Raw genomic sequence first — 57,025 nt, forward strand, 5'->3', positions numbered from 1 at the left:
ACCCCCAGGATGCCAAGGACGCGGTGAGTTTCGGTGCAGACGGTATCGTGGTTTCCAACCATGGCGGCCGCCAGCTTGACGGGGTGCTGTCCACGGCCAAGGCGTTGCCGCCGATTGCCGAAGCGGTGGGCGATGACCTGACCGTGCTGGTGGACTCCGGCGTTCGCTCCGGGCTCGACGTGGTGCGCATGCTCGCCCTGGGCGCCAAGGCGTGCCTGCTGGGGCGTGCCACCGCCTACGCGCTGGCCGCCGAGGGCCAGCATGGGGTAGAGAATCTGCTGGACATCTTCGCCAAGGAAATGCGCGTGGCCATGACCCTGACCGGGGTCACCTCCATCGCCCAGATCGACCGTACTACCCTGGCCTAGTGGCGACGGGCGCGCTGTACTTCGCTCGCGGTTTAAACAAGGCGTTGTTTATTTGCGACAAGCAACTCACACCACCCAAACAGTCACGTTAACCGGGCCGGCGGTAACGCTGGCCCCACTCAGCCAAATAACTGGCGTTATGCTTTAACGGACTGTGCTTACTTCAAGAACAGATAATTGATTCATAAGAAATTTTGCTAACCAAACACAGTTGGCATGAATCTCGCTCTAGTACTGTTCAAGCAGGTTCGGCGATGACAAGACGTGCGGCAGTGCCATGGGGTTATAACCCAATGAAAAGCGGTTTAAACTGTTTCCAATGTTTTACGGAACTGAAGGATCAGTAAGACGCTTGGCACTCGCCACCCTCATCCCGCCTGTAAGACAGCCCAGTGCTTAGAGGCCCCGCGCTTATGAAAACCCCCACCCAGACCAACGCAATTGACTTTGACAGCGCCAAATTGCAACGCCTGGGATTTGGCCAGCCATCCTTGCGCCCACGCCGCCCCACCACCCTCGCCGAACTTCGCCAGCAACTGAACCAGCAGTTGCAGACCAGCCTGGAGCCGGAGCGCATCCTGGGCCTGTTCTTTCGTGAGGTTCAGCGCCTGGTGCCGCTGGACGCGTTGCAATACCGTCACGCCGCCAGCGACCTGCGCCTGGAGTTTGGCCACCGGGGTCATCACTCCGTCAGCTACACCCTGAGCCATGAAGGCGAACACCTGGGGGAACTGGTCTTTCGTCGCAACCAGCGGTTGCTTGAAGAAGAACTGAGCCAACTCGAACTGCTGCTGGTGACCTTGCTTTATCCGATGCGCAACGCCCTGCTCTACCGCGCCGCCACCCGCAGCGCCCTGCGTGACCCGTTGACCGAAACCGGCAACCGTGTGGCCATGGACCAGACGTTGCAGCGAGAAATCGACATGGCACGCCGGCATTTGCACCCGCTGTCGTTGTTGATGCTGGACATCGACCACTTCAAGAAAATCAACGACACCCATGGGCATGCCGCGGGCGACAGCGTGCTGCGCGCCGTAGCCGGGGCGATCAAACGCCAGCTGCGCAACGTGGACATGGTGTTTCGGTTTGGCGGGGAAGAGTTTTTGATCCTGCTCTCCAACACCGGTCGCGATGCCGCGAGAATGGTGGGAGAACGCCTGCGCCAGGCGGCACAAGCCCAGGACTACTGGGTGGAGGGCACGCGAATCGAACTGACCGTGAGCCTCGGCTGTTCGACGCTGCTGGCGGCCGAGTCGGCTGAAAGCCTGCTGCGCCGGGCCGACAATGCGTTGTATGTAGCCAAGCGCGAAGGTCGCAACCGCTTGGCGATGGCGGGGTAAGACCCAATCAGGGTTGCATTGTGGCGAGGGAGCTTGCTCCCTCGCCACAACTTACCATCAGAACAATTACATCACGCCTCGCTGGCGATGCGCACAGGGCGCTCGCGAACGGCTGGCGCCTTGTCTTTCTCCGCATTCTCTAGACGCATGCAGCTTTCCAGGAACAAGTGCATGTAGTCGTAGCTCTTGCACACCGCCTGGCGCAACTCTTCCTGCAGGGCCTTGCTCGGGTTGGTCCCGGCCAGTGTGCAGATGATTTCCAGGGCTTCCCAAGGGTGGGCGTCGTCGTATTGGGCGTGCATCTTCAGCCACTTCATCGCCCGCTTGCGATCTTCCTCAGGGAAGGCGGCAGCATACACACCGGTAGAGCAGACCACGGCGGACCACTCCCCCGTCGCCCCCTCGATCGCGTAGTTGGTGGCGGCAATCGCGACGATCAACGCATCCGCCGAGCTGGTGTGCCAGCACCAATGGCTCAGGGCGTGCAACTCGGGCGGCACCTCCTGCGCTTGCAGTTCTTCAAGGCTGACGCCATGAGCCCGCGCCCAATTGACCCAATAGTCGGCATGGTTGAGCTCCACGCGAATGTTGCGCATCAGCCAACGGCGCGCCATATCCTCCCCAGGATGACGGGCAAACTTGGTCTTGGTCAGGTTCTGCGCCATGTACAAGGCAAACTGTTCCACCACCGGCCAACCACCAATCAGGTAGTGGCGCATGGTCTTGGCGCTGAGGGCGTTGTCACGCATGCGCTGGTACAGTTCGTGCTCGACAACCCGACGCTTGCTCTCGCTACAGTCCTGGATCAGTTGCTGTGCCCAGGCGGGGTAACTCGAGGCTTCCATAAGCGGGCCGGTTCTGTTGAATGTGTCGATCACTGTGGAGCTCCTTTTCAAGTGTGATTGTACAGACCAGCAAACGTTTCAGCGGAAAGTGCCGGGCGCCTTGAATAACAGTGGCTGCGGCCGCACGGGTCGACACTGCAAGCTATCAAAGGTAAACAATTGCGGGCGTTCAATCAGGTAGCCCTGAGCGTAATCCACACCTATCTCAAGCAGAGCCTGTTCGATCTGGGGTGTTTCAACAAACTCGGCAATCGTGCGCTTACCCATGACGTGGCCGATGTGGTTGATCACTTCGACCATGGCGCGGTTAATCGGGTCGTCCAGCATATCCTTTACGAAACTTCCATCGATCTTCAGGAAGTCTACAGGTAAATGTTTCAAATATGCGAATGAGGACATTCCGGCGCAAAAGTCATCCAGGGAAAAATGACACCCTAACGCTTTGAGTTCATTAATAAATCGAATCGCACTGCCCAAATTGGCTATAGCGCTGGTTTCGGTTATTTCAAAACAAATCATTTCCGGTGGAATGTTGTAACTATCGAATTTCTGACGTAAAAAACCCAAAAAGTCATCATCGCCAATGGTTATGCCTGACAGATTAATCGCACACATGGCCATGGGTCGGTCCGGGCGCTCATGCATGCAGCGGGCGATAATCTTGAATACGTTTTCCACTACCCAACGGTCCAGGGACGTCATCAAACCGTAACGTTCGGCCGCCGGAATAAAACTGTTGGGCAAAATGATCCGCCCCGCTTCGTCATGCAGGCGCAGGAGAATTTCAATGTGCCCGTTGCCGGCGTCGGTAGGGCCCAGCGGCGCAATTTCCTGGGCGTAGAGGCAAAAGCGGTCTTCCTCAAGAGCGACATGCAGCCGCTGTACCCAGGCCATCTCGCCAAACCGCAGAGACAGTTCCGAGTCGTCGACGTGGTAGACCTGCACCCGGTTGCGCCCCTTTTCCTTGGCCATGTAGCACGCCATGTCGGCGGCGCGCAGGGAGGTTTCCAGGGTGGTCGGGGTTTGCGAGATATGCACCAGGCCGATGCTGACGGTGGTCATGAAGGGCCGCCCCTTCCACACGAAGTGCAAGCTCTGCACGGTATGGCGCAGGCTCTCGGCGATTTTTTCCGCCACCGGCACCGGGCAGTTTTCCAGCAGGATGCCAAACTCGTCGCCGCCCAATCGAGCCAGGGTGTCGCCTTCGCGCAAGTCTGATTGCAGCAGCGCGCAGATGTGGCGCAGCAATTCATCGCCCGCCGCGTGGCCACAGGTGTCATTGACCAGCTTGAACTGGTCGAGGTCGAGGAACATCAAGGCATGTCGCCCACTTTGCTGGCGCGCGACCTGTTGCAGCACCTGTTCAAGGCGGAACTCGAACTCGCGACGGTTTGCCAGGCCGGTCAAGGCGTCGTGGGTGGCCTGCCAGGAAAGATTGGCGATGTACTGGCGTTCCTGGGTCATGTCGTGCAGCACCAGGACCGCACCGCTGATCTTGCCGGCACTGCGGATCGGCGCGCCCACCAGGGTGACCGAGACCGTGCTGCCGTCCAGGCGCTGGATCAGCTTGGAATGCTCGCTGCCGCCGCTGAACTGGCCCTTGACGATGTGTTCAATCAGGGTGAATCCGTCGGGCTCGGCGTTTTCATTCAAAAGTTTGAACAACGCCGCCAGCGGCAGGCCCTGGGCCTGCTCCGAGCGCCAGTGGGTCAAGGCTTCAGCGGCAGGGTTCATATAGGCAATGGCCCCGTCGACATCGGTGGTAATCACCCCGTCGCCAATCGACTCCAATGTAATCTGCGCCCGCTCCTTTTCCGCTTGCAGCGCGTCGGCAAAGGCATGGCGCTGGGCCAGCAGCTTGTGGGTGCGCAGCAACGCCAACACGATCAGCCCCAGGGCGGTCGCCAGGTTGGTGAGCAACAACAGACGCAGGATCATCCGCGAACCTTCGCCCAGGGCATCGCTGAACGCCTTGGCGGCGGGCGTGACACCTTCATTGATGGCAATGATGCGCGCCTTCCAGCCATGGACATCGTCACTGCTGACGTGGCCGGAGGTAATGGCGCCGTGCATCTCCTGGGCCAGCTCATCCAATTGCACCAGGTAACCGTCGCCCACCGTCCACAGCTCAATGGCTTTTTCCAGGTAGCTGAAATGACGGAAGTTGAGGTACAGCCAGATCAGGCTGGAAACGTCGTCCGGATGGTTGCCGCCCTTGAGAATGCCCAGGCGCGCGGCGTGCATATCCGGGGTGGGACGGTCCAGGGCAATGCGCAATTCATGCCCGCCCTGGGGCACGGCAATGGCCTGCTGATATTTGAGGTAGGTGGTGTCGTTGCGGTTATCGGCGTAGAGGGTCAGGTAGTAAATGGCATCTTTCTGGCCCTTGGACCACAGGCTTTCGCCCGCCACATAGCCCCGCACCGCCGAAAGCACGTAGAGACTGACGCAGCCCAACAATGCCTGGAACAACACGACGGCAATAAAGGGCCAGACAATACCCAACAGGCGTGGCGTTCCTAGAGTCCGCTTTTGCTTCATGAAGTCCCTTGCACATGCACAGCTTAATACGCACGCGAAAATCCGCTCCCGATAGCACAGCCTAAGCTAAATCAACGCACTTGTTGCAAGTGTCCGTACAGTTTGGCGTACAGCCCGCCATCGGCAATCAACTGCTGATGGTCGCCATCCTCGGCGATGTGCCCGCCATCGAACACCAACACTCGGTCAGCCTGCTTCACCGCAGACAACCGGTGAGCGATGATCAGTGTAGTACGCCCGCTGAGAAACCGCGCCAGTGCCTGGTGCAGGTTGTACTCGGTCGCCGCATCCAATGCAGACGTGGCCTCGTCCAGAATCACCACTTTAGGCTCGGCGAGCACCATGCGGGCGATCGCCAGGCGTTGCCGCTGCCCACCGGAAAAGCGCACGCCCGAACGCCCGACCACGCTGTCCAGGCCCAAGGGCAATGCCTTGACAGTAGCATCCAGTTGGGCGATTTCCAGCGCCTGCCAGCAGGCTTGATCGGTGCGTGTGCGGCCCATGGTCAGGTTGGCGCGCACGGTGTCGTTGAACAGCGCCGGGTGTTGCAGCACCACCGCGACGTTCTCGCGGATGGTCTCCAGGCCGATCTCCGGCTGGGTGGCTGTGCCAAAACGAATACTGCCGGCCTGCGGCGTGTAGAGCCCCAGCAACAGTTGCACCAGGGTGCTTTTACCGCCGCCGCTGGCGCCGACAATTGCCACCTTTTCACCCGGTGCGATGGCCAGGTTCAACTGGTTGAGTACCAGGTCTTCGCCGTAGCCAAAGTCGAGGCCACGCACTTCGATGCCGACCGTCTCGCGCCCGCTGAACGGGTCTGCGCCGCCTGGGTATTGCGGCTCATCGGCACGCGCCAGCAGCTCGTTGATGCGCGACAGCGCGCCGCCCGCCGCGTAATAGGCGTATTGCAGGTTCAGCAGTTGCTCCACCGGGCCGATCATGAACCACAGGTAACTGAACACCGCGAGCATCTGGCCAATGGAAAGGTCGGAAAACAGCACGGTGAGCATGGCCGCGGCGCGGAAGATGTCGATACCGAACTGGAACAGCAAGCCACTGGCGCGGCTCGACGCGTCGGTTTTCCATTGGGAATGAATGGCGTAGTCACGCACTTCCTGGGCACGCTGGCCCAGGCGCCCGAGGAAAAAGCCCTGGCGGTTGCCGGCACGTACTTCCTGGATGGCATCGAGGGTTTCAGTCAGCGCCTGGGTAAAGCGTGAAGTACTATCGTTTTCCAGCTTCTTGAGGTGCTTGACGCGCTTGCCCAACTGCACCGTGGCGTAGATCACCAATGGGTTGAACAACAGGATCAACAACGCCAGTTGCCAATGCATCCACACCAGGATCGCCGAGGTGCCGACCAGGGTCAGCATCGCCACCAGGAAGCGGCTGAGGGTTTCACCCACGAATTTGTCCAGGGTGTCCAGGTCGGTCACCAGATGAGTGGTGACCGTACCGCTGCCCAGGCTTTCGTACTCACCCAGGGAGATACGCTTGAGACGCTCGATCAGGCGCACGCGGATGCGGTACACGATGTCCTTGGCCAAGCGCGCAAACAGCCGCGCCTGCACCACGTTGAACACCAGCGCGCCGCAACGCAGGGCCAGGGTGACCAAGAGCATAAGGCCGATATAGCCTGCGGCTTTTTGCCAACCCAGGGGCAGCGCGTGATTCATCACCTTGAGGGCGGCATCGCCATGGCCCAGCAGCACTTCGTCCACCAGCAACGGCAACAACAGCGGGATAGGCACGCTGCACAGGGTGGCGAGCACGGCGACGCCGTTGGCGACCCACAAAGATTTCTTGTGACGCAGGGCCAGGCGGCGAATTTCTGCCCAGGTCAGGCGGTCGGTGCGCGGAGGCTGTTCATACACAGGCAGCTCGCTCCAGCCATCGACCCAGTAACGGCGACAGCTCGGACAGCGGCTGGTAACCATTGGTCAGCAAGGCCAACTGGCCGTTGCGCTCGCCCAGCAGGGTCGGGAACCCGGCAATGCCCAGGTCTTGCACCCAGGTGAAATCGGCCGCCGTGGCCGCGTGCTGATCGGCACGGTCGAACTCGCCGGCAAACTCGATACGTGGAATACCGGCCTGCTCGGCCAGCTCAACCAACACATGGGCGAGGGTCACGTCCCGTCCTTCGACATAGAACGCGTGCTGGATCAGCCCCAGCAGCGTCCAGGCGCAATCCGGCGCCAGGCTGCGTGCGGTGACGATAGCGCGGCATGCCGGCTCCGTGTCGTAGACAAAACCGTCGGGCAGCGCGCCGTCACGCTTGAAAGGCTGGCCGGTGGCGTCAGTGACGGCCTGCCAGTGTTCAAGGATGTAGCGCCGGGTAGTCGGCTCCAGCGCCGCGCCGCTGCCGGTGCGCAAGCCGCCCACCACCAGGTGCACGTCCACGCCGGCCGCCTGGGCCTGCTCCACCAGCGCTTGTGCCACCGGGGCAAAGCCCCAGCACCAGGAACACATCGGGTCCATTACATAGAGCAGGCGCGCAGACATGGCTCAGGCCTCGGAAGGGGTTTGCTTGTAGTTGTAACCAATCGGGTGCGGCATGTTGCGGGCCTTGGCCAGTTCGATCTGCTTCTGGCGGTCGATCGCACTGCGACGGGTCTTCTCCGGCAGCTTATCCCAGCAATGGGGGCAACTGATGCCCGCCACGTAATGCTCGGAGGCGCGGTCTTCTACGCTCACGGGTGTGCGGCAGGCATGACATTGATCGTAGTCGCCTTCGCTCAAGTCGTGGCGCACGGTCACGCGATTGTCGAACACAAAGCAGTCGCCCTGCCATTTGGTTTCTGCCTGGGGCACCTCTTCGAGGTACTTCAGGATACCGCCCTTGAGGTGGTAGACCTCATCGAAGCCTTCGCCGAGCATGTAGCTCGACGCCTTCTCACAGCGAATGCCGCCGGTGCAGAACATGGCGACCTTCTTGTGCTTGGCCGGGTCGAAGTTGGCTTTGATGTAGTCGGGAAATTCGCGAAAACTGGTGGTTTTCGGGTCGATTGCGCCTTCGAACGTGCCAATTGACACTTCGTAGTCGTTACGGGTGTCGATCAACAACACTTCCGGGTCGCTGATCAACGCGTTCCAATCCTGCGGATCGACGTAGGTACCGACCTTTTTGTTCGGGTCGACGCCTTCAACGCCCAGGGTCACGATCTCTTTCTTGAGCTTGACCTTGGTGCGATAGAACGGCTGGTCGTCGCAGTAGGATTCCTTGTGGTCGATGTCGACCATACGCGGGTCTTTTTTCAGCCAGGCCATCAGGCCGTCAATGCCTTCGCGGCTGCCGGAAACGGTGCCGTTGATGCCTTCTTCGGCGATCAGCAAGGTGCCTTTGATGCCGTTATCGACCATCGCCTGCAACAGGGGCTCGCGCAGGGCGACGTAATCTTCAAGGGTGACGAACTTATACAGTGCCGCCACGACAATCGGTTGAGTCATGGGTGTTCTCTCCAGGTGGCTACCCTCGTAAGGGGTGAACCGGATGCAAAAAAAACGCGCCGGCTAAGCGGCGCGTTGCGGATTCTATCAGGGATCAAACGCCAACTGTAGGAGCGAGCTTGCTCGCGAAGGTCGTGAACGATGACGCGGTTAACCTGACACCCAACGCCGCTCTCAGGTTTTTCGCGAGCAAGCTCGCTCCTACAGTAAATTAAATACTACCCCGTCAGTGTCCGCCGGCGCAGGTCGGCGAGGCCGGGGCTGCGTCGATTGTCGCCCACTCGTCGGGCGTATAGGTATGCAGCGCCAGCGCATGGAACTCGCTCATCAGATCACCCAGGGTGGCGTAGACCTTCTGATGGCGCTTGACGCGGTTGAGCCCCTCGAACTGCTGGCTGACCAGCACGGCCTTGAAGTGGGTCTGCAACCCACGGCTGTGCATGTGGCTTTCATCCAGCACGCTCAAATGTTGCGGGGCCAGGGCGGCAAGGGCCGTTTCGATACGCTGTTGCATGGTCATTCCTGCTTACTTCTTCTTGGCCGGTGCAGCGGCTTTTGGCGCCAGCTCGTTGGTCATGTCTTCCAACAGCTTGTTCACCACAGGTACCGCGCTTTCCAGCTTGGCCTGGGTCATCTGGGCCGATTGCTGGGTCAGCTGTGGCATTTTTTCCAGGACTTTTTTGCCAAGTGGCGACTGGTAGAACGCTACCAGGTCCTTGAGCTCGGATTCGCTGAAGTTGGTGGTATAGAGCTTGACCATGTCAGGCTTGAGCTTCGGCCAGCCGATGGCCTGGTCCAGAGCGGCGTTGGCCTTGGCCTGGTAGCTGTCCAGTACCGACTGCTTGGCGGCAGGCGCCTTGGTCTGTTCGAAACGCTGGGCGAACATTTGCTGCACTTGCATGTACACCGGGGTCCCCAGCTTGTCAGCATGGGCCAGGGTAAGGAAGGCTTCGGCACTGGCGTTGTGGCTGGCGGTATCGGCAAGAACCTGGCCGCTGGCGCAAACCAGAGCAACCGCGGTACAGATGGCACGAAGACGAGTCATCGAGTTTCCTTTTCTAGCAGGCGAGGTAAGACCCCAAGGGCGACCATTCTGCGCCTAAAAAACCTCGCGGCTCAACCCCACCCCTTGGCAAGCCCCGGTTTCACGGGGCGCGATGGCACAAATGCGCTTTTAGGGAACCCACGCTGGCCGCCAGGGCCTAAACTGACCAATCACGACTGCATAAGGAGGGTGACCGATGAGCCGTATCGAAACCGACAGCCTGGGGGAAGTACAGGTCCCTGATGACGCCTATTGGGGCGCGCAAACCCAACGTTCGCTGGTCAATTTCGCGATTGGCGAGCAGCGCATGCCGCTGGCGGTATTGCATGCCCTGGCCTTGATCAAGAAGGCCGCCGCGCGGGTCAACGACCGCAACGGCGACCTGCCCGCCGATATTGCCCGCCTGATCGAACAGGCTGCTGACGAGGTCCTGGAGGGCCAGCATGACGACCAGTTCCCGCTGGTGGTCTGGCAGACCGGCAGTGGCACCCAGAGCAACATGAACGCCAATGAAGTGATCGCCGGCCGCGCCAACGAACTGGCCGGTAACAACCGGGGCGGCAAGAGCCCGGTGCACCCCAACGATCACGTCAACCGTTCCCAGAGCTCCAACGACTGCTTCCCCACCGCCATGAGCATTGCTGCGGTGCAAGCGGTGAACAAGCAACTGCTGCCGGCGATCGCCACCTTGTCCGGTGGACTCGCGGAATTGGCCGCGCGGCATATGAAGCTGGTCAAGACCGGCCGTACCCACATGATGGATGCCACGCCGATCACCTTCGGCCAGGAACTGTCGGCGTTTATCGCCCAGCTCGATTACGCCGAACGTGCGATCCGCAGCGCCCTGCCCGCAGTGTGCGAGCTGGCCCAGGGCGGCACCGCGGTCGGCACCGGGCTCAATGCGCCCCATGGCTTTGGCGAGGCGATTGCCTCCGAGCTCGCCGCGTTGTCGGGCTTGCCCTTTGTGACCGCGCCAAACAAATTCGCCGCCCTCTCCGGCCATGAGCCGCTGGTGACCCTGCACGGCGCGCTGAAAACCCTGGCCGTGGCGCTGATGAAGATCGCCAACGACCTGCGCCTGCTGGGTTCTGGCCCACGGGCCGGGCTGGCTGAAGTCAAGTTGCCGGCCAACGAACCGGGCAGTTCGATCATGCCGGGCAAGGTCAACCCGACCCAATGCGAAGCGTTGTCGATGCTGGCCTGCCAGGTGCTGGGCAACGACGTGACCATCGGCATGGCCGCCAGCCAAGGGCACTTGCAGTTGAACGTGTACAAACCGGTGATCATCCACAACCTGCTGGAGTCGATCCGCCTGCTGGCCGATGGCTGCAACAACTTCCAGGAGCATTGCATTGCCGGCCTCGAACCCGACGCCGAGCAAATGGCCCAACACCTGGAGCGCGGGCTGATGCTGGTCACCGCGCTGAACCCGCACATCGGCTATGACAAATCGGCCGAAATCGCCAAGAAGGCTTACGCCGAAGGGCTGACACTGCGTGAGGCTGCACTGGAGCTGGGCTACCTCACCGAGGCCGAGTTTGACCAGTGGGTTCGCCCGGACAACATGCTGGGTAGCTAACTACACCGCCGTACGCAGCCGCCGGGCCTTGAGCCCGGCGAGCAGCGACGGTGCCAGCGCCACGGTCGCCGACCCCAGCACCACCACAAAGGCGCCGAAATACCCCAGGGCATTGATCTCCTCAGCCTGCACATAGTCCGGCCACAGCCAGGCCGCCACGGCCACCGCCACAAAAGTCACCAAGGGCGTCAACGCCAGGGTCGCACTGACCCGCGAGGCTTCCCAATGCGCCAGGGCTTCGGCAAACGCACCGTACGCCACCAGGGTATTCATGCAGCACGCCAACAACAACCAGCCTTGCAGCGGGCTCAACTGCAGCGCCTCCAGCGGATGTGCCCAGGGCGTGAGCAACAGCGCACACGACAGGTAGATCACCATCATCACCTGCAGTGAATTCCACACTGTCAGCAACTGCTTCTGCCCCAGTGCATAGAATACCCAGATGGTGGTGGCGAGCAGGATCGTCAGCACACCGGCGGTGTAGGTGCCCATGGAGGTCAGCAGTTCCACCAGGCGTTGGTTGAAGAACAAGCCGAAGCCGACAATCAGCACCACCAGCCCCACGCCCTGCCCCAGGCTGAAGCGCTCCTTGAACACAAACACACTGGCAACCATCAGAAAGATCGGCCCCATCTGCACCACCAACTGCGCCGTGCCTGGGCTGAGCATCTTCAGGCCCACCAGGTACAGCACGTAGTTGCCCACCAGGCCACACACCGCCATGCCCACCAGCCAGCCACCTTTGGGGCCGAGCACTTTGCGGCTGGGCAGGCGTTTGCTGGCGGCCAGGTAAACGAACAGGCAAGTACCCGCGACCATGAGACGAAACCAGGTCACGGTGATCGGGTCCATCACCTGCAACACTTGCTTGAGCTTGATCGGAAGAATGCCCCACAGAAACGCGGTCAGCAGGGTCAGGAAGAAACCGTAGACCCAGCGGCCGGAAGAAATGTGCATGGATGCCCCAGATGCCAGAGGAAGTGGAACAGGCATTCTAGGGGCAAGTCACTGAGTTCGGATACGTCACAGTCTTGAATGTGGGAGCTGGCTTGCCTGCGATGGCCATAAGCCCACGGTAACCACGATGCGAAGCGAGCCGCTCTTGATCTGCTTTTGATTTTGATCTCAGGCGCCCCGTTAAACCACGCTGGCCGAACGCAGGCTTGAATTCGTGGGTAACCCGGCAGGACGCCGGGTTAGCCGCCCCGCGCCATGGATGGCGCGTGGCGGCGGCCCACGGATTCAAGACTGCGTTCGGGCACACCGAGCCCAAGCGAGGTGCCGAGTGGTGGGGCAAGAGCGCTTTGCTTACTTTCGCGCTTTTCGAAAGTGAGCCGCCGTCAGGGCGGAACCCTAAGTGGCCGTTACCGCAGGAATGGATATGTACACAATCCAACTGTGTTGACTGCTGGGCCGCCTTCGCGAGCAAGCCCGCTCCCACAGTTGGGTTGTGGGGTGTCAGGTAGAGAAGTGCCGGCTGGCAGGCCGTCATCGCAGGCAAGCCAGCTCCCACATTGGCGGTCTTCCAACCTGACTCAGCGCACAGCTTCGAAGAGCCCGGTGGCGCCCATCCCGCCCCCCACGCACATGGTGACAATCCCATAACGAAGATTGCGCCGTTGCAGCTCGCGCACCAGGTGCCCTACTTGCCGCGAGCCGGTCATGCCGAACGGGTGGCCGATGGAAATCGAGCCGCCGTTGACGTTGTACCTGGCGTTGTCGATTTCCAGGCGATTACGCGCGTACAGACACTGCGAAGCAAAGGCTTCATTGAGTTCCCACAAGTCGATATCTGCCACCTGCAAGCCCTTGGCCTTGAGCAACTTGGGCACCGAGAATACCGGACCGATGCCCATTTCATCCGGCTCGCAACCGGCCACGGTAAAGCCACGGAAGAACGCCTTGGGCTTGAGTCCCAGTTCCAAGGCTTTTTCCAGGCTCATCACCAGGGTCATCGACGCGCCGTCGGAGAGCTGCGAGGAGTTACCTGCCGTCACCGAGCCATCCTCGGCAAATACCGGCTTCAAGCCGCTGAGGCTGGCCAGGGTGGTTTCCGGGCGGTTGCAGTCGTCACGGTCTACCACGCCATCCAGGATCTGCACCGCGCCAGTGTTCTTATCCTCGACCTTGTACTTGACCGTCATCGGCACGATTTCATCATTGAACAAGCCATCAGCCTGGGCCTGGGCAGTGCGCCGCTGGCTTTGCAGCGCGTAAAGGTCTTGGTCTTCGCGGCTCACGTGATAGCGGCGGGCAACGATTTCAGCGGTCTGGCCCATGGGGAAGTAAATGCCTGGCACCTGCTCTTTAAGCAGCGGGTTGATCAGGTTATCGGTGTTGACGCTCTTCATAGTCAGGCTGATGGACTCCACGCCACCGGCGACAATGATGTCGCTGCAACCCGACGCAATCTGGTTGGCCGCAATCGCAATCGCCTGCAAGCCTGACGAACAGAAACGGTTGAGGGTCATGCCCGCCGTACCGGTGCCCAGTTGCGAGAGCACCGCCACGTTACGCCCGATGTTATAGCCCTGGGCGCCTTCGTTGGAGCCGGCACCGACGATGCAGTCTTCCACCGTCGCAGGGTCGATACCGTTGCGGGCCAGCAGCGCATTGACACAATGGGCCGCCATGTCATCGGGGCGGGTCTGGTTGAACTTGCCGCGAAAGGATTTGGCCAGGCCGGTTCGCACGCTGTCGACGATCACTACTTCACGCATGGGGCTTACCTCGATCTTGTGGTTGTGGATCGAGGATAGAGCCGGGCCGGGCCGACCGCGATGATCATTCACTGCATGGATGCAAAAGCATGGACCCTCTGTAGGAGCGAGCTTGCTCGCGAAAAACGTCAACGATAACGCGTGCTTCCTGAGTAAACGCGGCGCCTGGGAGTTTCTCGCGAGCGAGCTCGCTCCTACAGAGAGCGAGCAAGCCCCCTCAGGCTATTTCTTTTTCTTTTTGTCGTGCTTGTCGCTTTTATCAAACGCTTCTTCCAGCGCACGGTTGATGGTGCGCAGCACCTTGACCCGCGCCCAGCGCTTGTCGTTGGCTTCTACCAGGGTCCAGGGCGCCACCTCGGTGCTGGTGCGGTCAACCATGTCGCCCACCGCCGCGCGGTAGTCGTCCCACTTGTCGCGATTGCGCCAGTCATCTTCGGTGATCTTGAAACGCTTGAAGGGGATTTCCTCACGGGCCTGGAAGCGCTCCAGCTGCGTCTCCTTGTCGATGGCCAGCCAGAACTTGACCACGATCACGCCCGCATCGCGCAGTTGCTCTTCGAAGTCATTGATCTCGCCATAGGCGCGCATCCAGTCCGCTGGGGTACAGAAGCCTTCGATGCGCTCCACCAGCACGCGGCCATACCAGGAGCGGTCAAACACGGTGAACATGCCGCGCGCCGGGATCTTCTGCCAGAACCGCCATAGATAAGGCTGGGCACGTTCGTCCTCGCTGGGCGCGGCAATCGGCACGATGTGGTACTGGCGCGGGTCCAGTGCTGCCGCCACCCGACGGATCGCCCCACCCTTGCCCGCCGCGTCGTTGCCCTCGAACACGCTTACCAGCGCGTGCTTGCGCATGCGTTTGTCGCGCATCAGGCCAGAGAAGCGTGCCTGTTCGGTAATCAGTTGTTCTTCGTAGTCGTCCTTGTCCAGGCGCAGGGTCATGTCGAGGCTGTCGAGCAGGCTCTTGCGGTCCACCGAGGCAAGCAACGGCGCAGGGTTCATGCCGCTGGCCTTGACCTTGGCCTGCTTCAGGGCACTTTGCAGCCCATCGAGCAGGATCTTGCCCACGGTCAGCCCACGGTAATGGGGGTCGACGCCTTCGATTACATGCCACGGCGCGTAATCGCGGCTGGTGCGGCGCAGCACACGCTCACCGAAATGCACGAACTTGTCGTAGGTCTTGGACTGCTGCCAGTCCAATGGGCTGATGCGCCAGCTGTGCAGCGGGTCGTCGGCAAGGGCTTTGAGGCGTGCCTTCATCTGTTTTTTGGACAGGTGGAACCAGAACTTGAAGATCAGCGCACCTTCATCGCAGAGCATCTTTTCCAGGCGTTCGGCGCCGGCGATGGCCTGGTCCAGGCGCGCATCCTTGATCTGCCCATGCACGCGGCCTTGCAGCATCTGGCTGTACCAGTTGCCGAAGAAAATGCCCATGCGGCCCTTGGCCGGCAGTTGCCGCCAGTAGCGCCAGGCCGGTGGACGCGCCAGTTCTTCGTCGGTTTGCTGGTCGAAGGTACGCACTTCGATCAGGCGCGGGTCCATCCATTCATTGAGCAGCTTGACGGTTTCACCCTTGCCCGCCCCCTCGATGCCGTTGATGAGGATGATCACCGGGAAGCGTTTCTGCTGTTGCAGCTCGTACTGAACTTCCAGCAAGGCTTCACGCAGGGCCGGCACTTCGGCGTCGTAGGTGTCTTTGTCGATGGCGTGACCGATTTCGGCGGATTCGAACATGGGCAGCTCCGTTTCAAGATGGCTCAAGACTAGCGGATTGGGCCGCAACAGGTAGAAGGAAATTCCACCGCGGCTTGCCGTGGGTCAATCCCCAGCCGTTTGATCGGCTAGAATGGCCGCCTTGTGTTTGCCTGCCGTTATTTTATGAGCCGCCCATGACCCCCATCACCCACGCCCAGCTCGACTGGGATGACCAAGGTCGCCCGCATTCGCGAGTGTTCGACGACGTGTACTTCTCCGACCAGTCGGGCCTTGAAGAAACCCGTTATGTATTTCTCGAACAGAACCGCCTGCAAGAGCGCTTTGCCGCCTTGCCGGTGGGCGGGCGGCTGGTGATCGGCGAAACCGGATTCGGCACCGGTTTGAATTTTTTGTGCACCTGGCAGTTGTTCGATCAACACGCGATAGCCGGTGCGCGTCTGCATTTTGTCAGTGTGGAAAAATACCCGCTCAGCCATGCCGACCTGCAACGCACCCTCGCCCTCTGGCCGCAACTGCAACCCTATGGCGAACAATTGCTGGCCCAGTACATCGCCATCCATCAAGGCTTCCAGCGCCTGGTATTGGACAATGGCCGGGTAACCCTGACCCTGTTGATTGGCGACGCTCTGGAGCAATTGCCGCAACTGGATGCACAAATAGATGCGTGGTTTCTCGACGGTTTTGCTCCGGCAAAAAACCCGGATATGTGGACCGCCGAACTGTTCGCCGAGCTGGCGCGCCTGGCGGCACCGGGCTCGACCATCAGCACCTTTACCAGTACCGGCTGGGTCCGCCGGCTGATCAATGCCGCCGGGTTCAAGATGAAGCGCACGCCGGGCATCGGCCATAAGTGGGAGATCCTGCGTGGCGAGTTTGTCGGTTGGCCCGCCGACTTACCCGCGCCGGCCCCACGTAAACCCTGGTTCGCCCGACCACCCGCCATCAAGGGTGAACGCCACGCCCTGGTCATCGGCGGTGGCCTGGCCGGTTGCGCGACCGCCGCCAGCCTGGCCGCCCGGGGTTGGCGTGTCAGCCTTCTGGAGCGCCACGCCGGTTTGGCACAGGAAGCTTCGGGCAACCCACAGGGTGTGTTGTACCTCAAGCTTTCGGCCCATGGCACGGCCTTGTCCCAGCTGATAGTCAGCGGTTTTGGCCACACCCGACGCCTGCTGGAACACTTGCACCGAGGTGTCGATTGGGACGGCTGTGGCGTGTTGCAACTGGCGTTTGATGCCAAAGAGATCCAGCGTCAGGCTCAATTGGCAAACGCCTTTGCTCCGGACCTGTTGCATCTGCTGGACCGCGAGCAGGCGCAGCAAAAGGCGGGAATCGAACTGGCCCACGGCGGGTTGTTTTTTCCAGAGGGCGGTTGGGTGCATCCGCCCGCGCTGTGCCAGTGGCAGGCCAAACATCCACTGATTGAAGTGCTCACCCACCACGAGGCACTGGAACTGCGCCGGCTCGACGACCAATGGCAAGCCCGCGCCGGTGACCGCGTACTGGCCAGCGCCGGTGTCGTGGTGCTCGCAGGGGCTGCGGAGATCAAGCGTTTCCCCTTCAGTGCTGACATACCGCTCAAGCGCATCCGTGGGCAGATCACTCGGCTAGCGCAAACCTGCGCGAGTAAAGCGCTGGCCACGGTGGTCTGTGCCGAGGGCTACGTCGCGCCGGCCCGACTTGGCGAACACACCCTGGGCGCCAGTTTTGACTTCAACAATCAAGACCTCACGCCCACGCCCGCCGAACACAGCGGCAACCTGCAGATGCTGCGCGAGATGTCTACCGACCTGCTGCAGCGCCTGGGTGCCGACCGCCTGGCGGCCGAACAACTGGAAGGCCGTGCCGCGTTTCGTTGTACCAGCCCCGACTACCTGCCCATCGTTGGGCCACTGGCCGACCATGCGGCGTTTGAGCAGGCTTATGCGGTACTGGGCAAAGACGCCCGACAAGTGCCGCAAACGCCATGCCCGTGGCTGCCGGGGCTGTTTCTCAATAGCGGCCATGGCTCGCGTGGCCTGATCACTGCGCCGTTGTGCGGCGAACTGCTGGCTGCATGGCTGAGTGATGAGCCCCTGCCAGTGCCAACCAGCGTAGCCGAGGCTTGCCACCCCAATCGATTTGCCCTGCGCGCGCTGGTGCGAGGCCAGGGCGCTGCACAAAAAAAGCCGGATTAAAGGCAAGGCGGCTATCTGCCTTATAACTTATCGGTCTAAAACTCCACGCATAGCACTGGGTCAGTTTCTGAGTACGCGCCCTTTTGGGCGTATTGAGTATTGACCCCTCCCCAACGGAAAAACCGGTAAGGAACTTATGTGTGGACTAGCTGGAGAGTTACGCTTTGATCATCAACCTGCCGACCTGGCAGCCGTAGAACGCATCACGCACCACCTCGCCCCCCGAGGCCCCGACGCCTGGGGTTTTCATGCCCAAGGGCCGATTGCCCTGGGCCACCGCCGCCTGAAGATCATGGACCTGTCGGACGGCTCTGCCCAACCGATGGTCGACGCCCAACTGGGGCTGTCCCTGGCCTTCAATGGCGCCATCTATAACTTTCCGGAGCTGCGCCAAGAGCTGGAAGCCCTGGGTTACGCCTTCTATTCGGGCGGCGACACCGAAGTGCTGCTCAAGGGCTACCACGCCTGGGGCGAAGCGCTGCTGCCCAAGCTCAACGGCATGTTCGCTTTCGCCATCTGGGAGCGTGATGCCCAGCGTCTGTTCATCGCTCGTGACCGTCTCGGTGTGAAGCCCTTGTACCTGTCGCGCACGGGCCAACGCCTGCGTTTCGCCTCGGCGTTGCCAGCGTTGCTCAAGGGTGGGGATATCAACCCGATTCTCGATCCGGTCGCCCTCAACCACTACCTGAATTTCCACGCCGTGGTACCCGCGCCGCGCACGCTGTTGGCCGGCATCGAAAAACTGCCGCCTGCCAGCTGGATGCGCATCGACGCCAGCGGCAAGACCGAACAGAAAACCTGGTGGACCCTGCCCTACGGGCCCCGTGAGGATGAAAAACACCTGACCCTGGAAGACTGGACCGACCGCGTGCTCGACAGCACCCGCGAAGCCGTGGCCATTCGCCAACGTGCGGCGGTGGATGTGGGGGTGCTGCTGTCAGGCGGCGTCGACTCGAGCATGCTCGTCGGCCTGCTGCGTGAAGTGGGTGTGGAGGATTTGTCGACTTTCTCCATCGGCTTTGAAGATGCCGGCGGCGAACGTGGCGATGAGTTCCAGTACTCAGACCTGATCGCCAAACACTACGGCACCCATCACCACCAACTGCGTATTGCCGAAAGCGAGATCATCGAGCAACTGCCGGCCGCCTTCCGCGCCATGAGCGAGCCGATGGTCAGCCATGACTGCATCGCCTTCTACCTGCTGTCGCGGGAAGTGGCCAAGCATTGCAAAGTGGTGCAGAGCGGCCAGGGCGCCGATGAATTGTTCGCCGGTTACCACTGGTACCCGCAAGTGGACGGCGCCAGCGACCCGTATGCGGCCTATCGCGAGGCGTTTTTCGACCGCAGCTACGACGACTACGCGGCGACCGTCGCGCCCAAATGGCTGACCACCAACGACGCTGCCGGCGACTTCGTGCGCGAGCATTTCGCGATGCCTGGCGCCGACGCGGCGGTGGACAAGGCCCTGCGCCTGGACAGCACGGTGATGCTGGTAGACGACCCGGTCAAACGCGTGGACAACATGACCATGGCCTGGGGCCTGGAGGCGCGCACGCCGTTCCTCGACTACCGCCTGGTAGAACTCTCGGCCCGTGTGCCGGCCCAGTTCAAGCTGCCCGACGGCGGTAAACAGGTGCTCAAGGAAGCGGCGCGCCGGGTGATCCCCAGCGAAGTCATCGACCGCAAGAAAGGCTACTTCCCCGTGCCCGGCCTCAAGCACCTGCAGGGCGATACCTTGAACTGGGTGCGCGAGTTGCTGCTGGACCCGAGCCAGGACCGCGGGTTGTTCAACCCGGCCATGCTCGACCGCTTGCTCACCGACCCGCAAGGCCAACTGACCCCACTGCGCGGCTCCAAGCTGTGGCAGTTGGCGGCGCTGAACCTGTGGCTCAGCGAACAAGGAATCTGATCCATGAAACCGAATGCCGCGGCTTACAGCCAACGCTTACTCAAGGGCCAGGCACCGACCTACGAGCGCCTGCAAGCGCGCCTGGCCGAAGATGGCAGCGCACTGGCCGCCGACCCGATTGCCGTGCATTGCGGCTGGGGCCGTTTGTTGATCGGCCACACCTTTCCCGACCCTGCAAGCCTGGCCCAGGAACTGCTCAACGAGCAGCCCGGCGAGCGTGATATCGCGTTGTACGTGGCCGCGCCCCAGCAGATCCTCGGTATCGACCCGCAGCAACTGTTCCTCGACCCGTCCGACACCCTGCGCCTGTGGTTCACCGACTACCGCCCGGCCACCCGCGTGTTTCGCGGCTTTCGCATTCGCCGGGTGCAGAGCGACGCCGACTGGCAAGCAGTCAACCACCTGTATCAGGGCCGCGGGATGCTGCCCGTCGACCCGCAGCGCCTCACCCCACGCCATCAAGGCGGCCCGGTGTACTGGCTGGCCGAAGATGAAGACAGCGGCGCGGTGATTGGTAGTGTGATGGGCCTCAATCACCACAAAGCCTTCCACGACCCGGAGAACGGTTGCAGCCTCTGGTGCCTGGCCGTCGACCCTCAATGCACACGCCCTGGCGTCGGTGAAGTGTTGGTGCGCCACTTGGTGGAGCACTTCATGAGCCGAGGCTTGAGCTACCTGGACTTGTCGGTGCTGCACGATAACCGTCAGGCCAAGAACCTTTACGCCAAGCTCGGCTTTCGGGCGTTGACCACCTTCGCGATCAAGCGCAAGAACGGCATCAATCAACCGCTGTTTCTAGGCCCGGGGCCCCAGGCGGAGTTCAACCCTTACGCACGCATCATTGTCGAAGAAGCCCACCGGCGCGGCATTGATGTGCAAGTGGACGATGCCGATGCGGGCCTGTTCACCCTTAGCCACGGCGGGCGTCGCGTGCGTTGCCGTGAGTCCCTGAGCGACCTGACCAGCGCCATCAGCATGACCCTGTGCCAGGACAAGAGCCTGACCCACAAGGTGCTCAAGGCTGCGGGCTTGCATGTGCCAGTACAACAGTTGGCGGGCAGTGCCAACGACAACCTGGAGTTTCTCGACGAACACCAGCGCATCGTGGTCAAGCCGCTGGATGGCGAGCAAGGTCATGGCGTCGCCGTGGATTTGCAGAGCATCGAGGAGGTGCAGCAGGCGATCGAAGCGGCGCGCCAGTTCGACAGCCGCGTGTTGCTGGAAAGTTTCCACGAAGGCCTGGACCTGCGCATCCTGGTGATCGGTTTTGAAGTGGTCGCGGCTGCGATTCGTCGCCCCGCCGAAGTGATCGGCGACGGTCAACATTCGATTCGAGCGCTGATCCAGGCGCAAAGCCGTCGTCGCCAGGCGGCCACCGACGGCGAGAGCAAAATCCCGCTGGATGCAGAAACCGAGCGCACCCTCAAAGCCGCAGGTTACGACTACAACAGCATCCTGCCCCGTGGCGTGCAACTGGCCGTGCGACGCACCGCCAACCTGCACACCGGGGGTTGCCTGGAAGATGTCACGGCGATCCTGCACCCGACGCTGATGGACGCAGCCGTGCGTGCGGCGCGTGCCCTGGATATCCCCATGGTCGGCCTGGACCTGATGGTGCCTGCGGCCGACCAACCGGAGTATGTGTTTATCGAAGCCAACGAACGGGCCGGCCTGGCCAACCATGAACCGCAACCCACGGCCGAGAAGTTTGTGGATTTGTTGTTTCCACACAGTCAGCCGTCGACTTGAGTGATGTATCGCCTGTACCGGCGCCTTCGCGAGCAAGTTGAATCGTCGCACCGCCGCTCCCACAGTTGAAATGCATTCCAAATGTGGGAGCGGGCTTGCTCGCGAAGAGGCCGGCACAGGCAACGAGTCTCCACCCCTCATCGAAACCATCGATGCCCTCAACTCATCAGGAGTTTCCATGACCCGAACCATTCCCGAACCCGATCTCGCGTACCTGCAAAAAGTGCTGCTGGAGATGCTCGCCATTCCCAGCCCCACCGGCTTTACCGACACCATCGTGCGCTACGTCGCCGAACGCCTGGAAGAGCTCGGCATTCCGTTTGAAATGACCCGGCGCGGCACCATTCGCGCCACCCTCAAGGGCCAGAAAAACAGCCCTGACCGCGCCGTCTCCGCACACCTGGACACCATCGGCGCCGCCGTGCGTGCGATCAAGGACAACGGGCGCCTGACCCTGGCGCCGGTGGGCTGCTGGTCGAGCCGCTTTGCCGAAGGCAGCCGCGTCAGCCTGTTCACCGACAACGGCGTGATTCGCGGCAGCGTGTTGCCGCTGATGGCCTCCGGGCACGCGTTCAACACCGCCGTGGATGAAATGCCGGTGAGCTGGGACCATGTGGAGCTGCGCCTGGACGCCTACTGCGCCACGCGTGCCGATTGCGACTCCCTGGGGATCAGCATCGGTGACTATGTGGCCTTCGACCCACTGCCCGAGTTCACCGAGAGCGGGCATATCAGTGCTCGCCACCTGGACGACAAGGCCGGCGTCGCCGCCCTGCTCGCCGCGCTCAAGGCCATTATCGACAGTGGCGAACCGCTGCTGATCGACTGCCACCCGCTGTTCACCATCACCGAGGAAACCGGCAGTGGCGCAGCAGCTGCCCTGCCCTGGGATGTCAGTGAGTTTGTCGGCATCGACATCGCCCCGGTTGCCCCGGGCCAGCACTCCAGCGAACACGCGGTGAGCGTGGCGATGCAGGATTCCGGCGGGCCGTACGACTATCACCTGTCCCGACACCTGCTGCGCCTGGCTGCGGATAACGACCTGCCGGTGCGTCGCGATCTGTTCCGCTATTACTTCAGCGATGCGCACTCGGCGGTCACCGCCGGCCATGATATTCGCACCGCCCTGCTGGCGTTCGGTTGTGACGCCACCCATGGCTACGAGCGTACCCACATCGACAGCCTGGCCGCCCTGAGCCGCTTGCTGGGCGCCTACATCCTCAGCCCGCCGGTGTTTGCCAGCGATGCGCAACCGGCCCAGGGCTCCCTGGATCGGTTCAGTCATCAGATCGAGCATGAAACGCAAATGGAGAGCGACACCCGCGTGCCCTCGGTGGACAGCCTGGTCGGCCAGAAGTCCTGACGCGGTGAGTTGATACTGGCAACAAAGGTCCCGGCGCAGTAGCATCGCCGGGACCTGACACCTGAGGCTTGTATGCTGATTCCCTACGATGCACTTGAAGTCGACACCCTGACCCGCCTCATCGAAGACTTCGTCACCCGCGACGGCACCGACAATGGCGACGACACGCCCCTGGAAACCCGCGTGCTGCGCGTGCGCCAGGCGCTGACCAAAGGCCAGGCGCTGATCGTCTTCGACCCCGAGAGCGAGCAATGCCAGTTGATGCTCAAGCACGATGTGCCCAAGCATCTGTTTGACTGAAAAGCTGCGCCTAAGGGTTGGGCACCGGCACGGGATGGGTAGCCTGGCCCTCGCCTTTGAGCATCTTGCGGTACACCTCGGCGCGGTACACATTGACGCCCATCGGTGCCTCGATGCCGAATTTCACATGAGTACCGTTCACTTCAAGGATGTACACGGTGATGTCATCGCCAATGGCGATGGCTTCGCCTATGGAACGGCTTAAGACCAGCATGGCGGTTGTCCTTTGCAAATAACAGGACCCCGACCATGCCCCCTTGGCAGCGGACCGGCAATGGCTTGCGGGCAAATCAGGCGACGCCTACACAGGTAGGTAATTTGCCTGACAGACCCCAGCCAAATCAGCCCTTCACGGCCTGCGCCTTGGCGCGCATCTTGTCGGCCATCAGTGTCATTTCGTCATACAGCAACTGCGGATTTTTCTGTTTCAACGCCCAAGCCATGCGGCCTTGCTCGTGGGGCAGGATCATGAATTCGCCTTCGGCCACGCGCTGGTAAATGTAGTCGGCAATATCTGCTGCCGAGATAGGCGAACTCTCAAGCAACTTGCCCACTTGAGCCTTCATGGCTGGGGTTGGCCCACGGAACGAGTCGAGCAGGTTGGTCTGGAAGAACGACGGGCACACCACGTGCACGCCCACTTCCTGTTGCTTGAGCTCCACCAACAGGCTCTCCGACAACGCCACCACGCCCGCCTTGGCCACATTGTAGTTGCTCATCGCCGGGCCTTGCATCAGCGCTGCCATTGACGCGATGTTGATGATGCGCCCCTTGCTCTTTTCCAGCAGCGGCAGGAACGCCTTGCAGCCTTTGACGACGCCCATCAGGTTGATTGCGATCTGCCAGTCCCAGTCCTCAAGGGACAGTTCAGCGAAGAACCCGCCCGAGGCCACGCCGGCGTTGTTGACGATCACATCGATGCCCCCGAGCTTCACCTCACAGGCCTGGGCAAAGGCCGTGAGCTGGCTGTAGTCACGCACGTCACAGCGCTGGGTAAAGCCATCACCCCCCGCTTCGCGAACCTGCTTGAGGGTTTCCTGCAAACCGGGCTCGCTGACATCGGACAACGCCAATTGCCAGCCTTCACGGGCCCAGCGCAAGGCGATTTCGCGACCCAGGCCAGACCCGGCGCCAGTGATCATCATGCGGTTTTGCATAGGAGGTAGCCTTGTGGTTCACGAAAGAAGTGACCGGCAGTGTAGCGAAGGTTTTTGCTCTACCCACGCACCATCAGGGTGATGAATGCCCCGGGCAAACCGTGGGCTCGGTCGCAGGCGTGCATATAGACTAAGTTCAATTTTTTTCAACTGATTAGTTCAAGTTGCGCACGCGTTAAAAGAAATAAGCGACACATCAAAATGTTTTATAAAAACAATGAATTTTCTACGAAGTGGCAGAGTCGGAATGGGTAAGGCGTCCCACTGTACATGGACGAACCAACGGTTAAACAGCCGGTTTTTGCAAAGAACCTATAAGGAATAAAACCATGAGCCTCATTCTGATTATTATCCTGATCCTCCTGCTGGTCGGTGGCCTGCCCGTGTTCCCGCACTCGCGTAACTGGGGGTATGGACCGTCGGGTATCCTGGGTGTGGTACTGGTTGTTCTGCTGGTGCTGTTGTTGCTCGGCAAGATATAAACGCCGCGCTACGCTTTTGTAGGAGCGAGCTTGCTCGCGAATAACTTACAGGCGCCGCGTTTATTCAGGAAGCGCACGTTATCGTTGACGTTTTTCGCGAGCAAGCTCGCTCCTACAATAAGGAGCAAAAAAAGAGGCCCTCTCGAGGGCCTCTTTTTTATTGCCGGTCAGTTAGTCCGGCTTGCCGTCCACCACACCTGCGGTGTTATCCAGCAGGCTCTTGGTCGCGGTCTGCAGGAACGACTCGAGCTTCTGCTTGAGCGCAGCTTCGTCCGGCGATTCAGGAATCACCTTGCCCGTCGGCTCGGCGCCCAGTGTGTATTCCCACAACTTGGGTGGCATTTCCTTGGGCAGTACCAGTACGCGGTCGCCGGTGAGCAAGGCCACGGTCTGGTCGCTACCCGATGGCTTGATCACGCCGAAACCCTTGTCACCTTCCGGCAGGTTCAGCAGGTCGCGCCCCCAGCACTGGTGCAAGGTATCGCCGCCCAGGCGGCCCATGATGGTAGGCACGATGTCGATCTGGGTGCCCACAGTATGGTCACGCTCACCGAACTTCTCGCGCATGCCCGGTGCAATCATCAGCATCGGCACGTTGAAGCGGCCCAGGTCCATCTCGGTGATCTGCTGCTCATTGCCAAAGCCGTGGTCACCGACGATCACGAACAGGGTTTCCTTGAAGTACGGCTCCTTGCGGGCCTTTTCAAAGAACTGGCCCAAGGCCCAGTCGGAGTAGCGCATGGCCGTCAAATGCTCGTTGAGGCTGCCACGGTCGGTGACTTTCTCAACCGGCAATGGGGTCGGCAATGCGTACGGCGTGTGGTTGGACAGGGTTTGCAGCAGTGCGTAGAACGGCTTGCCGCCTTCGCGCGCCTTCAGTTCTTCCAGGCCACGGTTGAACATGTCCTGGTCGGACACGCCCCAGGTCGGGTCAGAGAACACCGGGTCGACGAAGTCATTGCGGCCGATGAAGTTGGTCATGCCCTGGTTGCTGAAGAAGCCCGACTGGTTGTCCCAGGCGAAATCGCCGTTGTAGACATACACATCGTCGAAATCACGCGCACTGAGCAACTGCGGCAGGCCCGACAGCTTGTGGCTGCCTTCCGGAGTCTGCATCAGGTATTCGAAACCTGGCAGGTTCGGGAAGCAGGCCATGGTGGCGAACATACCCTGGTGGGTGTGGGTGCCGTTGGAGAAGAAGCGGTCGAACAGCAGGCCCTCCTGGGTCAGCTTGTCGAAGTACGGAGTGATATTGCCCGGACGTCCCAATGCGCCCACCGAGTGACCGGCGAAGCTTTCCATCAGGATGACCACGACGTTCTTGACCGGCAGGGTTTTCTCCGCCGGTGGGGTGAAGTCACGGCGCACGGCAGCGGTGTCGGTATCGACCAGTTTCTCGGTCGGTAGCACCAGCATGTCACGTACGGTCTGGGTGGCCAGAGGCTGTTCCAGGGTGGCTTTCCAGACGTTGTCACGGTGCTCGGAGAAACGTGCCTTGGCTGCACCGATCAACGACAACGTACCGTTGAGGCCCAACTGGTTGGCGAAGTTCGAGTCGGTGGTATAGACGTCACCCCAACGCAGCGGCGGCCCCTGGCGCAGGGTGCCACGGATGGCGACCACGGCGACCAGCAGGCAGACCATGAACACCGCGATGCGGCTGTACCAAGGCGCCACCTGGCGCGTGCTGATGGTGCCACCGCTGAACGGGCCACGTGGGCGCGTTGCGCGGTCAGCGCCCTTGAAGGCCATGCTCAGGATCAGCGTGCCCAGGGTCCAGGCCAGCAGGTAACGCACCACCGGGAAACCGTACCAGAGCATGCTCATCACGGTTTTCGGGTCTTCCTTCACATACTGGAAGACTAGGCCGTTGAGGCGCTGGTGGAATTCGCGGTAGAAGTCCATCTCCATCAGGCCCAGGAACAAGGCGATGCTGGACGCGACGGTCAGCCACAAACGGAAGAACCCGCGCGCCGCCATGGCCCGCACGCTGAACAGCGCCAACAGCAGCGGAATCAGCAGGTACATCACCAGGCGAATGTCCAGGCGCAGGCCGTTGGCGAACGCTTCGAGGAACGTCGAGGCCGGCGTATCGAGGATCATCTCGCGGTTGTAGACCAGCAACGCCAGGCGCAGCAGGGAAAACATCACCATCATGACCAGTGCGCAGAGCAGCGTGTACGCCAGATGGGATTTGACGGTCGGTTGCAGCAGGCGATTTGAAGCTCGCTGCTGATTCAGGGCGTCCGGGTTTGCCATGTCGTTTTAGGACCCATTGGAAGTTTAAGTTGCGAAATAATGCAGTGGCGTCCGTCCCTCGCCCAGGCTGGCTGGGGTAGGCGGTTAACGCGGTGGCGCAAATGGTGCCCGATCAAGGCCGGCAAGGCTATTAATTACTGAACGCATGCCACGGCCCTGCCTTTAAGGGCGCTGGAGATAGAGCCCTGGCAGCCGGATAAAGCCGGCGAATTGTCTTGGATGGGATGTGAAAATTTCGTGCGGCGAATAGTTTCGACACACAAATCTAATTTTTGTAGGAGCGAGCTTGCTCGCGAAAAACTCACAGGCACCGCGTTCATCCAGAAAGCACGCGTTATCGTTGACGTTTTTCGCGAGCAAGCTCGCTCCTACACTTGCATTAGGGCTTGCTCAGGTTTAGATCCGCACGTTACCGCGCGGCCCGGCGATAGCCCAGATGATCAGGCCCAGCACTGGCAACAGCAGGATCAACAGGATCCACAGCACTTTGGCGCCGGTGCTGGCGCCGCTTTTGAACACGTTGATGATCGCCCAGATATCCAGCGCGAGGATGATCAGGCCAATCAGACTATTAAACGTGGAACCCATGGTGTCGCTCCTAAGTGAGGGCATGCACTTGTAGGATAGTCAGCCTTGGCGCGGGTTCCGTTTTATTTCAGACGTGTACGGCAATCTTCAAGGCTTCAAGCGAGGGCTCGGCCTTGATGCCGACTTCGGCACACAGTTCCAGCACTCGCGCCAGGTCGTTGCCGAACACCAGCACTGCCTGGATCTCGTCATCCAGCAACTGGCTGAAATTCATCAGCACATAACCGCCGTCTTCCGGGCTCAGGGCGCTCATCTGGATCTGGATGCGGTTGAGCGCGGTCAGATCTTCGGTCTTGGCCAGTTGCTTGGGCTTGAGATTGAACGCCACTCCCGGACCGAACGACGCGACGATCTGGGCAAACAGGTCGCCATAGGTATCGGCCTGGAACAACACCGTGTCCGGCAGGCTACCGACCACCACCCACTCTCCCAGCGGGATCGGGAAACTGTCGTCGTAGTTGATATCAGGATTGGCCGCCAGGAACGCCGCCGGGTCCGCGTAGGCCTGGGCCGCTTCGTCGGCGATACGCGCTACTTCGTCCTCACCCATGACGCCGGCGCTGATTTTACTGATGAGTTCGACGAGGGCGGTTTGCATGGGGCGATCCTGTAACGGGCAAGTTTTCGAGGGCGCGTAGCCTACACCAGTTTCTGCAACTGCGCCGCCGTATCCACCGCGCCCATGGTCTGCGCAGCGGCCAGCGCCGTCGCGCCTTGTGCATCGGTGGCCTTGGGGTTTGCGCCTTTACCGAGCAGGTAATCAACCATGTCGACGCGGTTGAACATCGCCGCCATCATCAAGGCCGTACGCCCGTCCGAGGAGGCCGCCTCAACCGGCGTGCCGCCTTCGATCAATGCCTGGACCACCGGCAGGTTGCCTTTGAACGCCGCGCCGGCAATCGGCAACTGGTTCTTGTCGTTGGCGATCAGGGGGTCAGCCTTGAACTCCAGCAGCACTTTGACCGCCTCGGCATGGCCGTGGTACGCCGCGAGCATCAACAAGGTGTCGCCATTGTGATTACGAAAGTTGGCCGGCAGGCCTTTCGCCAACAGAGCGGCAAGCATGGCGGCGTCGCCGCGCCGAGCGACGTCGAAGACTTGCTCGGCAAACTCGGCGGCTTCGTCTTCGGTCATTTGTTTAGGCTGATCTGACATGGGGGCTCCTTGCTGAGGCGACTGACATAACTGTTTAAGGCGCCCAGTGTCGCGATGGAGTTCCCCGGTGTCATGGCTTTTTTGTCAAAAGCCGCCATAGCCAGAATCAATAACGGAATTGCCCGCCCTGGATCTGCGCCAGCAGTTGCCCGGTCACCGGCACATAGCTGTCCGAACCCGGCAACCAGGCGTAGACCGGGTCATTGCCAGCCTTGTCCGGGTCGAACCCTTGCTCCTTGAGTTTCACTTTCTGGTACTTGAACGTGCCGGTGGTTTCCATCTTTACCTTGATCCGCAAAAACAACGGCACCGCATAAGGGGGCAACTGGCCGTGGGCGAATTGCAGCAGTTCGCGCATGTCCAGGCTGGCCAGGGATTCGCTGGGGGTGATGGCGACCATGCCGGCGCGGCCGTTGGTGTTGTCGATCTCGACGCCATAGGCCACCACTTCAGCGATCTGCGGGTGTTTCAGCAAGATGTTTTCCACCTCGGTGGTCGAGACGTTTTCGCCCTTCCAGCGATAGGTATCCCCTAGGCGATCGACAAATTGCGCATGGCCGAAACCGATGCTGCGCACCAGGTCGCCGGTGTTGAAATAGCGGTCGCCTTTTTCAAATACGTCGGTCAGTACTACCTTGCGGTTCTTTTCCGGGTCGGTGTAGCCGTCGAAGGGCGACTTTTCATCAATGCGCGCCAATAACAGGCCCTGCCCGCCGGTGGGCACCTTGACCATGAACCCATTGCTGCCGCGCAGCGGTTCGCCGGTGTCATGGGCGTAATCCACCAGCGCCCAATGCTGCAGGCAAAAGCCGATGGTGTTGTCAAAGTTCAGCACGTTGGTAAAGCCGATATTGCCGTCGCTGGCGGCATAGAGCTCGCAGATATGCTCCACACCATAACGCTGCTTGAACTGCGCCCACACACCGGGGCGCAGGCCGTTGCCGACCATCTTGGTCACCTGGTTATCGCGGTCCTGCGCACTCGCGGGCTGGTCGAGCAGATAGCGGCACAGCTCACCGACATAGCCCAGGGTGGTCGCCTTGAACTTGCGTGCATCGTCCCAGAACTGGCTGGCGCTGAATTTGCGCCGAATGGCAAAGCCCGACGCGCCGATAATCGCCGCCCCCCAGCACACGCACAAGCCGGTGGCGTGGTACAGCGGCAAAGTGCAATACAGGACGTCCTGCGGCCCCATGTCCAGGGCGATACTGCCGAAGCTCACGGCGGTTTTGGTCCAGCGCCCGTGCTTCATGATGCCGGCCTTGGGCAAGCCGGTGGTGCCGGAGGTGTAGATATAGAAGCAGGGATCGTGGAAGAACACCTGCGCGGAACTCGCCGGGTTGTCCACCGGGCTTTCGGCACTGGCGGCCATCAGGTCGATGTAGCCGTCGGGCACCGCACTGCCGGGCTGATCGGCCACGAACCAGGTGCGCTCGGCCGGGATCCGGACTTGGTCGCGCACCGCCGCATAAGCGCTCAGCAATTCCGCGCCGACCACCATGGCAACCGGGTTGACCAGGGTCAGGCTATGTACCAGCGCCCCTTGAGTTTGCGCCGTGTTGAGCATGGCGCAGATGCCGCCCAGCTTGGCCACGGCCAGCACGTTGAGCAGCAACTCGGGGCGATTCTCGATAAACAGCGCCACCACGTCACCCTTGCGGATGCCCTGGGCCTGCAAGTGATGGGCAATGCGATTGGCGCGCTGATTGGCGTCGCGGTAGCTGATCACGCTGTCCCCATAAAGCAGGGCAGCACCGTCCGGGTTGCGCAAGGTGGCTTGTTCGAAATGCCAGCCCAGGCCGCAGGGTTGCCTGGGGTCGGTGACGTTGGCCTCACGCATGCCGCGCATTACGCGCGGGAGCGCCCGAACGATGGCTGGCACCTTTCGCAGCATCATGCTCCAGGTAATCATGTCGTTTTGCTGATGACTCATGGCAGGACGTCCTTTTCTTATTCTTGGTCTGGTCCAGGCACATCGACTGGTGTAGCGGAAAATACGTCAGCGGTTCTTTGGCTGTACACGCGGGATTTGAAAAGTTTTGTATCCCGTGGCGGCGGCCAGCCGATGCTTATCTCTCTGACACCCCACCATCCAAATGTGGGAGCTGGCTTGCCAGCGATGACGGCCTGACAGCCAACCGGGATTTTTTCCCAGCAAAGGGCGGTCAGTCGTTACAGCCCTCCCCTTCCTCCCAGGTAAATCACCGGGCAGATAGCGCAAAATGCAGGATGCACGATGGCTCTTCATGCAAATTGCACGAAAATGAAAATCCTGAAAATTTATAACTAATTGATTTATAACGATTTTTCAGAATAGCCAATACTGGCACAATCACTGCACCTACCACTCCATGCTTGCCAACTTGAGCCAATGGAGCTGATAGACATGAGCCTGATCCAAGATAAATTCGCTTCGGTATTCTCCAACTACGACGTCACCACCCAGCCACGTCCGGACGGCGGCATCCTGTTGACCCTGCGCAACAGCGAAGGTAAGCAGGTCAAGCGCTCGATCTCTTATCAACAGCTACACACAGCCGACCAACTGACCTGGGTCATCAGCGCTATTCGCCGTGACTTGGCTGAACAAGCCAGCGAACTGCCGCAGATTTCGATGCTGCAAAGCCAGAACCGCTTTGCGCTGCCGACTTATCATTCGGCCTAAGCTGGAAATCTGAAAAAAAGGGCCGCGACGCTACTCAGCGTCGCGGCCCTTTTTCATGCCGTTAACATAAGCCCTGGCGGGCAGCCTCATTCTTTGCCTGTACACGGTTGGTGACATCCAACTTGCCGTAGATGTTGCGCAGATGAAATTTCACCGTGGCTTCAGAGGTGGCGCGAATCTGGCTGATTTCCCAGACGGTCTTGCCCTCGGAGGCCCATCGCAGGATTTCCAGCTCCGTGGAAGTCAGCGGCTTGCCGGACAAGCTCATGCGTTTTCTGATAGCCGTCGGCACGATAACCAACGGGCGATACGTCTCCTCGGGGCCACTCATTGTTCTCTCCTTATATCTGCTGATGCGCTGCCATCTTTCGGATTCCTCCTATTGACAGATGGCATAAACATTGACGCTGAACAGAGAGTTACATAAAGAGTGGAATCAAAGCGCACGGCACAGAACAAACAGCTGTGCCCTACAAATAATTAAGTTTCTTCCCACAGCAACTTCCAACTTGCCAGGGTTGAACATTCCGTAATCTATGCTTAGTCATCCAGCCCTGGAAAGCGGGTGGCAATCGCATCGCCGGTAAAAGAAGGCACAACGCCTTGGGCCGTGTTGAACAAACGCAGTGTCACACAGTGCGGGTTTTCGCCCATGTCGAACCAGTGCAGTACACCGGCCGGGATGATCAGCAAGTCATTCTTTTCACAGCGCAGGCTGTAGACAGAGTCGCCTATGTGCAGCGTAAACAGCCCCTGGCCTGCGATGAAGAAACGCACCTCGTCTTCACTGTAGGTACGTTCGTCCAGGAACTGCGCACGTAACTCATCCTTCTGTGGATGGTCGTGGGTCACGCTGACCACTTTCACAGCGGCGTAGCCGAGGGCTTCGATCTGAGCCTGGTAGGCGGCAATCATTTCAGCATCAGTGGCGCCCTTTTCTATCGGGCGGGGCTGCCAGCGTTCAAAACGCACACCGTGCTCGGCCAGGGTCGACTGGATGTCGTCGGCATGGGTCAACACCTTGTTCGGGGTGTCCGGGGTGGCGATGGAGTAGACGGCTACATAGCTCATTGCACGGTTCCTTGGTTCGGCTCTTGCAATCGAAGGCCAATGATAATGGCGGCGGCCAGGGCCGCGAGGCTGGCGATACTGAACGTGAAGGTTGGCCCCAGCAGGTTCCAGCTGTAACCGGAATACAGGGCACCGAGCGCGCCGCCGGTGCCGGCCAGCGCGGCATAAAGGGCCTGGCCCTGGCCTTGCTGGCGGTCGCCGAAGCTGCGTTGCACAAAGGCAATCGCCGCCGCGTGGAAGCTGCCAAACGTGGCGGCGTGCATCAGCTGCGCCACCAGCAGCAGCCAGAAAACCTCGGCAAATGAACCCAGCAGCCACCAGCGCAGCGCCGCCAGGAGGAAACTGGCGAGCAGCACCCGGCGCACCGAAAAGCGTGCAAGGATACGGCTCATGGCCAGGAACATCAGCACTTCCGCCACCACCCCCAGCGCCCACAGCAGGCCGATCACGCCACGGCTGTAGCCCAAGTACTCCAGGTGCAGGGTGAGGAAGGTGTAATACGGGCCATGGCTCATTTGCATCAGCGCCACGCAGGCGTAAAACGCCAGCACACCAGGGCTGCGCAATTGCTTGAGAAAGCCATCGCCGGCCAGGCGGTTGCCGTGGCTGGCCGGCTGCGCGTTCGGTACCCAGAGGCTGGCGCCAATGATGCCGGCCATGATCACCACGACTACCACCGGGTAAATATCCAGGCTCAGCCAATCGAACAGCCGCCCCATGATCACCACGGTAAGGATAAATCCAATGGAGCCCCACAGACGGATCTGGCTGTAGCGCGAAGTTTGCTTGTGCAGGTGCGCCAGGGTGATGACTTCAAACTGCGGCAGCACCGCGTGCCAGAAGAACGCGTGCAGGGCCATCACCAGCGCCAGCCAGGCGTAGGTCTTGCTGACGAAAATCAGGGAAAAACTGACCAGGGTACACACCGCGCCGAATCGCACGATGGCCAGGCGCCGGCCGGTGTAGTCGCCGATCCAGCCCCACAGGTTGGGTGCCACGCAGCGCATCAGCATGGGAATGGCCACCAGCTCGCCGATGCGCGCGCTGGAGAAACCGAGGTGATCGAAGTACAGCGCCAGGAACGGCGCTGTCGCCCCGAGCAGGGCGAAGTAGAACAGGTAGAAGCTGGAGAGGCGCCAGTATGGGAGGGCTGGGGTCATTTTATTCAGGGCTGCTTCGCAGCCCAGCGCGAGCAAGCTCGCTCGCCACAACAAGCTCGCTCGTTGCCCCAGGCAATCACAGTTGGCCCAGTATCGGGGTACTCACGCGCACTTCGGCATTTTGCCCGCGGTTACGCAGCAGGTGGTCCATCAGCACGATGGCCATCATGGCTTCGGCAATCGGCGTGGCGCGGATGCCGACGCACGGGTCGTGGCGGCCCTTGGTGATCACATCCACCGGGTTGCCGTGCACATCGATCGAACGGCCAGGCGTGGTAATGCTCGACGTGGCCTTGAGCGCCAGGTGCGCCACGATCGGCTGGCCGGAAGAAATACCGCCGAGGATGCCGCCCGCGTTGTTGCTGAGGAAACCTTCAGGGGTCATCTCATCGCGATGCTCGGTACCGCGCTGGGATACGCAGGCGAAGCCGGCGCCGATTTCCACGCCTTTCACCGCGTTGATGCTCATCAGCGCATGGGCCAGTTCGGCGTCGAGGCGATCAAAGATCGGCTCGCCCAGGCCCGGCTTTACGCCTTCGGCCACGACGGTGATCTTCGCGCCGACCGAGTCTTGGTCGCGGCGCAACTGGTCCATGTAGGCTTCCAGTTCCGGCACCTTGTCCGGGTCGGGGCAGAAGAAGGCGTTGTTTTCGACGCTGTCCCAGGTCTTGAAGGGGATTTCAATCGGGCCCAACTGGCTCATGTAGCCACGGATGACGATGCCCTGGGTGGCCAGGTATTTCTTGGCGATGGCACCGGCAGCCACGCGCATGGCGGTTTCACGCGCCGAGCTGCGGCCACCGCCACGGTAGTCGCGTTCGCCGTATTTGTGGTGGTAGGTGTAGTCGGCATGGGCCGGGCGGAACAGGTCCTTGATCGCCGAGTAGTCCTTGGACTTCTGGTCGGTGTTGCGAATCAACAGGCCAATGGCGCAGCCCGTGGTGCGACCTTCGAACACTCCGGAGAGGATTTCGACTTCGTCCGGTTCCTGGCGCTGGGTGGTGTGGCGGCTGGTGCCGGGCTTGCGGCGGTCGAGGTCGCGCTGCAGGTCGTCCAGGCTCAGCTCCAGGCCTGGCGGGCAGCCGTCGACAATGGCGACCAACGCCGGGCCATGGCTTTCGCCCGCGGTGGTGACAGTGAACAGCTTGCCGAAGGTATTGCCGGACATGCAGGGCGCTCCGTGAAATCAGTTGAATCAAGTCAACCGTAATAACTTAAGGCGGCCAGTATACGCAGGCTAACCGACTAGTTCATCCTCGAAACCTTACCGGTAGACGTTGGTCCAACCGGCACCTCTCCAATGATGGCGCGATGATGCTGCGAGTTCTGCTGTTCACCCTCACTCTGTTTACCGCCGTGGCCCAGGCCGCCGCCCCTGTCGTATTGCAACGCCCGATCAGCCTGGACACCGGCAGCGGCCAACTCTTTGGCTCGTTGCTGTTGCCGCAATCGGATAAACCGGTGCCGGTGGTGCTGATCATCGCCGGCTCCGGCCCCACCGACCGCAACGGCAACAGCGCCGACGGCGCCCGCAATGACAGCCTCAAGCGCCTGGCCTGGGTACTGGCCCGGCATAACATCGCCAGCGTGCGCTACGACAAGCGCGGCGTGGCAGCGAGCCTGGCGGCCACGCCGGACGAGCGCAACCTGACCCTGGAGGCCTATGTGGCCGACGCCGTGGCCTGGGGCAAGTTGCTCAAGGCCGACAAGCGCATGGGCCCGCTGATTGTGCTGGGCCACAGTGAGGGGGCGCTGGTCGCCGCCCTCGCCGCGCCGCAACTTGAACCGGCCGGGGTCATTTCCTTGTCTGGCAGCGCACGCCCGGTGGACCAGGTTATCCGTCAGCAACTGGCCGATCACTTGCCCCCTGCCCTGCTGCTGCGCAGTAATGAAATACTCGATCACCTCAAGGCCGGCCAGGTGGACGCCGACGTGCCGCGCCCACTGGAGGGTATTTTCCGACCCAGCGTGCAGCCGTATCTGATCAGCCTGTTCCGCGCCGATCCGTCGGCCGCTTTTGCCCGATTGGACATGCCGGCGCTGATCATTCAGGGCACCAACGATATCCAGGTTGGCGTAGGCGACGCCCGGCAACTGAAGAGGGCCAAGCCCGATGCGCAGTTGACGGTGATCGAAGGCATGAACCACGTGATGCGCATCGTGCCCAATAACGTGAAGCAGCAATTGGCCTCCTACAACGACCCGAAACTGCCGCTGGCAGCGGAGCTGGGCCAACGTATCGTCAGCTTTATCGAAGGACTTCAACCCCGTTAAGCGGCAATTGGCCTCCAGTCCTGTGAAAACCGGCCGATAAGTCCAGAGTCGACAGTAAAAAGACTGTCGGCTCGCAGGGCTTGGACAGGATCGCGCCGCATGACAACCACCGAAACAACACCCGACTCTACCGTCGACACCCCGGCCGCAACCGAGGCCGCAACAGCACCGGCCCTGCCGTGGGCGGACGTTCACGCCGAGCATTTCAAAATGCTGCGCCTGGCCCCGCTGGCCACCGACCGCGCGACCGGCGCACGGCCGTTGCGCTTTGTGCAGTTTGGCTATGCCGAGCGCCACGACAAACACCACAGCCTGTTGCGCATGGTCATCGAGTTACCGGGCCAGCGGGTACGGCGCGAGCAGAACCATTTGGATATCTGGGTGGATCACGATAAACACCGCGTGCACTTCGGCCCAGGCAACAGCCTGGAAATCGAACCGGCCAACCGCGGTATCGGGCGCTTTCTGGTGGCCCAAGGCGCTGCATGGGCGAAGAAGAAGTGGTCACACTACCGCGTCGACGGCGTGGACCTGGCCAACAAGGACGCCCTCAACGAAGCCACGCGCCTGCGCCGCGATCACTTCCTGCGTATCCAGGGTTTCGATGTGGCCTACGCCGATGTGCAGCACCTCAAGGGCAATGTGCAACCCGGCAAGGTCAGCGACGTGCTGGACAGCTGGAATACCGAGAAAGTGCAGTTCGTCGAGATCCTGGAAGCCGCGCAAATGCTGCAACAGGCCGAGCAGAACCTGGCGGAGCAGGAAGTGAAACTGCGCAAGGAAGAGGAAAAAGTCACCAAGTTCAAGCGTGAGGACAGCGGGCTGCGCTTTACCATCACCTGTCTGGTGGCGTTTACGGTGTTTCAGGCGGGGTTGTTGATCTGGATTGCCACGCACCGTTAACAGACTGAAATGCTACCAATGTGGGAGGGGCTTGCCCTGATACCAGTAGGAGCGAGCTTGCTCGCGAAAAACCCATAGGCGCCGCGTTTATTCAGGGAACACGCGTTATCGTTGACGTTTTTCGCGAGCAAGCTCGCTCCTACAGAGTTCTACAATTAGATCCGGGCAGCGAAAACGGCCTGGTGCTGACGGCACTGTTCAGCCGTCAACATGAACACCCCATGCCCACCGCGCTTGAAGTCCAGCCAGGCGAAGTCCACTTCCGGGTACAGCGCCTCGACATGCACCTGGCTGTTGCCCACTTCGACAATCAGCAAGCCCTTCTCGGTCAGGTGGTCCGCAGCTTCAGCCAGCATCCGGCGTACCAGGTTCAGGCCGTCGTCACCGCAGGCCAGGCCCAGTTCCGGTTCGTGCTGGTATTCATCGGGCATGTCGGCGAAATCTTCGGCATCCACGTAGGGCGGGTTCGACACGATGAGGTCGAAACGCTGGCCGGGTAACCCGTCAAAACCATCGCCCTGCACGGTGTAGACCCGTTCGTCGACGCCATGGCGCTCGATATTCTGGTTCGCCACTTCCAGGGCTTCGAAGGACAAGTCTCCCAGCACCACTTCGGCCTCGGGAAATTCATAGGCACAGGCGATGCCGATGCAGCCGGAGCCGGTGCACAGGTCGAGGATGCGTGCCGGCGGCTGGGCCAGCCAGGGTTCGAAGCGGTCTTCAATCAGCTCGCCTATGGGTGAACGCGGGATCAATACGCGCTCATCGACGATAAACGACATGCCGCAAAACCAGGCCTCGTTCAACAGGTAGGCCGTTGGCACTCGCTCATGGATACGGCGATGCAGCAAGCGCTGCACATGGGAGATTTCCTCTTCTTCGAGGTTGCAATCGAGGTAGCTGTCGGCGATTTCCCATGGCAGGTGCAAGGCGCCCAGCACCAATTGCCGGGCTTCGTCCCAGGCATTGTCGGTGCCATGGCCAAAAAACAGGTCTTCCCCATGGAAACGGCTGACAGCCCAACGGATATGGTCGCGCAAGGTGCGCAGGCGGGAAGTGATCACGGGGGCAAGCTCCTGGAAAAAACGACTGGCGATTCTAACAGCCTTCACCTGTACCGACGATGTACGAAAAACCTGGCGCCGTACGTCGGATTTCATCCAATTTGCCCGCATTGTGTTAAACAGGCCTGCCTCTTGACATGGCTGCACGCCAGCAACGGCGTACCTTACGATAGTAGCGATTCACAGAAGCGCTCAGCCAGTGGACAATGTCGCAAAAGCCCCACTCACAGGAGCCCCAGAATGTCCGTTCCAAAGACGATGTTTCAACTCAGCGGTCGCGGTTACGCAGCAGCCAACCTCAATCATGCGACCCTGGTGATCATCGACGCCCAGAAAGAATACCTCAGCGGCCCGCTCGCCCTCTCGGGCATGGACGCGGCGGTAGAGAACATCAAGCAGCTTGTGACCGCAGCGCGCAGTGCCGGGCGCCCGATTGTGCATGTGCGCCACTTGGGCACCGTGGGCGGCTTGTTTGACCCTCAGGGCGAGCGCGGCGAATTCATTCCGGGCCTTGAGCCTGAGGGTGACGAAACCATCATCGGCAAACTGCTGCCCAGCGCCTTCCATGGCACCGGCCTGGAAAAACACCTGCAGGACCTCGGCTCCCTGGACCTGATCGTCTGCGGCTTCATGAGCCACTCCAGCGTCAGCACCACCGTGCGTGCGGCCAAGAACCTGGGCTTTCGCTGCACCCTCGTGGAAGACGCCTGCGCCACCCGCGACCTGCCGTACAAAGGCGGCATCCTGAGCGCCGAACATGTGCAGCAAACCGAAATGGCCATCATGGCCGACAACTTCGCCACCCTGACGCTGGCCAAAGACCTGATCTGATCATGCTGGCGGTGAGCGGCGTGTTTATTGCTCCGCTCATCCGCAAAGCCCTTTCATTTGGCGCATTTACCCCTCCCCCCGGAACAACCTGTGTATCTTCCGGTCGAAGGGCCGATACCCTGGAGGAAAGGTCGGAATGAAGATATCCGATGGTTTTGATGCTCGTCGCTTGCGCCCCAAGGGCCCGAGCAATTGGCGTCTGCGCCTGGTAGCGTGCATTGCCGCGTTGCTGGCGATAGTAGGCTTGTTGTTGGCGGGCGCTGGTGGCGCCGGCCTGTTTGGGCATTCGCCGGCACTCGGCGAACTGAATGCCAACCCGGGCGGCTCGGCACTCCTGCTGGGGATCGGCTTGCTGGTGCTGTGGTTGGGTGTGTGGTTGTGGCGTCGCAGCCGTCGGAAAATGCGCCAGCCGCTGTCGTTGAATATCGCCTCTCACCTGATGAAAAAGCACGACTGATGGCGCTTGGATAGCGTTTCCTGCGCCCTGGCCGCCGCGATTTAGGTAAACTGCCCGCCCTTCGCGGAGGCTGACATGCAAGACGACGATTTTTCCCTGTTCAAAAACGAGCTGCGCGGCGTCAAGCCGATCAAGCACGACCGCGCCGACACCGGCAAACCCAAGACTGACCGGGCGCAGATCGCCAAGCTGCGCCAGGCCGCGACCGTGCGCACCGATGCCACTACCGTGGACGGCCTGTCGGACCAGTTCGTGATCGACGTCGGCCCCGAAGATGAACTGATGTGGGCCCGCGACGGCGTGCAGGAAAGCCAGATGCGCAAGCTCAAGGCCGGCCAGATCCCGTTCGAAGGCAGCCTCGACCTGCACGGCATGACCGTGGAAAAAGCCCGGGAAACCCTCTGGGCCTTCCTGGCCGAAGCGACTAAATTCGAAATCCGCTGCGTACGCGTCACCCATGGCAAGGCTGTGCGGTTGGACGGCAAGCGCCCGATGATCAAGAGTCACGTCAACACCTGGCTGCGCCAGCATGCCCAAGTGCTCGGTTTTACCTCCTGCCAGGCCCGTCACGGCGGTGCTGGCGCGGTGTATGTGATGCTCAAGCGCACCATGATGGAGGGGCGCGACGAGTAACAAGTGCCATCGTCAGGCTTGCAGCGATGTGTCCGCCACCGTAACCTTGCGCTTTGCGAAAATCCCACAGGTAGTTTCATGTCCCTGGAACAGAATTACACAGAGATTCTCGGCCAACTCGGCGAGGACGTGTCCCGCGAGGGCCTGCTCGACACGCCAAAGCGTGCCGCCAAGGCAATGCAGTACCTCTGCCGCGGTTATGAACAGACACTCGAAGAAGTCACCAACGGTGCCTTGTTCAGCTCTGACAACAGCGAAATGGTGCTGGTCAAGGACATCGAGCTGTACTCGTTGTGCGAGCACCATCTGCTGCCGTTTATCGGCAAGGCCCACGTGGCGTATATCCCGAGCGGCAAAGTGCTGGGCCTGTCGAAGGTCGCGCGTATTGTCGACATGTATGCGCGCCGCCTGCAGATCCAGGAAAACCTCAGCCGCCAGATCGCCGACGCCGTGTTGGAAGTGACAGGCGCCCTGGGCGTGGCCGTGGTGATCGAAGCCAAGCACATGTGCATGATGATGCGCGGTGTCGAGAAACAGAATTCGTCGATGATCACCTCGGTGATGCTGGGTGAGTTCCGCGAGAACGCGGCCACCCGCAGCGAATTTCTCAGCCTGATCAAATAACCGGCCAGGCAGGAAAAAACCGGCGTTCATCGCCGGTTTTTTTTCGCCTGCAGAATTCAGGTAAGCTGCGCCCCCTCAGTCATGGGCAAGAGGTTTCAGCCATGTTCGTCAAAGCACTTCGAGTGGGCCTCGGCCACGTCATCATCGCGGGCGACTTTCTTACCCGCCCACGCAAAAAACAACGCCCGGCCGAGCAACAGGCCAAGGTCAATGCTGCGGCCAAGGACCTGACCCTGTATCAGTTCCACGCCTGCCCGTTCTGCGTGAAGACACGTCGCACCCTGCACCGCCTGAATGTGCCGGTGGCGCTCAAGGACGCGAAGAACAACGAACAGGACCGCCAGACCCTGCTGGAGCAAGGCGGCAAGATCAAAGTGCCGTGCCTGCGCATCGAAGAGAACGGCCAGACCACCTGGATGTATGACTCCAAGGTGATCATCGACTACCTGGACAAGCGCTTCGCTGCGATCTGAAGCCCGCTGCGATCAATGTAGGAGCGAGCTTGCTCGCGAAAAACTCACAGGCACCGCGTTTATTCAGGAAGCACGCGTTATCGTTGGCGTTTTTCGCGAGCAAGCTCGCTCCTACATAAATCAGGTCGGTATTGTCAGGTCGAGATCCAACAGTGCCGAGCCCAGGCACTTGCCGTGAGCATCCAGCGCCAGCGAGCGGGTCACGCCGCCGCGCAGGATGCCCGGCAACACGAAGTTCAGCGCCTGCACATTCGGCAACTCATAACGCTGAACGGGGGCCGCTAGCGGCTCCAGCAAATCCTTGAAAAATGCCGTGACGCGCTCTGCCGTCAGTTGCTCGCACAGCAATGGGTAGTCCTGCGCGCGATAGGCAATGATCGAGATGTTTGACGTGTCGCCCTTATCCCCGGTGCGGGAATGGGCCAGCGTATGCAGTTTCATTCTTCAATCCTCGGTTTGACCGCTTCACGGGGCAACAGCAACGACGCCACCGCCACCACCTGGCGTACGCTCTTGCTCGCCCCACCGCCGCCGGCAGGGCCGTTGGTGTAGAGGGTCTCCACTTCATTGCCGACCCGCACGGCGTCGCTGCGCTCGTCACAACGGGCGGCAACCCGCAGGCGCACTTCCCAAGGCTCGACGCTGCTGCGAGGACCGTGCAATGAATCCATGCCGATCAACTCGGCGCGCAGATCCTGCATGTTTACGCCGATCAACGCGAGACGCTTGAGCACCACTTCCCGCGCCAACTCAGCCCGTGCGACAGCGCCGGGACCGCCGTAAGACATCTGCCCTTCACCAATCCAACCGTCCAGATAACCGACGCTGACCTTCAGTTGTTCAGGCCGGGCACGCCCACTGGCTCCCTGGGCACGCACCCGGTCCACGCTCTCCTCGACAAATCCCACCTGGGAAAAGTCGGCCGTCACATCCGGGGTCAAATACGCCGCAGGGTCGTGAACTTCATAAATCAACTGTTCGGCGCAGGTCGCGCGGCTGACCCGCCCACCGGAGCCTGCCACCTTGGTGATCAACGCATTGCCGTCGGCGTCGATCTCGGCCAGAGGGAAACCCAGGCGCGCCAAGTCCTCCACATCCTTGAAGCCTGGATCGGCGAAGTACCCGCCGCTGACCTGCCCCGCGCACTCGAGCAAATGCCCCACCAGCGTGCCCCGGCCCAGTCGCGGCCAATCATCGAAGGCCCAGCCGAACTCGAACATCTGCGGCGCCAGGAACAGCGAAGGGTCGGCCACGCGCCCGGTGATCACCACATCGGCGTCGGCTCGCAGCGCTTGAACAATGCCCTCCACGCCCAGGTAGGCATTGGCAGAAATCAGCCGCTCACCCAATGCACCTACGGTCTGGCCGTTATCCAGCAGCTGCTCGCCAGACAAGGTATGCAGCACGTCATCCCCGACCACCGCCACGACCTTGAGGCCCAGGCCCAGCTCGCCGGCAATGCGCCGCACTTCCCCGGCCGCCGCCAACGGGTTTGCCGCCCCCATGTTGGTGATCAATCGCAGGCGTCGACGCCCCGTCCCCTGCCCCACAAAGGGCAAGACACGGCGCATGCGCTCAGCGAGCAGCGGGTCATAACCGCCCTGGGGGTCGCTGATACGCGCCTGTTGCGCCAGGGCGATGGTGCGCTCGGCCAGGCATTCGAAGACCAGGTAATCCAGGTCGCCGTGTTCGGCCAGTTCCACGGCAGGTTCTATACGGTCGCCGGAATAGCCGGCGCCGGACCCGATACGCAAGGTGTTCATTTCAAATCACTCCCAGGAGCAACGCCGTCAGGGTCATCAACACCGAGGCGGCAAACAGGAAAGGAATGGTGAAGCGCTGGTGATCGGCCAGTTCGATCTTGCACAGGCCCACCAGCAGGAAGGTCGCAGGAGTCAGCGGGCTGACCGGGAAGCCGGTGGTGTGCACGCCCAGCAGCGAAGCCTGGGCCACTTGCAGCGGGTCGACGCCCAGGGCCTTGCCGACTTCGGCGATCACCGGCATCACGCCGAAATAGTAGGAATCGGGGTCAAACAACATGCTCAGGGGCATGGACAAAAAGCCCACTACCGCCGGGATCAGTTTGCCGTGGCCCGCCGGAATCTGCGCCACCGCCACTTCGGCGATGGCCTTGAGCATACCGGAGCCCTGCATGATGCCGGTGAACACCCCGGCAGCGAGCAGGATACTGGCCATGGTCAAGGCGGTTTTCGCATGGGCGTCGATGCGCGCACGCTGGGCGTCCACGTTGGGGTAGTTGATGCACAGCGCAACCACGGTGCCGAGCATGAACATCACCACTGGGTCGACCCAGCCGGCGATCATCACCACCATGACCAGCACGGTGAGGATCAGGTTGAGCCAAAACAGCCGTGGGCGGCGCAGCTTGAGGTCATCCTCACTGAGCACCCGGCGCGGCACCGCGTCCACCGTGGAGCCCGCGCCCAGGCCCAGGCGTTTTTCTTCACGATGGCCCAGCCACCAGGCGCAGGCGAAGACAAAGATCAGCCCGACGATCTGCACCGGAATCAGTGGCTGGAACAGGTCGGCCACCGGCACATGCAGCGCCGCCGACGAGCGCAGCACCGGGCCGGTCCAGGGTAGGAAGTTGACGCCGGCGGCCATCGCACACACGCAGGCGAGGATGCGTTTATCAATGCCCAGCCGCGTATACAGCGGCAGCATCGCCGGCACCGTCACCAGAAAGGTCACCGCGCCAGAACCGTCCAGGTGCACCAGCAACGCCAGGGTCGCGGTACCCACCACAATCCGCGTAGGACGCGTGCCGACCGTGCGCAGGATGCGATCAATGATGGGGTCGAGCATGCCCGCGTCGGTCATGATCCCGAAAAACAGGATCGCGAACACAAACATGCCAACCACAGGGGCGACGTTCTTGATACCGGTAATGATGAAGGCGCTGGTTTGCAGGCCGAAGCCGCCGACCAGCGCAGCGATGATCGGCAAAGCGATCAACGCCACCAGAGGCGAGAGGCGTTTGCTCATGACGGCAGCGAGCAGGCACAGGATGGTGATGACACCCAGGGTTGCGAGCATGGGTTACTCCAGGGCGGCCTTGTTGGCCGGTTATTGTTTTCCCTGGAGTATTGGAATCGCGCTAGGCTTTGTAAATTGCAATATTCAACCACCAGCGTTCGGAAAAACAAAATGAAGCGACGCGCATGAAAAACAGCATCCAGCACATTCAAGCCTTCCTTGCGGTTGCCCGCACAGGCAGCTTCACCAAGGCGGCCAACGAACTGCATCTGTCGCCGTCGGCCCTCACCGTGCAGGTGCAACAACTGGAAGACTGGCTCGGCGTCGCCCTGCTCGACCGCAGCCCGCGCCACGTGAGCATTACCGCCGCAGGCCAGGATGCACGCGGGCCCATGGAAAAACTGCTGCTGGACCTGGACAACATCGTCACCGGTTCGCGCGACCTCGCCGCCTTGCGCCGCGGCGTGGTAACCATCGCCGCCCTGCCTTCAGTCTGTGCTGGCGCCCTGCCCCCGGCCTTGCGCCTGTTTCGCGAACGCTTCGCCGGCATCGAAGTGCGCCTGCATGACCTGGTGGCCCAGCGCATTCATGCAAAAGTTCGCAACGGCGAAGTGGATTTCGGCATCGGCGTGCGCGCCCGCCTGAGCCACGGCCTCGACTTCGTGCCGGTGCTCAATGATCGTTTGTGCGCATTTGTGCCGTCAGGTCATGCGCTCGCCCGCCACCGCCAACTGACTCTGGAACAATTGGCGGACCAGCCGATCATCCTGACCGGACGCGACAGCAGTGTGCGCGAGCAAGTGGATACGCTGTTCGATGAGACACGCCTGACACTGAACGCCGGCATGGAGGCCAACTACATGTCGACCGTATTGGCCTTGGTGCGCCAGGGCCTGGGCGTCAGTGTGTTGCCGGAGTCAGCGGCGGATAGCCTGGAAGGTTTGAAGCGGATCAGCATTGATCATCCCGGGGTGAATCGAGAGATCGGGTTGATCAGCCGTAGCGGGATGGGCTTGAGCCCGGCGGCGCAGCGCTGCTTTGAACTGCTAAATAACCAATTATCTGACTCACCATTGAACTAAATGTGGGAGCGGGCTTGCTCGCGAATGCGCAGTGTCAGTCGCTGAATGCTTAGACTGACCCACCGCTTTCGCGAGCAAGCCCGCTCCCACATTCTGACCGCGTCAGCTCAATTGAGCATCGCCACGTACTTGGGATGACTGGCCACCCGCTGCAACCATGCCTGCACCGCCGGATACGGCGCCAGGTCAAAGCCGCCTTCATGGGCCACATGGGTGTAGGCATACAACGCAATATCGGCAATGGAAAATTGCTCGCCCACTAAATAAGGCGTGGCTTGAAGTTGACGCTCCATCACCCTCAAGGCCTTGTAACCGCCTTTGTGGGTGGTCTTGTATTCCTCCAGCCGATCCTCGGGCATGTTCAGATAAAACTGAATAAACCGCGCCACCGCAATGTAGGGCTCGTGACTGTATTGCTCGAAGAATTGCCACTGCAGGACTTGCGTGCGCAGGCGGGGTTCGGTCGGCAGGAACTCGCTGCCATCGGCGAGGAAGTTGAGGATCGCATTGGACTCCCACAGGCAGGTGCCATCTTCGAGCTCCAATACCGGGACCTTGCCATTGGGGTTCTTGGCCAGGAACTCCGGAGTCTGGGTATCGCCCTTGAGGATATCGATATCGACCCATTCATACGGGATGCCCAACAGATTGAGCATCAATTTGACCTTGTAGCAATTGCCCGACTTGTAATCGCCATAAACCTTGTACATGGGGCTCCCCTTTCGCCGCGCTGACCGAATGCTTGCGCCCACAAGGTGCGGGTATCGAGGGCTTGTTTCAAGGCGTCGCGCAGAATAAATCCCTTGGCCTAGGCCTTTCATCCCTTTTCACCGGGACAATCGAAAACATTATTTGCTTTATTTGTATACAAAAGCATAATTCGCTTCGTGCGAGTTCCTGACCTTTTGGTCAACAAACCCGCCAGTACCTCAAAGCGCTGTTGCCCACTCATGTGACCGGCGCTGGAAATAACAATAAAACGATTGAGGAGTACTCGCTGTGGATAGCCGCAAAACCGAAGCCCCTACGTTGGACCTGGCCGCGCCCCGAGGCGGTTGGCTGGAACGCCTGTTCAAACTGCGCTTGCATGGCACCACAGTGAAGACCGAGCTGATCGCCGGCCTCACCACCTTTATCACCATGGCCTACATCATCTTCGTCAACCCCAACATCATGGCCGATGCCGGTATCGATCACGGCGCGGCCTTCGTTGCCACCTGCATCGCGGCAGCGCTGGGTTGCCTGCTGATGGGCCTGTACGCCAACTGGCCAGTGGGCCTGGCGCCGGGCATGGGCTTGAACGCGTTTTTCACCTACACGGTGGTCGGCACCATGGGCTACACCTGGGAAACCGCCCTCGGCGCGGTGTTTATTTCCGGTGTGCTGTTTATGATCCTGACGCTGTCGCGCATCCGCGAATGGCTGCTCAACAGTATTCCGGTCAGCCTGCGCCACGCCATGGGCGCCGGCGTGGGCTTGTTCCTGGGGGTGATCGGCCTGAAAACCGCCGGCATCATCGTCGACAGCCCGGCCACGCTGATCAAGCTCGGTTCCCTGCACGAGCCGGCACCGCTGCTGGCGGCAGTGTGTTTTCTGCTGATCGCCATCCTCAGCTATCACCGCGTGTTCGGCGCCATCCTGATCAGTATCATCGCTGTGACCCTAGCCGGCTGGGGCCTGGGCCTGGTGCACTACAACGGCATTCTCGCCACCCCACCGAGCCTGGCACCGACCTGGATGGCAATGGACGTAATGGGTGTGTTCAATGTGAGCATGATCAGCGTGGTATTTGCCTTTCTTTTTGTACACATGTTCGACACTGCCGGTACACTGATGGGCGTTGCGCAACGCGCAGGCTTAGTGAATGCCGATGGCAAGATCGACAACCTGTCCCGCGCATTGAAGGCTGACAGTGCATCCAGCGTGTTCGGCGCCATGGTCGGTGTACCTCCGGTGACCAGCTATGTAGAAAGTGCCGCCGGTGTGGCTGCTGGCGGCCGTACGGGGTTGACCGCGGTGACCGTGGGCGTGCTGTTCGTGGCGGCGATGTTTTTTGCGCCGCTGGCCGGCATGATTCCGGCCTACGCAACGGCGGGCGCGCTGATTTATGTAGCGATGCTGATGATGGCGAGCATGGCCCATATCAACTGGGATGAGGCCACCGACAGCATTCCGGCAATCGTCACCGCGATCATGATGCCACTGACGTTTTCGGTTGCCGATGGGATCGCCCTGGGCTTTATCACCTATGTGGCGTTGAAGGCCGGCACCGGTAAGTACCGCGAGATTTCCATCAGCTTGTGGGTGCTGTGCGCGATCTTTATCGCCAAGTTCATCTTCCTGTAGTTCGGGAACGGCTGAAAAACCGCCTCACCTTCGGGTGGGGCTTTTGCACGAATGGAGGAACGTAAATGACCTTGGAAACCTGGCTGCTGTTCAGTGGCGCTGCGCTGGTGGTGATCCTGATTCCCGGCCCGCTGTCCCTGCTGATGATCAGCAACAGCCTCAACTATGGCCTGCGCCGCTCCTACCCGGCGTTTCTCGGCGGGGTGTTTGCCTCGATCTGCCTGTTGAGCGCCTCGGCCCTGGGCCTGGGTGCATTGTTGCTGGCCTCCGAGCAGTTGTTCAGCGCCTTGAAAGTCCTTGGCGCACTGTACCTGTTTTATCTCGCCTGGCAGAGCTGGCAGCAATCGCGCCTGCCGGCCCACGCTGCGCAAGTGCCGCAAACACCGGCCGTGCCGCGCTTTCGCGCCTTGTTTGGCCGTGCTTTTGTACTGGGGGCGAGCAATCCCAAGGACATCCTGTTTTTCGCCGCTTTCCTGCCGCAGTTTCTCACCAGCCAGCAGCCGTTTTTGCCGCAACTGCTGATTATGATAGCCACCTGGACGGTGCTCGACCTGCTGTGCAAATTGGCCTACGGCCTGGGTGCCCATGGCGCGGCGCGGTATTTGCGCAGCGGTGCGGGCCAGAGCTGGTTCAACCGTATCAGCGCCGCACTGTTTGGCGGCGCCGGCGCTGCGGCACTTATCAACGTGAGGGGCTCACTTTGATGAAGTAAACAGTTGGCTCGAGATTACCTGCACTAGCCCATTGGATGCCGGCCACAATCCGCCCCAAGCGCTGTTCTTGCATGGCCCGGGCCACCTCCCTTAATAATTCAGAGTCGGGGTGTGCCTTGATGGCGACTCCAATCCACTTGTCCGTAAGCTTGTTTCTGAGTGTCATTCGCCCCGAGTCAAGCCATTGGTAAGCCACGTAATACACTTGGTTCGAACGGGGATGAGTCACAACGGATTCGTCACTGAATTCCCCGGCGCGCCGCCCCGCACGCAGTACAGACAAGTCATCAACTCTGAAACCTTGCTGCTCCAGCACGGTTCTGACTGCAGCACGCTCTGCTGCAAGCCGGGGTAGCCTGACTGGCGTCGCGTCAAATTGCAGACGCGGTTCCAATGGATCCCGCAGATTGAAATCAACCCGCGTAAAGCCCGGTGCCTTGCCTTCATAACCGACGTATACATAGGCGTTACGCCTGTCATTAACCCGCAACATCCGCAGTAAATCGTCCGTCTGGCCGCGCTTGACCGGGCTGGGAGCCAGCCATTTATCCAGCGTCGCGCGGACTTTCAGCAGGTGGTTGGCATTGGTGGTGGTGGAAGGGTCTGCCATTTCAATCAGCCGCAATACCGCAAACCTTCGGCTGTTGCCGGTCATTGAGGGGAAGGCAAGGCTCATATCAATGTCCAGCGAGTGCTCGAATAAACGCGCGTGCATCTGCCATTCACCCGCAGGCGTGCGCGACACTGGAATTGGCTGTTCTTCCACTGCCAGGCGTGTCCAGCGTTCAATGTCCATGAAAGGCGCTGAAACCCTGGATTCATCCCGCGTGATAAAGGTGATATCCGTCAATGGATCCTGCTGCCCGCGGGGGAGCACTCGGTAATAACTGTTCCTCGGATCCTGCAGCTGTTCATACCTGGCGCCTATTCTGACGACTGAGCGGGAAACTTCTCCGGTCTGTGAAGTAATAAGAAATACCCCGGGTTCAGGGGACTCCCATCGATCCGTGGCGTGAATTTGCGCACGCCAGTTCACCCAATCGATGTGCGTCGTAGAGGAGTTGCGAATCCGGCTTAGCAAGGCCTGATGAAAATCCGTCAACTGCAAATTCGGCACTGCCGCAGGCACTGCCACAGGCCACGGGTTGCGCATCGCAGAGCTCGGACCGGCCACCGGCTCGGGTGCATCGGCACCGAGTAGCCATTCCTTGGGTCGATGGATATGCAGTATCAACTCGTCTTGCCCTGGAGTTTCGGTGTTTTTAAGGCGAAACACCGACTCATCGGCGCGCCGGTAAACCGGGTAGTGGTGCGTTTCGTCGGCCACGAACGACTCGCCATTCTTCACATAGATACCTTCCTCTCCCGGCCCCTTCAATGCGACAGCGCCATCGGGTATGCCCTTGATCTTGTAGGGCTCCAGGGCTTTGACTCGAGCTACCGCAGACGGCGTCGAGCGAGAAACGGCGCCAACCCTCATGCGCAAGCGGTGTACCCTCCCCAAGGTAGCGCGCACAGGCCGCGCTACCCGAGCGACGGTACCGCCCAGCTTCTTGGGGCCAGGTACGAAGTTCAGTAACAGATCAATTGCCAAAAATCCGCTCATGAAGCCTACATCCACAGCGTCAAGCGGATCGCCAAAGCGATGATAACGCCGCGCCACAATCAGCAGCTCGTAGAAGTCATTGAACATCCCGAACAACGGCGAGAAAAAGGCCACCAGCGCACGGTTACGGGTATCGCTCTGCCCATCCAGGCGCTGACGTCGGTAGGCCTCCAGCGCCTTGCCAGAATGGCTGGCAGCCTGGGTCTGGCGTTGCAGCTCAAGCACGCCAGCTTGATATAACAGGGCCTGGGCGTCGCTGTGCGAGGTGGCGACCAACGTCAGCCAGTTCTGCGGATCACTGGCAATCTGCTCATGGGTTTGTTGCTCGATTTGATCAAGCAATGCCGTCGGCTCCAGGTGCCTGACTGAAAATGAGCGGACGAACTCCACCCCGCGCCAGATCCACCTTCCCGCTGAATAAACTGGCACGCCTCCCAGTAAATCGAACGCCATAGCCGAAATATCGACCTCGACCTCGGCCGGATGATGGCTGATGGCCTCGAATGCCCAGCCGGGTGCAACCTGGTGCGCCAGCGCACGGGCGTTGGCAGGCACGGCGCCGATACGGTTCAATTCAGCCTGGGCCTGTTGCAGGCAGCTGTATTCGGTGAGGATCAACGCTTGCGGTGCCCTGGGCCAGTAGACCACGCAGAGTTCGGTACGCTTGTCTTGCACCACCACGATTCCAGCAATATAGCGGTCGTGTTGCATCGTGTGGCCCACCAGATGCACCACATGCAACCGCACCTCATGCTGGTTTTTCAGCAGGTCCTGCTGTGTCCGGGCTGCCATCGCGGTCTTGAACAGGCTTTGCGCATTGGCCGTCAGCCCCTGCTGAACCGCCGAAAAAAGATGAAGATCTACGCCGGTTTGCAAGGTGCGTTTCAATAACGCGGGAATGCGTCCTTGACTGAGCCGGTGGGTGGGGTTGGTACGTGGATAGAACGTTCGGTTGATCAACGCATCGTACTCGCCGCCAATATCCAGCGAAGACACCAGCTCGATCAGATAAGCGTCATTGAGCTGTTGCCTCCACTGCGGTTGCAAAAAACGCCCGCGGTTCAATCGCCATTGTGTCCAGGGCGCCAAGGGGTCCAGGTTATGCAGCGCCAGTTGCAGCAAACTGAACGTCGTCCGTGTGGCGGTCGGGGTCATTATTATTTTACGATCGCCCACGGTACAGCCGCTGGTCCACCCGCAATAACTGCCTTGAACATCGTCGGGCATATCGATCAAGGGCTGATCGATGTCAAACAGTGGCGAAATACCGTCCTTGCTCAAACGCTCGGTCAAGGCGCGACGAGCGAATGTTTCCAGGTCGGGCTGCCATTGCTCCAGACGAGACTTGAAGGCGAAGGCACTGCTCAGGTAGAGACCCTGCAAATGCTTGAAGCGCCGGCGCTTGACGCGCGTTGACTGTGCCAAATAGGCCGGCAGGTTTTTCGCTTCTGCCGCCGTCTTGCGCACCAGTTCAATATTGGCCTGCGCCTGCCTCAATGCGCTATTGACGGGCACCCTCAACTGTTCTTTGAGTTCAACCAGCAACAGCGCGCGGCCAAGGGTAGGATCCTTGACCTCACTGAACACACGCGTGATGTCCTCGGTACTTCTGTACAGACGATCGCAGGTCCCCAGCACTTTCTTGATCGACGCCAGCGCCGGCTTGCCTTTTACAGGGACGTAGCGCACGGCCAAGGTTTGACGTACCGCATGTGTGCGTAAGTCGCGACGTTTGTCGCGCTCGACACCGTGCCATAGCACCGAGTCATCCCAGCCGCCAAGGCTCGCCTTGAGGCTCTGAGTCAATGCCTCCAGGCTGGAAAAACCCAGTACGCCCCCCTCTGCCCCGAAGGCGTACAACACCACCGGATGCCTGCGGGCAGGCACCCGCACCGCTGGGGCCGTGGTCACCACCCATATGTTATGCAGCGTGTAGAAGGCGTCAGGCTCGCTCCCCACCGCGATCGTCAGCACCTGGGTCTCACTGCCTGGGCGCTTGGTTGGCAGAGGCTGATCCACCACCTCAATTATCAGGTCGCGATGTGCCGTACTCAGCAGTTTGAGCCGGTGTTGCAACTGGGCCTCGCAGCGCAGGGCTGCGGTTTGGGCGTTAATGAACAGCGAACCGCGGCGCAGCGTGCCATTACCACCGGGACGCTCAGCCCAAAAATCCACGTCGAGCAACCGTTGTTGCTCTGTTTGTATCAACCCATCCAGCGTCTGCGCATAGCCTTGTTGCTGGCTTATCAGCGACAACAACTCCAGGTATTGCGGCGTATCCGCGCTCAGGTCCTGCGAGTCGAGCAACGCGAGCAAGCCTTTTTCGTATCGCTTGATCTGCTGCTCTCCCGTGCGCTGGGCCAAGTCAGGAGCCGTACTGGCAAAGATGATTTCTGTGGACCGTCGACGCTGGTCCCATTCAAGCAACTCCTCACGCAGGGGGCCGAGTCGCGCGCTACCGACCAATTGCTTGCGTACGCCTTCCACCTGGGCGAGAAGCTGTACGGCATCCAGCCGCTGCGGTCGAGGCCGTGCTTTGGAAAAAACGTGCTCGTAATTGATCATCACGGTACACGCCAATTCATTTTCCCACTGCCCGTCCAGCAACGCCTGCGCACCCAGCGCCAGCGCATCCCCCATGACCTCCAAGCCGCGAGTGATACAGGAGGCCGGCGATAAATCCCCGGGGCGATACAACGTATCGCGACGACGCAACGGTAAGCACTGCCAAAGCTCGTTGAACCGCGACCTGTTCAGTTCGAGCAGGCCGCATTGAATGGCGAAGAACGACGGATACTCATAGAAATTGCGCCCCTCCCCCGGCAGGTAAACAACGTGAGGCACAGCACTGGGATCGCCCTCGCGATAAAAATGCAAGGCGGCGGGGATCGCTGTCGCAGGTGTACCGGGCCAAAGCAATTGGCCCACGCGTACGCTGGCCCAGCCGCCGCCAGCACGCTGACGAGCCTCGACAGTCGGCGCATCGATCGCGGCTTGAACCATGGCTATTCCCGCACTCGAAAGCTCGTCCAGTTGCCGCGCCATGTAGGCTTGGTCAGCGAACAGCCGCTTGTACAGCTCAACCCAGCGCTCTCGCCGCGTGAGCCAGGACCCTTGCGCCAGGCCGTCCCAATAGCCGCTCTGCGCACTGGCCAACCGCTCGAACAGCCTCAACTCGATCACTCGCCGCAGTGCTTGCAGCGGCGTAAAGGGCAACCGGCGATCCGGATCGCCCTTGACGCTCAAGGTAGTGAATAAATTGACGTTGATCGGCACCGAGGGCAAAACCAGCAGTTGCAGCGCACGGTCAGTCAAGCTGTCGACTTTCTCCGGCTCGCCTGCCAGCTTCGGTTGGGTAAACAACAGGTTGTTCGGGTCGATTTCAAACGCTTTGCGCAACTGCGCGCGAATGACTTTCAAGACTCTGGGTGACCGCGCTATCAAGCGGCTGAGTGCTTGTGCCGACTCGCTGGACCGAACGTCGACAAGGCAGACCTGATTGATCAGGCGGCTGGGCTGGGTGTAAGTGTTGATTCGCCCTCCGAGTTGTTTACGAATGGCCTGCAATGCGGCTTCGGCGGCAACCTCGGCATCGAGGGGATCGGGCGAATGGCTGGCGGGTTGCAGTACATCGGGCATGGTCATGGCGTTTCCTTCATTCATGAGGAAAACAGCCAGCCTAAGTACTGCCCAGGGCCTGCGGGCGTTAGATAGTTGAACGCATTACCCGGCAAAAAAAAGCCCGCAGTGTGCGCGGGCGAAACCAACGAAGAGCATTTGGGGGTGTGAAGCGAGGTGACGACTCAGCTACCGCGATAAGTGGAGTAGCTGTAAGGCGAAATCAGCAGGGGTACATGGTAATGGTCCTGTTCGGCACTGATACCAAAGCGCAGTACCACCACGTCCAGAAAAGCCGGCTCGGGCAACTGCACGCCACGGGCACGGTAGTAGTCACCGGCGCTGAATTGCAGTTGGTAAACGCCGCTACGGTAATCGTCGCCTTGCAGCAGCGGTGCGTCGCAACGGCCGTCGCTGTTGGTGGTGGCGGTGGCAACCAGCTCCAGCTGCGCGCCTTCGACGCGGTACAGCTCAACCTTGATAGCGCTGCCGGGGCAGCCGTGCGCGGCGTCCAAAACGTGTGTGGTCAAACGTCCCATGGCGTCTATGCGCCTCCCGAAGTCAGTAAAAAGAGAACCTGCACTTTTTCAGAGCATTGAAAAAGCCGGCGATATTCGATTAAGACACTTTTTACGAAAATTGTACACAATAAATTCCACAGCACTTCAACCCCTCTGTAGGAGCGAGCTTGCTCGCGAAAAACACCAACGATAACGCGGGCTTTCAGCATGAAAAGTGGCGCACTCAGGTTTTTCGCGAGCAAGCTCGCTCCTACAGTGGGCTTTTTCATCTTAACCTGACCGCTCAGGCAAGTTTCTTGCAGGTAGACCGTTCAGAAAAAATGCAGAAATGCAGGCTTACAAAGTTCGCGATAAGTTGTATACAATCACTCATCGCTGTGACGCCACTCAGTCATTCCACTGCCCGGTCGCCACACATTTGCTACCACGAACAAGAAGGAAGACTGCAGTGAGCGCTGACTACCCACGCGACCTGATCGGTTACGGCAGTAACCCTCCTCACCCCCATTGGCCGGGCAAGGCACGCATCGCGCTGTCGTTCGTACTCAACTACGAAGAAGGCGGCGAGCGCAACATTTTGCACGGTGACAAAGAGTCGGAAGCCTTCCTTTCGGAAATGGTCTCGGCCCAGCCGCTGCAAGGCGAGCGCAACATGAGCATGGAGTCGCTGTACGAGTACGGCAGCCGTGCCGGGGTGTGGCGCATCCTCAAGTTGTTCAAGGAATTCGACATTCCGCTGACCATCTTCGCCGTGGCCATGGCCGCCCAGCGCCACCCGGATGTAATCCGCGCCATGGTCGCCGCCGGCCACGAGATTTGCAGCCACGGCTACCGCTGGATCGACTACCAGTACATGGACGAGGCCCAGGAACGCGAGCACATGCTCGAAGCCATCCGCATCCTCACAGAGCTGACCGGCGAACGCCCGCTGGGCTGGTACACCGGCCGCACCGGCCCCAACACCCGTCGCCTGGTGATGGAGGAAGGTGGCTTCCTGTACGACTGCGACACCTACGACGACGACCTGCCCTACTGGGAACCCAACACCCCCACCGGCAAGCCGCACCTGGTGATCCCCTACACCCTGGACACCAACGACATGCGCTTTACCCAGGTGCAGGGTTTCAACAAGGGCGATGACTTTTTCGAGTACCTCAAGGATGCCTTCGACGTGCTGTATGCCGAAGGTGCCGAGGCGCCGAAGATGCTTTCGATCGGCCTGCATTGCCGCCTGATCGGCCGCCCGGCACGCCTGGCCTCGCTCAAGCGCTTCATTGAATACGTCAAAGGCCATGACCAGGTGTGGTTCACCCGCCGTGTGGACATCGCCCGTCACTGGCACCAAACCCACCCTTTCCCGGGAGCGGCGAAATGACTGCGTTCCAAACCCTGAAACCTTCGACCTTGAGCCGCGACGCCTTCGTCCAGGCCTTTGCCGATATCTACGAACACTCGCCATGGGTGGCCGAAAAGGCCTTCGACCTGGGCCAGGACGCGTCGATCGACCAGATCGAAACCCTGCACCAGCGCATGAGCGATATCCTGTTGAGTGCTGATCACGCCTCGCAACTGGCGCTGATCAATGCTCACCCGGACCTGGCCGGAAAAGCTGCCGTCCAGGGCCAACTGACCCAAGCCAGCACCGATGAACAAGCGGGCGCGGGGATTCACCAATGCACGGCCGAAGAGTTTTCTCGCTTCACCGAGCTGAATGAGGCCTACAAAGCCAAGTTCAAGTTTCCCTTCATCATGGCGGTAAAAGGCAGCAACCGGCACCAGATCCTCGCCGCGTTCGAAACGCGCATTCATAACTCGGTGGACACCGAGTTCAAGTGCGCGCTGAACGAGATCAACAAGATCGCGTTGTTCCGCTTACTGACCCTCTAGCAGTCCATCCCCAGCCACTCTATTTAAGGCAGACAAGAAGAATGAAAGCTTACGCCGTACCTTTCGAAAAGTTCGTCAACCTGGCCGACGCCCGCCTGGGCACCAAGATCATCTCGGTGACCGACGACTGGTTCGCTGACGCCAACCGCCTGTTCCAGCCGACCCCGGCCGTGTGGAAGGAGGGCGTTTTCGATGACAACGGCAAGTGGATGGACGGCTGGGAGTCGCGCCGCAAGCGCTTCGAAGGCTACGACAGCGCGGTGATCCGCCTGGGCGTGCCGGGTTCGATCAAAGGCGTGGACATCGACACTTCATTCTTCACCGGCAACTTCCCGCCATCGGCCTCCCTGGAAGCCTGCTTCCTGGCCTCGGGTGAACCGGATGCCAACACCCAGTGGGTGGAAGTACTGTCGGCGGTCGAGCTGCAAGGCAACAGCCACCACTACCACGAGATCAACAACGACCAGGCGTTCAGCCACCTGCGCTTCAACATCTACCCGGATGGCGGCGTAGCCCGTCTGCGTGTGTACGGCGTGCCGTTCCGCGACTGGTCTTCGGTGGGTGACAACGAACAGATCGACCTGGCTGCCGCGCTCAATGGCGGCCGTGCCCTGGCCTGCTCCGATGAACACTTCGGCCGCATGAGCAACATCCTCAACCCGGGCCGTGGCATCAACATGGGCGACGGCTGGGAAACCGCACGCCGTCGCACGCCAGGCAATGACTGGGTGATCGTCGCCCTGGGCCACCCGGGCGAGATCGAGAAAATCGTGGTCGACACCCTGCACTTCAAGGGCAACTACCCGGATACCTGCTCGGTCCAGGGCGCCTTCGTGAAAGGCGGCACCGACAGCCAGATCGAAACCCAGTCGCTGTTCTGGCGCGAACTGCTGCCGGCGCAGAAGCTGGAAATGCACGCCGAACACACCTTCGCCGAGCAGATCAAGGCGCTGGGGCCGATTACCCACATCCGCTTGAATGTGTTCCCGGATGGTGGTGTGAGTCGCCTGCGGGTACTGGGCAAGGTCGCGAAGTAATGCTGAGACTGTAGGAGCGAGCTTGCTCGCGAAGATCGTCAAAGATAACGCGCCCATCCTGGATACACGCGGTGTCTTTGAGTTTTTCGCGAGCAAGCTCGCTCCTACACAGATCCAATAACAACTCAAGATTAAGAAGACAGCCATGCGCACACTGATGATCGAACCTTTGACCAAAGAAGCCTTCGCCCCCTTCGGAGACGTTATCGAAACCGATGGCAGCGATCACTTCATGATCAACAATGGGTCGACCATGCGCTTTCACAAGCTGGCAACGGTCGAAACAGCACAGCCTGAAGACCACGCCATCATCAGCATCTTCC

At 60.6% G+C, this 57,025-nt stretch carries 52 protein-coding genes (2 of these 52 only partly in view); 24 read left to right on the forward strand and 28 right to left on the reverse strand.

Going from position 1 to position 57,025, the window contains the following annotated elements:
- Positions 1-368: the 3' end of an FMN-dependent L-lactate dehydrogenase LldD gene (gene lldD / locus BUE92_RS25950; RefSeq protein WP_073527018.1), read on the forward strand. The gene continues 763 nt to the left of window position 1, outside the view; 368 of the gene's 1,131 nt are visible here — the last part of the coding sequence; its start codon lies beyond the left edge, outside the window; the stop codon is at positions 366-368.
- A 413-nt stretch (positions 369-781) separates the two neighbouring features.
- On the forward strand, positions 782-1,708 hold the full coding sequence (locus BUE92_RS25955; RefSeq protein ID WP_073527019.1) for a GGDEF domain-containing protein: 927 nt from the start codon (positions 782-784) through the stop codon (positions 1,706-1,708).
- Positions 1,709-1,779: 71 nt separating this feature from the next.
- Here the strand turns inward: BUE92_RS25955 and BUE92_RS25960 are convergent, their stop codons facing one another.
- The 7 genes from BUE92_RS25960 to BUE92_RS25990 form a co-directional block, all read right to left on the reverse strand.
- Positions 1,780-2,553, reverse strand: a complete 774-nt coding sequence (locus BUE92_RS25960) for a TenA family transcriptional regulator (protein WP_153474739.1) — start codon at positions 2,551-2,553, stop codon at positions 1,780-1,782.
- Between the two features lie 78 nt (positions 2,554-2,631).
- A complete protein-coding gene (locus BUE92_RS25965) occupies positions 2,632-5,094 on the reverse strand; it encodes an EAL domain-containing protein (protein ID WP_073527020.1) in 2,463 nt (820 codons plus the stop codon).
- 71 nt (positions 5,095-5,165) lie between these two features.
- On the reverse strand, positions 5,166-6,968 hold the full coding sequence (locus BUE92_RS25970; protein ID WP_073527021.1) for an ABC transporter ATP-binding protein: 1,803 nt from the start codon (positions 6,966-6,968) through the stop codon (positions 5,166-5,168).
- Complete coding sequence (locus BUE92_RS25975; RefSeq protein ID WP_073527022.1) at positions 6,961-7,596, reverse strand: DsbA family protein; 636 nt, start codon at positions 7,594-7,596, stop codon at positions 6,961-6,963. Before BUE92_RS25975 ends, BUE92_RS25970 begins: the two co-directional genes overlap by 8 nt.
- A 3-nt stretch (positions 7,597-7,599) precedes the next feature.
- On the reverse strand, positions 7,600-8,541 hold the full coding sequence (trhO, locus tag BUE92_RS25980) for an oxygen-dependent tRNA uridine(34) hydroxylase TrhO (protein WP_073527023.1): 942 nt from the start codon (positions 8,539-8,541) through the stop codon (positions 7,600-7,602).
- 226 nt (positions 8,542-8,767) lie between these two features.
- The gene (locus tag BUE92_RS25985) at positions 8,768-9,061 is read right to left on the reverse strand and encodes a BolA family protein (protein WP_054896313.1); all 294 of its coding nucleotides are present in this window, start codon (positions 9,059-9,061) and stop codon (positions 8,768-8,770) included.
- Between the two features lie 6 nt (positions 9,062-9,067).
- Positions 9,068-9,586, reverse strand: a complete 519-nt coding sequence (locus BUE92_RS25990; protein ID WP_014719258.1) for a DUF2059 domain-containing protein — start codon at positions 9,584-9,586, stop codon at positions 9,068-9,070.
- A 196-nt stretch (positions 9,587-9,782) separates the two neighbouring features.
- Here BUE92_RS25990 and BUE92_RS25995 point away from each other — a divergent pair, with 196 nt between their 5' ends.
- A complete protein-coding gene (locus tag BUE92_RS25995; protein ID WP_073527024.1) occupies positions 9,783-11,165 on the forward strand; it encodes a class II fumarate hydratase in 1,383 nt (460 codons plus the stop codon).
- Here the strand turns inward: BUE92_RS25995 and BUE92_RS26000 are convergent, their stop codons facing one another.
- The 3 genes from BUE92_RS26000 to pap form a co-directional block, all read right to left on the reverse strand.
- Positions 11,166-12,122 carry a DMT family transporter gene (locus tag BUE92_RS26000; RefSeq protein ID WP_073527025.1) on the reverse strand — a complete coding sequence of 319 codons (957 nt, stop codon included), beginning with the start codon at positions 12,120-12,122 and terminating at the stop codon, positions 11,166-11,168.
- Positions 12,123-12,700: 578 nt separating this feature from the next.
- Positions 12,701-13,885, reverse strand: a complete 1,185-nt coding sequence (locus tag BUE92_RS26015) for a thiolase family protein (RefSeq protein ID WP_073527027.1) — start codon at positions 13,883-13,885, stop codon at positions 12,701-12,703.
- A gap of 222 nt (positions 13,886-14,107) precedes the next feature.
- Positions 14,108-15,622 (reverse strand): polyphosphate:AMP phosphotransferase, encoded by a 1,515-nt coding sequence (gene pap / locus BUE92_RS26020; RefSeq protein ID WP_032896033.1) that lies wholly within the window; start codon positions 15,620-15,622, stop codon positions 14,108-14,110.
- A gap of 155 nt (positions 15,623-15,777) precedes the next feature.
- Here pap and mnmC point away from each other — a divergent pair, with 155 nt between their 5' ends.
- From mnmC to BUE92_RS26045, 5 genes are all read left to right on the forward strand, one after another.
- Positions 15,778-17,778 carry a bifunctional tRNA (5-methylaminomethyl-2-thiouridine)(34)-methyltransferase MnmD/FAD-dependent 5-carboxymethylaminomethyl-2-thiouridine(34) oxidoreductase MnmC gene (gene mnmC / locus BUE92_RS26025; RefSeq protein ID WP_073527028.1) on the forward strand — a complete coding sequence of 667 codons (2,001 nt, stop codon included), beginning with the start codon at positions 15,778-15,780 and terminating at the stop codon, positions 17,776-17,778.
- 136 nt (positions 17,779-17,914) lie between these two features.
- The gene (locus BUE92_RS26030; RefSeq protein WP_073527029.1) at positions 17,915-19,687 is read left to right on the forward strand and encodes an N-acetylglutaminylglutamine amidotransferase; all 1,773 of its coding nucleotides are present in this window, start codon (positions 17,915-17,917) and stop codon (positions 19,685-19,687) included.
- A gap of 3 nt (positions 19,688-19,690) precedes the next feature.
- Complete coding sequence (ngg, locus tag BUE92_RS26035) at positions 19,691-21,436, forward strand: N-acetylglutaminylglutamine synthetase (RefSeq protein ID WP_073527030.1); 1,746 nt, start codon at positions 19,691-19,693, stop codon at positions 21,434-21,436.
- Positions 21,437-21,614: 178 nt separating this feature from the next.
- On the forward strand, positions 21,615-22,799 hold the full coding sequence (locus tag BUE92_RS26040) for an osmoprotectant NAGGN system M42 family peptidase (protein ID WP_057011711.1): 1,185 nt from the start codon (positions 21,615-21,617) through the stop codon (positions 22,797-22,799).
- A gap of 72 nt (positions 22,800-22,871) precedes the next feature.
- Complete coding sequence (locus BUE92_RS26045) at positions 22,872-23,099, forward strand: YheU family protein (protein WP_003192759.1); 228 nt, start codon at positions 22,872-22,874, stop codon at positions 23,097-23,099.
- Positions 23,100-23,109: 10 nt separating this feature from the next.
- Here BUE92_RS26045 and csrA read toward each other — a convergent pair whose 3' ends face one another.
- Positions 23,110-23,313: a carbon storage regulator CsrA gene (gene csrA, locus BUE92_RS26050; protein ID WP_073527031.1), complete on the reverse strand. Its 204-nt coding sequence runs from the start codon at positions 23,311-23,313 to the stop codon at positions 23,110-23,112.
- A gap of 127 nt (positions 23,314-23,440) precedes the next feature.
- Positions 23,441-24,256: an SDR family oxidoreductase gene (locus BUE92_RS26055; RefSeq protein WP_073527032.1), complete on the reverse strand. Its 816-nt coding sequence runs from the start codon at positions 24,254-24,256 to the stop codon at positions 23,441-23,443.
- 329 nt (positions 24,257-24,585) lie between these two features.
- Between BUE92_RS26055 and BUE92_RS26060 the strand changes: the two genes are divergently transcribed.
- Positions 24,586-24,738: a DUF3309 family protein gene (locus BUE92_RS26060; RefSeq protein ID WP_003192767.1), complete on the forward strand. Its 153-nt coding sequence runs from the start codon at positions 24,586-24,588 to the stop codon at positions 24,736-24,738.
- A gap of 171 nt (positions 24,739-24,909) precedes the next feature.
- On the opposite strand, the gene BUE92_RS26065 is transcribed toward BUE92_RS26060, so the two are convergent.
- The 5 genes from BUE92_RS26065 to BUE92_RS26085 form a co-directional block, all read right to left on the reverse strand.
- Entirely contained in the window at positions 24,910-26,997 is a 2,088-nt protein-coding gene (locus tag BUE92_RS26065; RefSeq protein WP_073527033.1) for an LTA synthase family protein, read from the reverse strand.
- Between the two features lie 396 nt (positions 26,998-27,393).
- On the reverse strand, positions 27,394-27,585 hold the full coding sequence (locus tag BUE92_RS26070) for a PLDc N-terminal domain-containing protein (protein ID WP_003192770.1): 192 nt from the start codon (positions 27,583-27,585) through the stop codon (positions 27,394-27,396).
- 67 nt (positions 27,586-27,652) lie between these two features.
- A complete protein-coding gene (locus BUE92_RS26075; protein ID WP_073527034.1) occupies positions 27,653-28,183 on the reverse strand; it encodes a hypothetical protein in 531 nt (176 codons plus the stop codon).
- A gap of 41 nt (positions 28,184-28,224) precedes the next feature.
- Positions 28,225-28,740, reverse strand: coding sequence for an ankyrin repeat domain-containing protein (locus BUE92_RS26080; RefSeq protein WP_060767627.1), 516 nt, complete (start codon positions 28,738-28,740; stop codon positions 28,225-28,227).
- A 106-nt stretch (positions 28,741-28,846) separates the two neighbouring features.
- Positions 28,847-30,673 carry a long-chain-acyl-CoA synthetase gene (locus BUE92_RS26085; protein ID WP_073527035.1) on the reverse strand — a complete coding sequence of 609 codons (1,827 nt, stop codon included), beginning with the start codon at positions 30,671-30,673 and terminating at the stop codon, positions 28,847-28,849.
- 453 nt (positions 30,674-31,126) lie between these two features.
- Here BUE92_RS26085 and BUE92_RS26090 point away from each other — a divergent pair, with 453 nt between their 5' ends.
- Complete coding sequence (locus BUE92_RS26090; protein ID WP_003172952.1) at positions 31,127-31,405, forward strand: DUF3509 domain-containing protein; 279 nt, start codon at positions 31,127-31,129, stop codon at positions 31,403-31,405.
- Positions 31,406-31,466: 61 nt separating this feature from the next.
- On the opposite strand, the gene BUE92_RS26095 is transcribed toward BUE92_RS26090, so the two are convergent.
- The 4 genes from BUE92_RS26095 to aroC form a co-directional block, all read right to left on the reverse strand.
- Positions 31,467-31,736: a response regulator transcription factor gene (locus tag BUE92_RS26095; RefSeq protein WP_054896323.1), complete on the reverse strand. Its 270-nt coding sequence runs from the start codon at positions 31,734-31,736 to the stop codon at positions 31,467-31,469.
- Positions 31,737-31,945: 209 nt separating this feature from the next.
- On the reverse strand, positions 31,946-32,476 hold the full coding sequence (locus BUE92_RS26100) for a 1,2-dihydroxy-3-keto-5-methylthiopentene dioxygenase (RefSeq protein WP_073527036.1): 531 nt from the start codon (positions 32,474-32,476) through the stop codon (positions 31,946-31,948).
- Entirely contained in the window at positions 32,473-33,636 is a 1,164-nt protein-coding gene (locus tag BUE92_RS26105) for an MFS transporter (protein ID WP_073527231.1), read from the reverse strand. The genes BUE92_RS26100 and BUE92_RS26105 overlap by 4 nt, the downstream gene beginning before the upstream one ends.
- Before the next feature lie 76 nt (positions 33,637-33,712).
- Positions 33,713-34,804, reverse strand: a complete 1,092-nt coding sequence (gene aroC / locus BUE92_RS26110; RefSeq protein WP_073527037.1) for a chorismate synthase — start codon at positions 34,802-34,804, stop codon at positions 33,713-33,715.
- Between the two features lie 143 nt (positions 34,805-34,947).
- On the opposite strand from aroC, the gene BUE92_RS26115 reads away from it, so the two are divergent.
- Positions 34,948-35,910, forward strand: coding sequence for an alpha/beta hydrolase (locus BUE92_RS26115; protein ID WP_073527038.1), 963 nt, complete (start codon positions 34,948-34,950; stop codon positions 35,908-35,910).
- Between the two features lie 99 nt (positions 35,911-36,009).
- Positions 36,010-36,813 (forward strand): hypothetical protein, encoded by an 804-nt coding sequence (locus BUE92_RS26120; RefSeq protein WP_073527039.1) that lies wholly within the window; start codon positions 36,010-36,012, stop codon positions 36,811-36,813.
- Positions 36,814-36,968: 155 nt separating this feature from the next.
- Here the strand turns inward: BUE92_RS26120 and prmB are convergent, their stop codons facing one another.
- Complete coding sequence (gene prmB / locus BUE92_RS26125; protein WP_057709807.1) at positions 36,969-37,877, reverse strand: 50S ribosomal protein L3 N(5)-glutamine methyltransferase; 909 nt, start codon at positions 37,875-37,877, stop codon at positions 36,969-36,971.
- Between the two features lie 240 nt (positions 37,878-38,117).
- Here prmB and BUE92_RS26130 point away from each other — a divergent pair, with 240 nt between their 5' ends.
- The 5 genes from BUE92_RS26130 (at position 38,118) to BUE92_RS26150 (ending at position 40,895) form a co-directional block, all read left to right on the forward strand.
- Complete coding sequence (locus tag BUE92_RS26130; protein WP_073527040.1) at positions 38,118-38,708, forward strand: cysteine hydrolase family protein; 591 nt, start codon at positions 38,118-38,120, stop codon at positions 38,706-38,708.
- A 136-nt stretch (positions 38,709-38,844) separates the two neighbouring features.
- Positions 38,845-39,165: a hypothetical protein gene (locus BUE92_RS26135; protein WP_073527041.1), complete on the forward strand. Its 321-nt coding sequence runs from the start codon at positions 38,845-38,847 to the stop codon at positions 39,163-39,165.
- A gap of 75 nt (positions 39,166-39,240) precedes the next feature.
- Positions 39,241-39,798: a Smr/MutS family protein gene (locus BUE92_RS26140; RefSeq protein WP_003192796.1), complete on the forward strand. Its 558-nt coding sequence runs from the start codon at positions 39,241-39,243 to the stop codon at positions 39,796-39,798.
- A gap of 78 nt (positions 39,799-39,876) precedes the next feature.
- Entirely contained in the window at positions 39,877-40,422 is a 546-nt protein-coding gene (gene folE, locus BUE92_RS26145; protein WP_003192797.1) for a GTP cyclohydrolase I FolE, read from the forward strand.
- Between the two features lie 101 nt (positions 40,423-40,523).
- Positions 40,524-40,895 (forward strand): glutathione S-transferase N-terminal domain-containing protein, encoded by a 372-nt coding sequence (locus BUE92_RS26150; RefSeq protein WP_020302241.1) that lies wholly within the window; start codon positions 40,524-40,526, stop codon positions 40,893-40,895.
- 120 nt (positions 40,896-41,015) lie between these two features.
- On the opposite strand, the gene BUE92_RS26160 is transcribed toward BUE92_RS26150, so the two are convergent.
- Genes BUE92_RS26160 through BUE92_RS26170 form a run of 3 tightly spaced genes read right to left on the reverse strand, consistent with a single transcriptional unit; the run spans position 41,016 to position 43,952 of the window.
- Positions 41,016-41,336 carry an AtuA-related protein gene (locus tag BUE92_RS26160; protein ID WP_073527043.1) on the reverse strand — a complete coding sequence of 107 codons (321 nt, stop codon included), beginning with the start codon at positions 41,334-41,336 and terminating at the stop codon, positions 41,016-41,018.
- Complete coding sequence (locus BUE92_RS26165) at positions 41,333-42,658, reverse strand: acyclic terpene utilization AtuA family protein (protein WP_073527044.1); 1,326 nt, start codon at positions 42,656-42,658, stop codon at positions 41,333-41,335. The genes BUE92_RS26160 and BUE92_RS26165 overlap by 4 nt, the downstream gene beginning before the upstream one ends.
- Before the next feature lies 1 nt (position 42,659).
- Positions 42,660-43,952, reverse strand: coding sequence for a CitMHS family transporter (locus tag BUE92_RS26170; protein WP_073527045.1), 1,293 nt, complete (start codon positions 43,950-43,952; stop codon positions 42,660-42,662).
- Between the two features lie 125 nt (positions 43,953-44,077).
- Between BUE92_RS26170 and BUE92_RS26175 the strand changes: the two genes are divergently transcribed.
- A complete protein-coding gene (locus BUE92_RS26175; protein ID WP_073527046.1) occupies positions 44,078-44,974 on the forward strand; it encodes a LysR family transcriptional regulator in 897 nt (298 codons plus the stop codon).
- 107 nt (positions 44,975-45,081) lie between these two features.
- On the opposite strand, the gene BUE92_RS26180 is transcribed toward BUE92_RS26175, so the two are convergent.
- A complete protein-coding gene (locus tag BUE92_RS26180; RefSeq protein WP_073527047.1) occupies positions 45,082-45,684 on the reverse strand; it encodes a glutathione S-transferase family protein in 603 nt (200 codons plus the stop codon).
- A gap of 289 nt (positions 45,685-45,973) precedes the next feature.
- Between BUE92_RS26180 and BUE92_RS26185 the strand changes: the two genes are divergently transcribed.
- Together BUE92_RS26185 and BUE92_RS26190 are read left to right on the forward strand one after the other, a co-directional pair.
- Positions 45,974-47,320, forward strand: coding sequence for an NCS2 family permease (locus BUE92_RS26185; RefSeq protein WP_003192809.1), 1,347 nt, complete (start codon positions 45,974-45,976; stop codon positions 47,318-47,320).
- Between the two features lie 65 nt (positions 47,321-47,385).
- Positions 47,386-48,024 carry a LysE family translocator gene (locus BUE92_RS26190; protein WP_073527048.1) on the forward strand — a complete coding sequence of 213 codons (639 nt, stop codon included), beginning with the start codon at positions 47,386-47,388 and terminating at the stop codon, positions 48,022-48,024.
- Here the strand turns inward: BUE92_RS26190 and BUE92_RS26195 are convergent.
- A complete protein-coding gene (locus BUE92_RS26195; protein ID WP_371915198.1) occupies positions 48,002-53,206 on the reverse strand; it encodes a dermonecrotic toxin domain-containing protein in 5,205 nt (1,734 codons plus the stop codon). The two genes, BUE92_RS26190 and BUE92_RS26195, sit on opposite strands and share 23 nt — an antisense overlap.
- Positions 53,207-53,442: 236 nt before the next feature.
- Positions 53,443-53,796 carry a hydroxyisourate hydrolase gene (gene uraH / locus BUE92_RS26200; RefSeq protein WP_032896006.1) on the reverse strand — a complete coding sequence of 118 codons (354 nt, stop codon included), beginning with the start codon at positions 53,794-53,796 and terminating at the stop codon, positions 53,443-53,445.
- A gap of 430 nt (positions 53,797-54,226) precedes the next feature.
- Here uraH and puuE point away from each other — a divergent pair, with 430 nt between their 5' ends.
- The 4 genes from puuE to BUE92_RS26225 form a co-directional block, all read left to right on the forward strand.
- Positions 54,227-55,153, forward strand: a complete 927-nt coding sequence (gene puuE, locus BUE92_RS26210; RefSeq protein ID WP_073527050.1) for an allantoinase PuuE — start codon at positions 54,227-54,229, stop codon at positions 55,151-55,153.
- Positions 55,150-55,665, forward strand: a complete 516-nt coding sequence (gene uraD / locus BUE92_RS26215) for a 2-oxo-4-hydroxy-4-carboxy-5-ureidoimidazoline decarboxylase (RefSeq protein WP_073527051.1) — start codon at positions 55,150-55,152, stop codon at positions 55,663-55,665. Before puuE ends, uraD begins: the two co-directional genes overlap by 4 nt.
- A 41-nt stretch (positions 55,666-55,706) precedes the next feature.
- Positions 55,707-56,702 carry an allantoicase gene (alc, locus tag BUE92_RS26220; RefSeq protein WP_073527052.1) on the forward strand — a complete coding sequence of 332 codons (996 nt, stop codon included), beginning with the start codon at positions 55,707-55,709 and terminating at the stop codon, positions 56,700-56,702.
- A gap of 145 nt (positions 56,703-56,847) precedes the next feature.
- A protein-coding gene (locus tag BUE92_RS26225; RefSeq protein WP_005789953.1) for an ureidoglycolate lyase crosses the window boundary here: on the forward strand, positions 56,848-57,025 show its start. 326 nt of this gene lie beyond the right edge of the window; the window shows 178 of its 504 coding nt (coding positions 1-178); the start codon lies at positions 56,848-56,850; the stop codon falls past the right edge of the window.

This window comes from Pseudomonas fluorescens (assembly GCF_001902145.1).
GTDB classification, from domain to species: Bacteria; Pseudomonadota; Gammaproteobacteria; order Pseudomonadales; family Pseudomonadaceae; genus Aquipseudomonas; species Aquipseudomonas fluorescens_BV.

Excerpts from the sequence above, each read along its gene's own strand:
- ngg (WP_073527030.1), top strand. The coding sequence starts at position 19,691 with ATGAAACCGAATGCCGCGGCTTACAGCCAACGCTTACTCAAGGGCCAG.
- BUE92_RS25955 (WP_073527019.1), top strand. The coding sequence starts at position 782 with ATGAAAACCCCCACCCAGACCAACGCAATTGACTTTGACAGCGCCAAA.
- BUE92_RS26055 (WP_073527032.1), bottom strand. The coding sequence starts at position 24,256 with ATGCAAAACCGCATGATGATCACTGGCGCCGGGTCTGGCCTGGGTCGC.
- BUE92_RS25990 (WP_014719258.1), bottom strand. The coding sequence starts at position 9,586 with ATGACTCGTCTTCGTGCCATCTGTACCGCGGTTGCTCTGGTTTGCGCC.
- mnmC (WP_073527028.1), top strand. The coding sequence starts at position 15,778 with ATGACCCCCATCACCCACGCCCAGCTCGACTGGGATGACCAAGGTCGC.
- BUE92_RS26105 (WP_073527231.1), bottom strand. The coding sequence starts at position 33,636 with ATGACCCCAGCCCTCCCATACTGGCGCCTCTCCAGCTTCTACCTGTTC.
- BUE92_RS26065 (WP_073527033.1), bottom strand. The coding sequence starts at position 26,997 with ATGGCAAACCCGGACGCCCTGAATCAGCAGCGAGCTTCAAATCGCCTG.
- BUE92_RS26045 (WP_003192759.1), top strand. The coding sequence starts at position 22,872 with ATGCTGATTCCCTACGATGCACTTGAAGTCGACACCCTGACCCGCCTC.
- csrA (WP_073527031.1), bottom strand. The coding sequence starts at position 23,313 with ATGCTGGTCTTAAGCCGTTCCATAGGCGAAGCCATCGCCATTGGCGAT.
- BUE92_RS25995 (WP_073527024.1), top strand. The coding sequence starts at position 9,783 with ATGAGCCGTATCGAAACCGACAGCCTGGGGGAAGTACAGGTCCCTGAT.
- BUE92_RS26165 (WP_073527044.1), bottom strand. The coding sequence starts at position 42,658 with ATGAACACCTTGCGTATCGGGTCCGGCGCCGGCTATTCCGGCGACCGT.
- BUE92_RS26160 (WP_073527043.1), bottom strand. The coding sequence starts at position 41,336 with ATGAAACTGCATACGCTGGCCCATTCCCGCACCGGGGATAAGGGCGAC.
- BUE92_RS26150 (WP_020302241.1), top strand. The coding sequence starts at position 40,524 with ATGTTCGTCAAAGCACTTCGAGTGGGCCTCGGCCACGTCATCATCGCG.
- aroC (WP_073527037.1), bottom strand. The coding sequence starts at position 34,804 with ATGTCCGGCAATACCTTCGGCAAGCTGTTCACTGTCACCACCGCGGGC.
- BUE92_RS26120 (WP_073527039.1), top strand. The coding sequence starts at position 36,010 with ATGACAACCACCGAAACAACACCCGACTCTACCGTCGACACCCCGGCC.
- BUE92_RS26170 (WP_073527045.1), bottom strand. The coding sequence starts at position 43,952 with ATGCTCGCAACCCTGGGTGTCATCACCATCCTGTGCCTGCTCGCTGCC.
- BUE92_RS26080 (WP_060767627.1), bottom strand. The coding sequence starts at position 28,740 with ATGTCAGATCAGCCTAAACAAATGACCGAAGACGAAGCCGCCGAGTTT.
- BUE92_RS26115 (WP_073527038.1), top strand. The coding sequence starts at position 34,948 with ATGATGCTGCGAGTTCTGCTGTTCACCCTCACTCTGTTTACCGCCGTG.
- BUE92_RS26030 (WP_073527029.1), top strand. The coding sequence starts at position 17,915 with ATGTGTGGACTAGCTGGAGAGTTACGCTTTGATCATCAACCTGCCGAC.
- BUE92_RS25975 (WP_073527022.1), bottom strand. The coding sequence starts at position 7,596 with ATGTCTGCGCGCCTGCTCTATGTAATGGACCCGATGTGTTCCTGGTGC.
- alc (WP_073527052.1), top strand. The coding sequence starts at position 55,707 with ATGAAAGCTTACGCCGTACCTTTCGAAAAGTTCGTCAACCTGGCCGAC.
- BUE92_RS25985 (WP_054896313.1), bottom strand. The coding sequence starts at position 9,061 with ATGACCATGCAACAGCGTATCGAAACGGCCCTTGCCGCCCTGGCCCCG.
- trhO (WP_073527023.1), bottom strand. The coding sequence starts at position 8,541 with ATGACTCAACCGATTGTCGTGGCGGCACTGTATAAGTTCGTCACCCTT.
- folE (WP_003192797.1), top strand. The coding sequence starts at position 39,877 with ATGTCCCTGGAACAGAATTACACAGAGATTCTCGGCCAACTCGGCGAG.
- BUE92_RS26140 (WP_003192796.1), top strand. The coding sequence starts at position 39,241 with ATGCAAGACGACGATTTTTCCCTGTTCAAAAACGAGCTGCGCGGCGTC.
- BUE92_RS26095 (WP_054896323.1), bottom strand. The coding sequence starts at position 31,736 with ATGAGTGGCCCCGAGGAGACGTATCGCCCGTTGGTTATCGTGCCGACG.
- BUE92_RS26180 (WP_073527047.1), bottom strand. The coding sequence starts at position 45,684 with ATGTACAAGGTTTATGGCGATTACAAGTCGGGCAATTGCTACAAGGTC.
- BUE92_RS26075 (WP_073527034.1), bottom strand. The coding sequence starts at position 28,183 with ATGCAAACCGCCCTCGTCGAACTCATCAGTAAAATCAGCGCCGGCGTC.
- BUE92_RS26135 (WP_073527041.1), top strand. The coding sequence starts at position 38,845 with ATGAAGATATCCGATGGTTTTGATGCTCGTCGCTTGCGCCCCAAGGGC.
- BUE92_RS26190 (WP_073527048.1), top strand. The coding sequence starts at position 47,386 with ATGACCTTGGAAACCTGGCTGCTGTTCAGTGGCGCTGCGCTGGTGGTG.
- uraD (WP_073527051.1), top strand. The coding sequence starts at position 55,150 with ATGACTGCGTTCCAAACCCTGAAACCTTCGACCTTGAGCCGCGACGCC.
- pap (WP_032896033.1), bottom strand. The coding sequence starts at position 15,622 with ATGTTCGAATCCGCCGAAATCGGTCACGCCATCGACAAAGACACCTAC.
- BUE92_RS26175 (WP_073527046.1), top strand. The coding sequence starts at position 44,078 with ATGAAAAACAGCATCCAGCACATTCAAGCCTTCCTTGCGGTTGCCCGC.
- BUE92_RS26100 (WP_073527036.1), bottom strand. The coding sequence starts at position 32,476 with ATGAGCTATGTAGCCGTCTACTCCATCGCCACCCCGGACACCCCGAAC.
- BUE92_RS26000 (WP_073527025.1), bottom strand. The coding sequence starts at position 12,122 with ATGCACATTTCTTCCGGCCGCTGGGTCTACGGTTTCTTCCTGACCCTG.
- BUE92_RS26085 (WP_073527035.1), bottom strand. The coding sequence starts at position 30,673 with ATGAGTCATCAGCAAAACGACATGATTACCTGGAGCATGATGCTGCGA.
- BUE92_RS26070 (WP_003192770.1), bottom strand. The coding sequence starts at position 27,585 with ATGGGTTCCACGTTTAATAGTCTGATTGGCCTGATCATCCTCGCGCTG.
- uraH (WP_032896006.1), bottom strand. The coding sequence starts at position 53,796 with ATGGGACGTTTGACCACACACGTTTTGGACGCCGCGCACGGCTGCCCC.
- BUE92_RS26040 (WP_057011711.1), top strand. The coding sequence starts at position 21,615 with ATGACCCGAACCATTCCCGAACCCGATCTCGCGTACCTGCAAAAAGTG.
- BUE92_RS26090 (WP_003172952.1), top strand. The coding sequence starts at position 31,127 with ATGAGCCTGATCCAAGATAAATTCGCTTCGGTATTCTCCAACTACGAC.
- BUE92_RS25960 (WP_153474739.1), bottom strand. The coding sequence starts at position 2,553 with ATGGAAGCCTCGAGTTACCCCGCCTGGGCACAGCAACTGATCCAGGAC.
- BUE92_RS26015 (WP_073527027.1), bottom strand. The coding sequence starts at position 13,885 with ATGCGTGAAGTAGTGATCGTCGACAGCGTGCGAACCGGCCTGGCCAAA.
- BUE92_RS26130 (WP_073527040.1), top strand. The coding sequence starts at position 38,118 with ATGTCCGTTCCAAAGACGATGTTTCAACTCAGCGGTCGCGGTTACGCA.
- BUE92_RS25965 (WP_073527020.1), bottom strand. The coding sequence starts at position 5,094 with ATGAAGCAAAAGCGGACTCTAGGAACGCCACGCCTGTTGGGTATTGTC.
- BUE92_RS26060 (WP_003192767.1), top strand. The coding sequence starts at position 24,586 with ATGAGCCTCATTCTGATTATTATCCTGATCCTCCTGCTGGTCGGTGGC.